Source organism: Maritimimonas sp. 2210JD6-3, assembly GCF_056591795.1.
Genome location: NZ_JBWQOJ010000003.1, coordinates 1 through 57671 on the forward strand (window position 1 = coordinate 1; position 57671 = coordinate 57671).

At 33.2% G+C, this 57671-nt stretch carries 58 protein-coding genes and 1 tRNA gene; 31 read left to right on the top strand and 28 right to left on the bottom strand.

What is annotated here, in order from left to right; genetic code table 11:
• Positions 1-32: 32 nt before the first annotated feature.
• Together AC1EUY_RS02345 and rsmG are read right to left on the bottom strand one after the other, a co-directional pair.
• Entirely contained in the window at positions 33-1760 is a 1728-nt protein-coding gene (locus AC1EUY_RS02345) for a solute:sodium symporter family transporter (protein WP_480193890.1), read from the bottom strand.
• Between the two features lie 64 nt (positions 1761-1824).
• Entirely contained in the window at positions 1825-2454 is a 630-nt protein-coding gene (gene rsmG / locus AC1EUY_RS02350) for a 16S rRNA (guanine(527)-N(7))-methyltransferase RsmG (protein ID WP_480193891.1), read from the bottom strand.
• A 110-nt stretch (positions 2455-2564) separates the two neighbouring features.
• Between rsmG and AC1EUY_RS02355 the strand changes: the two genes are divergently transcribed.
• From AC1EUY_RS02355 to AC1EUY_RS02370, 4 genes are all read left to right on the top strand, one after another.
• Complete coding sequence (locus tag AC1EUY_RS02355; RefSeq protein WP_480193892.1) at positions 2565-3662, top strand: fatty acid desaturase family protein; 1098 nt, start codon at positions 2565-2567, stop codon at positions 3660-3662.
• 123 nt (positions 3663-3785) lie between these two features.
• Positions 3786-4973: a pyridoxal phosphate-dependent aminotransferase gene (locus tag AC1EUY_RS02360; RefSeq protein ID WP_480194055.1), complete on the top strand. Its 1188-nt coding sequence runs from the start codon at positions 3786-3788 to the stop codon at positions 4971-4973.
• Entirely contained in the window at positions 4973-5422 is a 450-nt protein-coding gene (locus tag AC1EUY_RS02365; RefSeq protein ID WP_480193893.1) for an acyl-CoA thioesterase, read from the top strand. Before AC1EUY_RS02360 ends, AC1EUY_RS02365 begins: the two co-directional genes overlap by 1 nt.
• The gene (locus AC1EUY_RS02370) at positions 5419-6231 is read left to right on the top strand and encodes a DNA/RNA non-specific endonuclease (RefSeq protein ID WP_480193894.1); all 813 of its coding nucleotides are present in this window, start codon (positions 5419-5421) and stop codon (positions 6229-6231) included. The genes AC1EUY_RS02365 and AC1EUY_RS02370 overlap by 4 nt, the downstream gene beginning before the upstream one ends.
• Here the strand turns inward: AC1EUY_RS02370 and AC1EUY_RS02375 are convergent.
• The 5 genes from AC1EUY_RS02375 to AC1EUY_RS02395 form a co-directional block, all read right to left on the bottom strand.
• On the bottom strand, positions 6228-6374 hold the full coding sequence (locus tag AC1EUY_RS02375) for a hypothetical protein (protein WP_480193895.1): 147 nt from the start codon (positions 6372-6374) through the stop codon (positions 6228-6230). The two genes, AC1EUY_RS02370 and AC1EUY_RS02375, sit on opposite strands and share 4 nt — an antisense overlap.
• A 108-nt stretch (positions 6375-6482) precedes the next feature.
• The gene (locus AC1EUY_RS02380) at positions 6483-7118 is read right to left on the bottom strand and encodes a carbonic anhydrase family protein (RefSeq protein WP_480193896.1); all 636 of its coding nucleotides are present in this window, start codon (positions 7116-7118) and stop codon (positions 6483-6485) included.
• 12 nt (positions 7119-7130) lie between these two features.
• Positions 7131-9005: a SulP family inorganic anion transporter gene (locus AC1EUY_RS02385; protein ID WP_480193897.1), complete on the bottom strand. Its 1875-nt coding sequence runs from the start codon at positions 9003-9005 to the stop codon at positions 7131-7133.
• Positions 9006-9063: 58 nt separating this feature from the next.
• Positions 9064-9360, bottom strand: coding sequence for a hypothetical protein (locus AC1EUY_RS02390; protein ID WP_480193898.1), 297 nt, complete (start codon positions 9358-9360; stop codon positions 9064-9066).
• A 99-nt stretch (positions 9361-9459) separates the two neighbouring features.
• A tRNA-Leu gene (locus tag AC1EUY_RS02395) sits at positions 9460-9541 on the bottom strand.
• Positions 9542-9635: 94 nt separating this feature from the next.
• On the opposite strand from AC1EUY_RS02395, the gene AC1EUY_RS02400 reads away from it, so the two are divergent.
• A complete protein-coding gene (locus AC1EUY_RS02400; RefSeq protein WP_480193899.1) occupies positions 9636-11021 on the top strand; it encodes a dipeptidase in 1386 nt (461 codons plus the stop codon).
• Here AC1EUY_RS02400 and AC1EUY_RS02405 read toward each other — a convergent pair whose 3' ends face one another.
• A complete protein-coding gene (locus AC1EUY_RS02405; protein ID WP_480193900.1) occupies positions 11022-11174 on the bottom strand; it encodes a hypothetical protein in 153 nt (50 codons plus the stop codon).
• A gap of 135 nt (positions 11175-11309) precedes the next feature.
• Between AC1EUY_RS02405 and AC1EUY_RS02410 the strand changes: the two genes are divergently transcribed.
• A complete protein-coding gene (locus AC1EUY_RS02410; protein WP_480193901.1) occupies positions 11310-12062 on the top strand; it encodes a DUF4386 domain-containing protein in 753 nt (250 codons plus the stop codon).
• 76 nt (positions 12063-12138) lie between these two features.
• Entirely contained in the window at positions 12139-13239 is a 1101-nt protein-coding gene (locus tag AC1EUY_RS02415) for a DUF4407 domain-containing protein (RefSeq protein WP_480193902.1), read from the top strand.
• 1 nt (position 13240) lies between these two features.
• Here the strand turns inward: AC1EUY_RS02415 and mgtE are convergent, their stop codons facing one another.
• The 5 genes from mgtE to AC1EUY_RS02440 form a co-directional block, all read right to left on the bottom strand.
• On the bottom strand, positions 13241-14590 hold the full coding sequence (gene mgtE, locus AC1EUY_RS02420) for a magnesium transporter (RefSeq protein WP_480193903.1): 1350 nt from the start codon (positions 14588-14590) through the stop codon (positions 13241-13243).
• A complete protein-coding gene (rsmA, locus tag AC1EUY_RS02425; protein ID WP_480193904.1) occupies positions 14580-15356 on the bottom strand; it encodes a 16S rRNA (adenine(1518)-N(6)/adenine(1519)-N(6))-dimethyltransferase RsmA in 777 nt (258 codons plus the stop codon). Before rsmA ends, mgtE begins: the two co-directional genes overlap by 11 nt.
• The gene (locus AC1EUY_RS02430) at positions 15356-15682 is read right to left on the bottom strand and encodes a DUF4286 family protein (protein WP_480193905.1); all 327 of its coding nucleotides are present in this window, start codon (positions 15680-15682) and stop codon (positions 15356-15358) included. Before AC1EUY_RS02430 ends, rsmA begins: the two co-directional genes overlap by 1 nt.
• Positions 15683-15728: 46 nt before the next feature.
• Positions 15729-16142 carry a hypothetical protein gene (locus AC1EUY_RS02435; protein WP_480193906.1) on the bottom strand — a complete coding sequence of 138 codons (414 nt, stop codon included), beginning with the start codon at positions 16140-16142 and terminating at the stop codon, positions 15729-15731.
• 136 nt (positions 16143-16278) lie between these two features.
• On the bottom strand, positions 16279-18063 hold the full coding sequence (locus tag AC1EUY_RS02440) for a tetratricopeptide repeat protein (protein WP_480193907.1): 1785 nt from the start codon (positions 18061-18063) through the stop codon (positions 16279-16281).
• 137 nt (positions 18064-18200) lie between these two features.
• Here AC1EUY_RS02440 and AC1EUY_RS02445 point away from each other — a divergent pair, with 137 nt between their 5' ends.
• On the top strand, positions 18201-18344 hold the full coding sequence (locus AC1EUY_RS02445; protein WP_480193908.1) for a hypothetical protein: 144 nt from the start codon (positions 18201-18203) through the stop codon (positions 18342-18344).
• Here AC1EUY_RS02445 and serS read toward each other — a convergent pair.
• From serS to AC1EUY_RS02475, 6 genes are all read right to left on the bottom strand, one after another.
• Positions 18341-19615 carry a serine--tRNA ligase gene (gene serS, locus AC1EUY_RS02450; RefSeq protein ID WP_480193909.1) on the bottom strand — a complete coding sequence of 425 codons (1275 nt, stop codon included), beginning with the start codon at positions 19613-19615 and terminating at the stop codon, positions 18341-18343. The two genes, AC1EUY_RS02445 and serS, sit on opposite strands and share 4 nt — an antisense overlap.
• Before the next feature lie 72 nt (positions 19616-19687).
• Positions 19688-20611 carry a PorP/SprF family type IX secretion system membrane protein gene (locus tag AC1EUY_RS02455; RefSeq protein ID WP_480193910.1) on the bottom strand — a complete coding sequence of 308 codons (924 nt, stop codon included), beginning with the start codon at positions 20609-20611 and terminating at the stop codon, positions 19688-19690.
• On the bottom strand, positions 20608-21294 hold the full coding sequence (locus AC1EUY_RS02460) for a T9SS type B sorting domain-containing protein (protein ID WP_480193911.1): 687 nt from the start codon (positions 21292-21294) through the stop codon (positions 20608-20610). Before AC1EUY_RS02460 ends, AC1EUY_RS02455 begins: the two co-directional genes overlap by 4 nt.
• A gap of 60 nt (positions 21295-21354) precedes the next feature.
• Positions 21355-22668, bottom strand: coding sequence for an HTTM domain-containing protein (locus AC1EUY_RS02465; protein WP_480193912.1), 1314 nt, complete (start codon positions 22666-22668; stop codon positions 21355-21357).
• Positions 22649-23590 (bottom strand): bifunctional riboflavin kinase/FAD synthetase, encoded by a 942-nt coding sequence (locus AC1EUY_RS02470; protein WP_480193913.1) that lies wholly within the window; start codon positions 23588-23590, stop codon positions 22649-22651. The genes AC1EUY_RS02465 and AC1EUY_RS02470 overlap by 20 nt, the downstream gene beginning before the upstream one ends.
• 9 nt (positions 23591-23599) lie before the next feature.
• The gene (locus tag AC1EUY_RS02475) at positions 23600-24136 is read right to left on the bottom strand and encodes a hypothetical protein (protein ID WP_480193914.1); all 537 of its coding nucleotides are present in this window, start codon (positions 24134-24136) and stop codon (positions 23600-23602) included.
• Between the two features lie 100 nt (positions 24137-24236).
• Here AC1EUY_RS02475 and AC1EUY_RS02480 point away from each other — a divergent pair, with 100 nt between their 5' ends.
• The 5 genes from AC1EUY_RS02480 to AC1EUY_RS02500 all read left to right on the top strand — a co-directional run bounded on the left by AC1EUY_RS02480 (position 24237) and on the right by AC1EUY_RS02500 (position 33973).
• On the top strand, positions 24237-27482 hold the full coding sequence (locus AC1EUY_RS02480; protein WP_480193915.1) for a zinc-dependent metalloprotease family protein: 3246 nt from the start codon (positions 24237-24239) through the stop codon (positions 27480-27482).
• 85 nt (positions 27483-27567) lie between these two features.
• Positions 27568-30351: a TonB-dependent receptor gene (locus tag AC1EUY_RS02485; RefSeq protein ID WP_480193916.1), complete on the top strand. Its 2784-nt coding sequence runs from the start codon at positions 27568-27570 to the stop codon at positions 30349-30351.
• Between the two features lie 5 nt (positions 30352-30356).
• Positions 30357-31985 carry an SGNH/GDSL hydrolase family protein gene (locus tag AC1EUY_RS02490; protein ID WP_480193917.1) on the top strand — a complete coding sequence of 543 codons (1629 nt, stop codon included), beginning with the start codon at positions 30357-30359 and terminating at the stop codon, positions 31983-31985.
• Positions 31986-32152: 167 nt separating this feature from the next.
• Positions 32153-33667 (top strand): F0F1 ATP synthase subunit beta, encoded by a 1515-nt coding sequence (gene atpD, locus AC1EUY_RS02495; RefSeq protein ID WP_480193918.1) that lies wholly within the window; start codon positions 32153-32155, stop codon positions 33665-33667.
• 12 nt (positions 33668-33679) lie between these two features.
• On the top strand, positions 33680-33973 hold the full coding sequence (locus AC1EUY_RS02500) for a F0F1 ATP synthase subunit delta/epsilon (protein WP_480193919.1): 294 nt from the start codon (positions 33680-33682) through the stop codon (positions 33971-33973).
• Between the two features lie 82 nt (positions 33974-34055).
• On the opposite strand, the gene rseP is transcribed toward AC1EUY_RS02500, so the two are convergent.
• The gene (gene rseP, locus AC1EUY_RS02505; protein WP_480193920.1) at positions 34056-35390 is read right to left on the bottom strand and encodes an RIP metalloprotease RseP; all 1335 of its coding nucleotides are present in this window, start codon (positions 35388-35390) and stop codon (positions 34056-34058) included.
• A gap of 97 nt (positions 35391-35487) precedes the next feature.
• Positions 35488-36426: a T9SS type A sorting domain-containing protein gene (locus AC1EUY_RS02510; protein ID WP_480193921.1), complete on the bottom strand. Its 939-nt coding sequence runs from the start codon at positions 36424-36426 to the stop codon at positions 35488-35490.
• Positions 36427-36493: 67 nt separating this feature from the next.
• Here AC1EUY_RS02510 and AC1EUY_RS02515 point away from each other — a divergent pair, with 67 nt between their 5' ends.
• Positions 36494-37171: an SCO family protein gene (locus AC1EUY_RS02515; RefSeq protein ID WP_480194056.1), complete on the top strand. Its 678-nt coding sequence runs from the start codon at positions 36494-36496 to the stop codon at positions 37169-37171.
• Here AC1EUY_RS02515 and dtd read toward each other — a convergent pair whose 3' ends face one another.
• Complete coding sequence (gene dtd / locus AC1EUY_RS02520; RefSeq protein ID WP_480193922.1) at positions 37172-37624, bottom strand: D-aminoacyl-tRNA deacylase; 453 nt, start codon at positions 37622-37624, stop codon at positions 37172-37174. It abuts the gene before it with no gap.
• 1 nt (position 37625) lies between these two features.
• Positions 37626-38564: a ribosome small subunit-dependent GTPase A gene (rsgA, locus tag AC1EUY_RS02525; protein WP_480193923.1), complete on the bottom strand. Its 939-nt coding sequence runs from the start codon at positions 38562-38564 to the stop codon at positions 37626-37628.
• Between the two features lie 106 nt (positions 38565-38670).
• Between rsgA and AC1EUY_RS02530 the strand changes: the two genes are divergently transcribed.
• Entirely contained in the window at positions 38671-39699 is a 1029-nt protein-coding gene (locus AC1EUY_RS02530; RefSeq protein WP_480193924.1) for an SRPBCC family protein, read from the top strand.
• A gap of 71 nt (positions 39700-39770) precedes the next feature.
• On the opposite strand, the gene AC1EUY_RS02535 is transcribed toward AC1EUY_RS02530, so the two are convergent.
• Positions 39771-40334 (bottom strand): DNA-3-methyladenine glycosylase I, encoded by a 564-nt coding sequence (locus AC1EUY_RS02535; protein WP_480193925.1) that lies wholly within the window; start codon positions 40332-40334, stop codon positions 39771-39773.
• A gap of 61 nt (positions 40335-40395) precedes the next feature.
• On the opposite strand from AC1EUY_RS02535, the gene AC1EUY_RS02540 reads away from it, so the two are divergent.
• Genes AC1EUY_RS02540 through AC1EUY_RS02595 form a run of 12 tightly spaced genes read left to right on the top strand, consistent with a single transcriptional unit; the run spans position 40396 to position 49246 of the window.
• Positions 40396-41505 (top strand): NAD(P)/FAD-dependent oxidoreductase, encoded by a 1110-nt coding sequence (locus tag AC1EUY_RS02540; protein ID WP_480193926.1) that lies wholly within the window; start codon positions 40396-40398, stop codon positions 41503-41505.
• Positions 41506-41545: 40 nt separating this feature from the next.
• Complete coding sequence (locus tag AC1EUY_RS02545) at positions 41546-42079, top strand: YceI family protein (RefSeq protein ID WP_480193927.1); 534 nt, start codon at positions 41546-41548, stop codon at positions 42077-42079.
• On the top strand, positions 42076-43200 hold the full coding sequence (locus tag AC1EUY_RS02550) for an NAD(P)/FAD-dependent oxidoreductase (protein ID WP_480193928.1): 1125 nt from the start codon (positions 42076-42078) through the stop codon (positions 43198-43200). Before AC1EUY_RS02545 ends, AC1EUY_RS02550 begins: the two co-directional genes overlap by 4 nt.
• Positions 43197-43907, top strand: a complete 711-nt coding sequence (locus AC1EUY_RS02555) for a methyltransferase domain-containing protein (RefSeq protein WP_480193929.1) — start codon at positions 43197-43199, stop codon at positions 43905-43907. Before AC1EUY_RS02550 ends, AC1EUY_RS02555 begins: the two co-directional genes overlap by 4 nt.
• 1 nt (position 43908) lies before the next feature.
• The gene (locus tag AC1EUY_RS02560) at positions 43909-44961 is read left to right on the top strand and encodes a type III polyketide synthase (protein WP_480193930.1); all 1053 of its coding nucleotides are present in this window, start codon (positions 43909-43911) and stop codon (positions 44959-44961) included.
• Between the two features lie 33 nt (positions 44962-44994).
• A complete protein-coding gene (locus tag AC1EUY_RS02565) occupies positions 44995-45792 on the top strand; it encodes an enoyl-ACP reductase FabI (RefSeq protein WP_480194057.1) in 798 nt (265 codons plus the stop codon).
• A complete protein-coding gene (locus AC1EUY_RS02570) occupies positions 45793-46230 on the top strand; it encodes a 3-hydroxyacyl-ACP dehydratase FabZ family protein (protein WP_480193931.1) in 438 nt (145 codons plus the stop codon). It begins immediately after the preceding gene.
• Positions 46231-46234: 4 nt separating this feature from the next.
• Complete coding sequence (locus tag AC1EUY_RS02575; RefSeq protein ID WP_480193932.1) at positions 46235-47500, top strand: beta-ketoacyl-[acyl-carrier-protein] synthase family protein; 1266 nt, start codon at positions 46235-46237, stop codon at positions 47498-47500.
• Between the two features lie 32 nt (positions 47501-47532).
• Positions 47533-47787, top strand: a complete 255-nt coding sequence (locus tag AC1EUY_RS02580; protein WP_480193933.1) for an acyl carrier protein — start codon at positions 47533-47535, stop codon at positions 47785-47787.
• Positions 47784-48359: a 4'-phosphopantetheinyl transferase family protein gene (locus AC1EUY_RS02585; protein ID WP_480193934.1), complete on the top strand. Its 576-nt coding sequence runs from the start codon at positions 47784-47786 to the stop codon at positions 48357-48359. The genes AC1EUY_RS02580 and AC1EUY_RS02585 overlap by 4 nt, the downstream gene beginning before the upstream one ends.
• Positions 48360-48365: 6 nt before the next feature.
• Entirely contained in the window at positions 48366-48791 is a 426-nt protein-coding gene (locus tag AC1EUY_RS02590; protein ID WP_480193935.1) for a hypothetical protein, read from the top strand.
• Between the two features lie 2 nt (positions 48792-48793).
• A complete protein-coding gene (locus AC1EUY_RS02595) occupies positions 48794-49246 on the top strand; it encodes a 3-oxoacyl-ACP synthase (RefSeq protein WP_480193936.1) in 453 nt (150 codons plus the stop codon).
• A gap of 17 nt (positions 49247-49263) precedes the next feature.
• Here the strand turns inward: AC1EUY_RS02595 and AC1EUY_RS02600 are convergent, their stop codons facing one another.
• The 3 genes from AC1EUY_RS02600 to AC1EUY_RS02610 form a co-directional block, all read right to left on the bottom strand.
• On the bottom strand, positions 49264-50214 hold the full coding sequence (locus AC1EUY_RS02600; protein WP_480193937.1) for an ABC transporter ATP-binding protein: 951 nt from the start codon (positions 50212-50214) through the stop codon (positions 49264-49266).
• A gap of 75 nt (positions 50215-50289) precedes the next feature.
• Complete coding sequence (locus AC1EUY_RS02605; protein ID WP_480193938.1) at positions 50290-52431, bottom strand: prolyl oligopeptidase family serine peptidase; 2142 nt, start codon at positions 52429-52431, stop codon at positions 50290-50292.
• Positions 52432-52528: 97 nt separating this feature from the next.
• A complete protein-coding gene (locus tag AC1EUY_RS02610) occupies positions 52529-53536 on the bottom strand; it encodes an aspartate-semialdehyde dehydrogenase (RefSeq protein WP_480193939.1) in 1008 nt (335 codons plus the stop codon).
• Between the two features lie 154 nt (positions 53537-53690).
• Between AC1EUY_RS02610 and trhO the strand changes: the two genes are divergently transcribed.
• Entirely contained in the window at positions 53691-54722 is a 1032-nt protein-coding gene (gene trhO, locus AC1EUY_RS02615; RefSeq protein WP_480193940.1) for an oxygen-dependent tRNA uridine(34) hydroxylase TrhO, read from the top strand.
• Here the strand turns inward: trhO and AC1EUY_RS02620 are convergent, their stop codons facing one another.
• Positions 54723-54914, bottom strand: a complete 192-nt coding sequence (locus AC1EUY_RS02620) for a hypothetical protein (RefSeq protein WP_480193941.1) — start codon at positions 54912-54914, stop codon at positions 54723-54725.
• Between the two features lie 84 nt (positions 54915-54998).
• Between AC1EUY_RS02620 and AC1EUY_RS02625 the strand changes: the two genes are divergently transcribed.
• Genes AC1EUY_RS02625 through AC1EUY_RS02635 form a run of 3 tightly spaced genes read left to right on the top strand, consistent with a single transcriptional unit; the run spans position 54999 to position 57650 of the window.
• On the top strand, positions 54999-56525 hold the full coding sequence (locus AC1EUY_RS02625; RefSeq protein ID WP_480193942.1) for a M20/M25/M40 family metallo-hydrolase: 1527 nt from the start codon (positions 54999-55001) through the stop codon (positions 56523-56525).
• 7 nt (positions 56526-56532) lie between these two features.
• Entirely contained in the window at positions 56533-57255 is a 723-nt protein-coding gene (locus AC1EUY_RS02630) for an SDR family NAD(P)-dependent oxidoreductase (RefSeq protein ID WP_480193943.1), read from the top strand.
• Positions 57256-57263: 8 nt separating this feature from the next.
• Positions 57264-57650: a pyrophosphohydrolase domain-containing protein gene (locus AC1EUY_RS02635; RefSeq protein ID WP_480193944.1), complete on the top strand. Its 387-nt coding sequence runs from the start codon at positions 57264-57266 to the stop codon at positions 57648-57650.
• The last annotated feature ends 21 nt before the right edge of the window (positions 57651-57671 follow it).

Genomic DNA, 57671 nt, shown 5'->3' on the forward strand with positions numbered 1-57671 from the left:
TTTATAAACAAATAAACCAAAAAACTAATCAATTAAAAAATTAAATAGGTACTCAATACTAATAGTGTAATTATGATTCCTACGACTATGGTATATTTCCAAGGCTCAATATTAATTTCGTCAGTGAGTTTTGGTTCATAGGGTGTAGTTTTGGGTTTGAGTTTTCCTACAATCAACATAATCAAAACATTCACTACAAACAAAATTCCCATAATGTGTAAGAAATGCGGATAGGCAGTTGCCTCTACATAACTTATCTTTTCCATATGCGCAGCTATATCTGTTATGCCCATTTCTTTAAAGTAGTTTGCTTTTTCAACATCTTCGAGACCATTTATATAGCTTGAGCTTTGCAATCCAGCCGATTCTAATGCGCTGCTTTTAAAATTAGGCTCTAAAATAAGTAGGCTGGTTAAATACATTAAGACTCCACCTATGAGTACTATTTTAGCACCTATTGCTGGAACTTTTTTGGTGAGGATTCCAATTACTACGACAGCAAAAATAGGTACACTTAAACTTCCTAAAGCACGTTGAATATAATCAAATAAACCAGCAGGAGCATTGGCAATAAAAGGTGCAATGATCATAGAAACGATAGCTAAGCCTAAGCCAAATCGTTTACCAGCTTTCACGGTGTCAAATTCGCTTGCTTCTTTGTTGAAGTACTGTTTGTATAAGTCAAATCCAAATAAGGTAGCGCTACTATTTAATAAACTATTAAAAGAACTTAATACGGCTCCAAATAATACGGCTGCAAAGAACCCAATAAAGGCACCAGGTAATACTTTTTTCACTAATGCAGGATACGCTTGGTCGGCATTTTCTAGATTGCCTTCAAAAATATGCCAAGCGATGATACCTGGTAAAACCACCACTACAGGTATTATAAATTTAACAAAGGCAGCTAGTAGCATTCCCTTTTGCCCTTCTTTTAAACTCTTTGCGCCAAAAACACGTTGTAAAATAGACTGGTTTGTTCCCCAATAATAAATCTGCGCAATCATCATTCCGGTAAAAATAGTTCCAAAAGGAATAGAAGAAGTAACACCTCCGGTAGCTTCAAATTTATCTGGATTACTATTCCATAAAGTAGTCAATCCTTCAGAAATACTTCCATCACCAATTAACTGTAATCCAAAAATAGGAATCATTAATCCACCAATTATTAACCCAATGGCATTGATTAAATCAGACACAGCTACGGCTTTTAAACCGCCGTAAATGGCATAAACAATTCCAATAAGACCAATACTCCAAACGCAAATAGTAATGACTGTGCTTAAAGGCATATCTAGCACTTCGGGGAGGTCAAACATCGTACTAAAAGCCAACGATCCTGAATATAAAATAGTAGGAAGTAACACAATACCAAAGGCAATTAAAAAGAGTAAGGATAATATTCCTCGAGTGTGTTTGTCAAATCTATTTTCAATAAATTCAGGGATGGTCGTAATACCCTGACTCATATATTTCGGTAGGAGAAAAATAGCGCAGATCACGATAGCAATGGCGGCTAATGTTTCCCATGCCATTACTAAAATACCTTCTGTAAAGGCTTGTCCATTTAACCCTACAATTTGCTCGGCCGATAAATTGGTTAACAATAAAGAACCCGCAATGGTTAATGCTCCTAGACTTCTACCTCCTAAAAAATAACCGTCAGCAGATTTTTCATTTGTATTTCGGGTAGCATACCAGGCTATTACAGCAACAAGAATTGTAAAACCAAGAAAGGAAGCAATAGATAAAAAATCCATAATTGTAGGAATATTTTGAGTGTTAGTTAGAATTTATTTCAAACGCACAATTTAGTAAAAAATATTAAAGCTGGTACTTTATAGGTAAATGAACCACTTTCTTAGTTTCAAAAAAGCCTTCTTTAAAATAATCAGACAAACTATAGAGTTTAACTTTTGGGAAGTTTGTCAGTTCTTCAGTTAAATCACCTCCTTTAAGATATAGAATACCGTTAGGTAGTTGATGACGTTGTTTTTTTGCGGTTTTCTTTTTTGTCCATTTCACGAAATCATTCATATTAGTAACCGCTCGGCTCACTATAAAATCAAATTCTCCTTTTACCTTTTCAGCTCTTTGATGATCGGCTCTGACATTTTTTAATTTTAAGGCATCGGCCACTTCATTAACTACCTTTATTTTTTTACCAATAGAATCTACTAAATAAAAATTACTTTTAGGAAATAAAATTGCCAGTGGAATCCCTGGAAAACCACCTCCAGTTCCAATATCAAGAATGGTCGCTCCTTCATTAAAAGGTTGAACTTTAGCAATACCTAGAGAGTGAAGTACATGACGTAGATAAAGCTCTTCAATATCTTTTCTTGAAATAACATTAATTTGGGCATTCCAATATAAATACAGATCTTCTAGTTGCGAAAATTGCTTTTCTTGTTTTGGTGTAATGTCAGGAAAATATTCTTTAATTAGCTTCATAGAGATGCAAAACTAAATCATCTTGTTAAATTTTTAATAATTTAGAGCTTTAAAAGTTACTGCATTTAAAAATGCAGTATTTTTGTCAAGATTAAAAAGATAACTCAATTATGTCAAATAATATATCTGTAAAATTTTCTAGGGTCGATTCTGCGAAATTTTTTAGAACCCTAAATAAACGTGTAAATAATTATTTTAAAGAAAGAAATATTAAGAAAACAGGTAACTGGAAACTATATCTTAAGACATTTGTAATGTTTTCTTTATTATTTGTTCCTTTTATTCTTTTGCTTACTATTAGTTTACCAGGATGGGCTCAAATTTTATTTATGATGATTATTGGTGTGGGTATTGCAGGAGTTGGGATGAATGTAATGCATGATGCCAACCACGAGTCGTATTCAGATAAAAAATGGCTCAACAGATTGATGGGAAGTAGTATTCATATATTAGCAGGTAATGATTACAACTGGAAAGTACAACATAATGTATTGCATCATACCTATACAAATATTCAAGGTCATGATGAAGATATAGACGCGGGTAGGGTCATACGATTTTCTCGACATGCGAAATGGTATGCTATGCATAGGTACCAACAATATTATTCTATTTTTCTGTACGGATTATTAACCATAAACTGGGCGATTACTACAGATTTTAAACAGACCTATCAATATTTAAAAAGGAAATTGTCGTATGGTAAAATGCCAAATCCTGCTACGCAATGGACGAAGTTAATCATAGGTAAAATTGTGTATTATTCTTTTTGGGTTGTTCTACCTCTACTTACAGGGTATGCATGGTGGCAGGTTTTAATAGGATTCTTTATTATGCATTATACAGCAGGTATTATATTGAGTGTCGTTTTTCAATTAGCACATGTTATGCCAGATACTCAAATGCCTTTGCCAGATGAAAAAGGAAATATGAAAAATACTTGGGCAATTCATCAACTATTTACCACCGCTAACTTTGCACCTAAAAATAAGATCGTTGGTTGGTTTACGGGAGGCTTGAACAGACAAATTGAACATCATTTATTTTCTCATATTAGTCATGTACACTACAAAGACTTGGCTAAAATCGTAAAGAAAACAGCATTAGAGTTTAACCTTCCGTATAACGAATATAAAACTACAAGAGCTGCTATAATTTCTCATTTTCATCAATTAAAAGAGTTGGGTAAAAAGCCTGTAATGGCTTAAGTGAATTTCACATTTCATTAAATTTAGTTTAAAAAATAACTTTGTGTAATAAATTGTAGGAGTAGTCTTACATTTTGTGCATTAATCTTTATTTTTGAGAACTAAATTTTTACGATGATATCCTTGCAACAACAATTATCAGATAGAATACATAATCTTCCAACGTCTCAAACTTTAGCCATGGCAGCTAAAGCAAGAGAATTACGCGCAGAAGGAAAAGATATTATTAGCCTGAGTCTTGGTGAACCCGATTTTAATACACCCGATTTTATAAAGGAAGCCGCTAAACAAGCTATTGATGATAATTATAATTCTTATACACCTGTCAATGGATATTTAGAGCTTCGCGAGGCAATATGCAGAAAATTTGAACGTGATAATGGTTTGCGTTATACCGAAGATCAAATTGTAGTTTCTACAGGAGCAAAACAGTCGATTGCTAATGTTGCTATGGTATTACTAAACCCTGGAGATGAGGTATTATTGCCTGCGCCTTATTGGGTAAGTTATTCTGCAATAGCTACGTTGGCAGAAGCAAAATTTGTAGAAATAACATCTTCTATTGAAACGAATTTTAAGATTACGCCAGAACAGCTTGAAGACGCTATTACTGAAAAAACAAAAATGATCTTTTTTAATTCGCCAAACAATCCTAGTGGTACAACCTATACAGAGAGTGAATATAGAGCATTAGCTGAGGTATTAGAAAAGTATCCTACTATTTATGTTTTGTCTGATGAAATTTATGAACATATAAATTATAGCGAACCTACTTTTAGTTTTGCTAAAATTGAAAGTATGTATGATCGAACCATTACGGTTAATGGTGTGGCAAAAGCATTTGCGATGACAGGATGGAGAATAGGATATATTGGAGCACCAACATGGATAGCGAAAGCATGCACCAAGATGCAAGGACAAATTACTTCAGGTGCAAATTGTATTGCGCAACGCGCAACTATTACAGCTCTTGATGCTCCCGTTTCTAAGATTCAGTACATGGTAGATGAGTTTAAAGAACGAAGAGATCTCGTTCTAAACTTAATTAAAGATATTGACGGTATGACTGCAAACATACCTAGTGGGGCCTTTTATGTATTTCCTGATGTTTCTTCTTTTTTTGGTAAAGTTATAGATGGTTATGAAATTAATAATGCTAGTGATTTTTCATTATTTCTTTTAGAAAAAGCGAATGTTGCTACGGTAACAGGTGATGCTTTTGGGGCACCTAAAAATATTAGAATTTCATATGCGGCTTCTACTGAAGAATTAGAAGAAGCTTTTAAAAGAATTAAGCAAGTACTTAGTTAATGAGTTACAAACAAACTTTTACCACTGTTTGGGCAAATTTCGATCCAAACAGACATATGCGTCATACTGCATATAATGATTTTGCCGCCGAATGTAGAGTACGTTTTTTTAATGATAACGGATTTAATGTTGAACGTTTTGGAACAGAGAATTTCGGACCCATTCTCTTTAAAGAGGAAACAAATTTCTTACGAGAAATTAAAATGGGAGAAGATGTTACTGTAGAAATGTTTTTAGAAGGCATGTCTAAGAATGGAGAACGGTTTAAACTATTTCATAAACTCTATAAACCTGATGGAGTGCTTGCTGCAGAAATCAGCATATTGGGTGCTTGGTTAGATTTAAAAGAAAGAAAATTAATCGTGCCATCGAAAGATATGATTAATGTAGTGGCTGCATTAGAAAGAACAGATGATTTTGAAGAAATAATAGTAAAATCTAAGGTTTGAAAAAGTCTGTTGCGTACGCTTTAATTTTAGTACTACTGCTTCTTATAGGATACTTACTAATACCTTCTTCTAAAAAAAATGTTGAAGAAGATACCACATTACAACCATCAGATTCAGATACCAAAACAACATCAATATTTAATTTTTTACCTACATCTACCACTAATCAAATTATAAAGCATCCATATTATACAGTATCTTATAATGAGCCTCATGAGCAGGCAGAATGGGTGGCCTACGAACTTAAAAAAGAACATTTGTCAAGAACCCATAGAAAGCGACCCTTATTTGAAATTGATACCAAAGTAAGAACCAAAGCAGCACATTGGGGTAATTACAAGCAATCTGGGTATACTAAAGGGCATTTACTGCCTGCAGGTGATCGAAAGTTTTCTAAAGAGGCATATGAAAACACATTTTTAACTTCAAATATAAGTCCACAAAGACAAGATTTTAATGAAGGAGTGTGGAATAGGTTAGAGCAAAAAGTTCGTTATTGGGCTAGTAAAGAGCGACATTTATATGTGGTGACTGGAGGTGTTTTAGAAGAAAATCTTACAACGATTGGTCGCGAAAAAGTGTCGGTACCAAATTACTTTTATAAAGTACTATTAGACTATACAAAACCTGAAATTAAAGCGATTGCTTTTTTGGTCCCTCATCAAGATTCTAAAAAGCCATTATATAATTTTGTAGTTTCTATAGATGAAATAGAAAGGCTTACAAATATTGATTTTTTTCCTTCCTTGTCGGATGATTTAGAAGACCGACTTGAGAAAAATGATAGTTATAAGCAATGGAGTTTCTAATGTGTTTCGATGCTAGCTTTTAAAATTCCGAAAAGTTTATCGAATTCTTTATTTTGATTTGTAAATAATAAGAATGCCATTAATGGTAGCATGGTAGTTCCGTTTATGACGATGGCAGTAGTTTTTTTGATCGCTTTTTTCATAATTGATGTGGGTTTTACAACAATTAAACAACTAACAAATTAATTTTCCTACTTTAAAACAAAAAAGCCGCTCAAAGCGGCTTTTATATTTATATAGAAACTTAGAATTTATAACATCTCTACTTTACCAGAATGTAAGTTATATACACCGCCAGCAATTTTGATTTCGCCATTAGCTTCCATTTCTTTTAAAATAGGACTTCGCTCACGAATTCTATCCATGGTTAACAGTACATTATTCTCAACTGTTTTAGCAACGAAAGCACCATTTGATGAATTTAACTCTCCATCAACTTCATCTGAAGCTTTTTTAACAGCCGGTAGAATGTTATCTAACATTGCAGTGATGTTTCCTAATTCTACACCGTCACAGGCAGCTTTAACAGCACCACAAGATTCATGACCTAGAACCAATACTAATTTACTACCTGCCACTTTACAAGAGTATTCCATACTTCCTAGTATATCTACATTTTCAAAATTGCCTGCAACACGGGCAACGAAAATATCACCAATTGCTTGATCTAAAACTGTTTCTACGGGTACACGAGAATCAATACAAGATAATACTACTGCTTTAGGAAATTGTCCGCCTGTAGTTTGATTTACCAAGGTGCTATTGTCAAGTTGATTTGAATTACCAGAAGTAAATCTATCGTTTCCTTCTAATAAATCTGTTAATACACTCTCTGGAGTCATTGCTCCTTGCATTTCTTTTGTTATTGCTACGTTTTTTAATGCCATAATTTTTAGTTTTTAGTTAACTGTATCTTTTACATTTTCTTTTACCCAAACTACACAATCATCAAAATTCTCAAAAATGTGTTCTGTGGGTATAAAATCTGGAATAATATCTATACGCTCCATCATATATCTAGGTTGTTTTAACAAGCCTACAAAAAGTACTTGAATTCCGTTTTTTTGTAAATCTTGCAACATATCTTCCATTGCATAGAGTCCAGATTGATCCATATATTGCATTCGATCTAATCGCATGATAACGGTTTTTGCAGTTTTAGGAATTTGTAACCCTAATGCTTGGAAATCGCTTGTAGAACCAAAGAATAAAGGTCCCTTGATATGCTTTATAAAGACTTCTTCTTTTAAGTTCGTAGGAAATACATTTTCGTCTTTCCATGCTTTTTCTTTTTCTAAAGATTTTACATCAGAACGTTCGGCGGTAAGATCCCCAATCTTTTTCATAAACATTAGTGAGGCGATAACCAAACCAATACCAACGGCAAAAACTAAATCCCATAAAGATGATAATACTAACACTATTAGCATAATGAGTACCTCAGAACTTAATTTTAAAGGCCCAAGCTTAATGTCTTTAGGCATAGCTGGTATGGCTCTAAGCCCTTTATAATCCATTACACCAATACCTACGGTAATTAAAATACCTGCCAATACAGCTGCTGGAATTTGAGAGGCCAAATTAGGTAACCCAGGAATCATTAAAATACTGAATAATAATAACCCAGCAATCATACCAGATAAACGTGTTTTACCTCCAGAGTTGATATTTACAACCGTTCTAATAGTTGCCCCAGCTCCAGGGATACCTCCAAATAAAGCAGCAATACTATTACCAATACCTTGCCCCACGAGTTCTTTGTTGGGTTTGTGCTTTGTCTTGGTCATATTATCTGCTACTATACTAGTTAATAATGAGTCAATTGCTCCTAAAAGTGCTAGTGCTAAAGCAGTAAAAATATATGGTGTTATAGAACTTAAATTAAAATTTGTAATAATTTCTAAGTTAGGTAAAGGGAGTCCTTCAGGAATTTCAGGAATAGGTTTATAATCTAATTTTCCGAGCATAGCGATGGCCGACATTACTACTAACGCCACCAGTGTGCTTGGGACTTTAGTGGTAATGCGTTTAAATCCATAAATAATAAAAATTGTACCTAAAGCCAGCATAAGTTCTAACCAACTAATATTTTGTAAAGCTCTTGGTAGTACTTTCAGAGAACCAAGTACACCCGAAGCGTTTTTAGCAGCTAACGTTTGAGACTCTTTTAAAATATCTGCTTGCGTAACTTTTTCAGCTCTGGCAATAGTTTCCTTAAAGTCTTCTAAAACCAAGATACCTTCTCCAGCTTCTTCCTTTAGAATATTTTCAAGAATTACTTCTTCTGCTTGTGGCTTAAATTTTTCTACATACGACGCATCTTCTTTAGGGTAATAACCTAATGCAGGCAATATTTGAGTAACTAAAATAATAACGCCAATGGCAGTCATAAAACCTGATACCACGGGGTAGGGTATATAACGTATATATTTACCTAAACCTATAGCTCCTAAACCTATTTGCATTAAACCCGCCAATAAGAAAACAGTTAGAATTGCTGGTAAGGCTTTATTTACATCGCCATCGTTAGAGGCAATGATACCTGCAATAATAACCATACTTACTGCAGTCATTGGTGCCGTAGGTCCCGAAATTTGTGTATTTGTACCACCAAATAATGCGGCAAAAAATGATATAAAGATAGCTCCATAGAGTCCAGCACTAGGTCCTAGACCAGACGAAACTCCAAATGCTAATGCTAAGGGTAATGCTACAATACCTGCTGTGATACCACCAAAGGCATCACCTCTTATATTTGAAAATAAATTTTTCATACTATGTAAAATTATATAGTGAGTATAAAGTTGATTTTTTAATCTAGAAATTCGAGAACTAAATGAACTCAGGTGGGGGAGAATTAATACTAAAATAGAGGTCAGAATGCGAATTCAAATAGTAATTATGATTGTTAATAGCTACTAAATGATATTCTGAAGTATTAAATTGGGAAATTTCTAAGAATTTAATTTCAAAATCTTTAGCTATTTCATTCTCTTTATTTTCTTCATCGGTAATATCAACAACCGCAATAATATCTTTGTTATTAGTCACCAATGAAAGTACAGAAGGTGTAATAATACTAATGATAAAAACCAATGAAAAGAATAAAGAAATATAACTTCTATTCACATTTTTCTGTTTTAGAAAAGCAAATATACTATAAACAAAACACTTATTTATTAATTATCTCTTAAATAAAAAAAGCTCTCAAAAACTGAGAGCTTTAAGTGCGGCTGAAGGGAGTCGAACCCCCACGCCTCGCGGCACTAGATCCTAAGTCTAGCGTGTCTACCAATTCCACCACAGCCGCAGAATTGTGGGTGCAAATATAAGCAATACTTCAAAACTGCAAAGCACACATCTATATTTTTACTACTTTTGATTTTCTTCCAAATCATACATAAATGGATTCTATAAAATCATACATAAATCAACATAAAGATCGTTTTTTAAATGAGCTGTTAGAGCTGTTAAGAATCCCATCGATTTCTGCGGATTCGGCCTATAAAAAAGACGTGATTGCAACTGCAGAGGTTATTAAAAATGCTCTTGAAAAAGCAGGATGTGAAAAGGTTGAAATTTGCGAAACTCCTGGATATCCTATTATCTATGGCGAAAAAATCATCGATAAAAACCTACCTACTGTTTTGGTATATGGTCATTATGACGTACAACCACCAGACCCTTTAGATCTTTGGGATTCACCACCGTTTGAGCCTATTATTAAAAACACTGATAAACATCCTGATGGTGCAATTTTTGCTCGTGGGGCATGTGATGATAAAGGACAATTATATATGCATGTGAAGGCATTAGAGTATATGAACTCTGAAGGAAAACTACCATGTAATATAAAATTTATGATCGAAGGTGAAGAAGAGGTGGGATCAGAAGGCTTAGCTTGGTTCGTGCCCAGAAATAAAGAAAAATTAGCTAATGATGTGATTTTAATTTCAGATACTGGAATGATTGCGAATGATATTCCATCAATCACTACAGGCTTGCGTGGTTTGAGTTATGTAGAGGTAGAAGTTACTGGGCCAAATCGGGATTTACATTCAGGTTTATATGGTGGGGCCGTGGCGAACCCTATTAATGTTTTAACAAAAATGATTGCCTCATTGCATGATGAAAATAATCATATTACGATTCCTGGATTTTATGATAAGGTAGAAGAATTATCGGATGAAGAACGCACAGAAATGGCCAAAGCACCATTTTCTTTAGAAGCATATAAAAATGCTTTAGCTATTGATGCTGTTTATGGAGAAAAAGGATATTCTACCAATGAGCGTAATTCCATTAGGCCTACATTAGACGTAAATGGTATTTGGGGTGGTTACATCGGTGAAGGGGCCAAAACTGTAATTGCTAGTAAAGCGTATGCGAAGATTTCTATGCGATTAGTACCAAATCAAGATTGGGAAGAAATAACAGAACTATTTAAAAATCATTTCGAAACTATCGCACCCAAAGGAGTAAAAGTAAAAGTAACACCACATCATGGTGGTCAAGGCTATGTAACACCCATTGATTTTAAAGGATATCAGGCTGCGAGTAAGGCGTACGAAAAAACGTTTGGTAAAGTACCAATCCCTCAACGAAGTGGAGGTAGTATTCCTATTGTTGCACTTTTTGAAAAAGAGTTGAAAAGTAAAACTATTTTAATGGGCTTTGGTTTAGATAGTGATGCGATTCATTCACCGAATGAACATTTCGGAATTTGGAATTATTTAAAAGGTATAGAAACAATTCCTTGGTTTTATAAGTACTATGCTGAAATGAGTTAATTAAATACTATCTAACGTATTAAAATAGCCAAACTCATCGTTTGTAAGTTGTGATTTTTTAGTAGTTATTTTTTTCTTGGTATGATTTTCTTTAAAAAATTTACCTAATGTATTTAACTTGAATATTTCAGCTTTGATTTTTAAATGACTCATAATACTTTGTTTAGCGTTCAATTAGAATTCATTAGTAAAACAATTTAAAACATAAAATTCCCCTATTACGTATAAGAAAACAAGTAACATTTTGTTAGTTGACGCGTCTTATAGTGTAAATTAACTTCAATTATTTTGGATTCACAGCACAAAACAGCACGTATAGCTGGTCTTTTTTATTTTATACTCACTCTCACAGGTATTGTAAGTATTATGCTTGTACCTTCTAAAATAATAGACTGGAGTAGTTCTTTAGATACATGGACAACTATTAGTAATCCAGAAAGAAAGTATTTCTTTAATTTTTTTAACGGTAAAGAGTTACTTTTTATTGGAGTGGTTTCAGGTATACTATGCTACACTGCGTATATATTTTTAGCAGTATGGCTCTATAAATTATTTAATCAAATCTCAAAATTTGCAGCAATTTCTTTGGCGATTTTAGTATTTGCAAGTATCCCTTTTGCCTTTTCTGCGTTAACGCATTTAGCAGAGATTATTCCATTAGTGAATGGAGGTGAGCACTTAGGTAGTTTTACAGATAAACAATTAGCTTCTAAAGCATTTTTATCACTAAAAGCTTATGGTAGCGGACTTACCTTGGCTGAAATTTTCTGGGGGCTCTGGTTGTTTCCTTTTGGGTATTTAGTTTTTCGATCAGGTTTTTTACCTAAAATACTTGGTATTGCACTCATGTTAGGATGCTTTTATTATTTGATGGAAGTCTTGCGTTATTTTGTTATGCCCAATATAAACCAAACAATCTTATATGAAATACTTTCTTATGCAGCTATGATAGGAGAAATGGGTACTATGTTGTGGTTACTTTTTGTAGGAACTCGTTGGGAGCAATTAAGAAATAAAATGTTTAATAAATCTAAGGGCTAAACTTAGTTAAATTTTAACTTCTTAAACGTAACATTTTATTCGTTTTAGCGTTACATTATAATATACTCCCTTTATTATGTTAAAAAACTTCTTTTGGATGTGCTCTGGGGCAGATCCCGACCTACTTAACGATAGCCCAAAATCTGAACAAATTAAATACGCTGGTATTGGCGGAACTGTATTTTTTACAGCAGTTATGGCCTTCATTTCGGGTTCGTATGCATTATATACTGTATTCGATTCTGTCTATATAGCAATAGCATTTGGAGTTATTTGGGGCTTGCTTATTTTTAATCTCGATAGATTCATTGTTTCAACAATCAAAAAACAAGACAGTGTTTGGAAGGAATTGATTCAGGCTTCTCCACGAATTATATTGGCCGTTATCATTGCCATTGTAATATCAAAACCTTTAGAGATGAAAATCTTTGAAAAGGAAATTAATCAAGTATTACTAGCGCAAAAGAATGAATTGACTTTGCAAAATCAAACTCAGATTGCACAACAATTTACTCCAGAAATCAGTAGAATTCAGTCTGAAATACAATCGTTAGAAAATGCAGTTGAGGCTAAAGAAAAAGAAGTAAACGATCTTTATGATACTTATATCTCTGAAGCGGAAGGCACTGCGGGCACTATGAAGTTAGGAAAAGGACCTGTTTATAAAGAAAAGCGAGAAAAGCACGATGTCTTATTACAAGAACTACAGCAATTAAAGCAAGATAGTAAGTTAAAAATCTCTGAAAAAGAAGCGGCAATTGCTGCTTTAAGAACTCAAAAGGATACGCAGGTAACCTCTAGCCAACCCATTATTGATGGTTTTGATGGGTTAATGGCACGTATCAACGCCTTAGGCGAATTGGCTTGGTTTCCATCATTCTTTATTTTGTTGTTATTTTTAGCCATAGAAACGGCTCCGGTATTCGCGAAAATTATGGCTCCCAAAGGCGCTTATGACCTCAAGCTGGAAGAACAAGAAAATGCATTAAGTACTTGGGTAACACAACAGAAAAATCAAAGGGCTTCGTTATTGGCAACAGATACTTCTTTGAATGAAAAAGTATATTATGATGTTGCTGGAGATCAAGAAGTGTATGATTACAAAAAGCAGAAAGCAAAAGAGTTGTTGCAAAAGCAATCGGATGCTTTTTATAAAAAACAAACAGACTTACTTTAGGCTAGAATCCAAGTATTATTTTGGCAATATAGAAGAATAAAAAGATACCAAAAATATCATTACTGGTGGTAATAAAAGGTCCTGTAGCTATAGCGGGATCGATTCCTCGTTTGTTTAAAACGATAGGAACAAAAGTACCAATAAGAGCAGCAACAATAATTACTGACATCATAGAAATAGCTACAGTAAAACTGAATTTTGGTTCCATATTCATAAAGTAACCAGCTACTATTACAAGAATTCCTAAAACGACACCATTAATTAGGCTTAAGCCTATTTCTTTTACCAATCTATTAAATAGACTTCCTTTTACGGTGTCATTCGCTAAGCCTTGCACGATAATAGCTGAAGATTGTACCCCTACATTACCAGCCATTGCGGCAATTAATGGAGTAAAGAAGAATAGCTCTTTATATTTTGTAAGTGCGTCCTCATAACCTTCCATAATAAAAACAGCTCCTAGTCCGCCAAACAATCCTAAAATAAGCCAAGGTAACCTAGCCTTTGTAAGTTCTAAAATACTATCATCTGCTTCTACTTCTTGTGTAATACCAGCTGCTAATTGATAATCTTTTTCTGCTTCTTCTTTCAAAACATCAACAATATCATCAATAGTAATACGCCCTAATAGAACTTTATTATCATCCACTACTGGAATGGCTTCTAGGTCATATTTTGTCATTACTTTGGCTACTTCTTCATCATCATCATCAACATGTACTGAGTCAACGTTAGAAATATAAATATCGGCTATTTTTTGCTCACTTTTGGCAATGATTAAATCTTTGAGAGAAAGTCGGCCAATAAGCTGCTCATTTTTATTAACTACATAAATAGAATGAACACGTCTTACATCTTTTGCTTGACCACGAATTCTGCGAAGACATCCAGCAACTGTCCAGGTTTCATAAACTTTTACAAGCTCCTTTGCCATCAACCCGCCAGCTGTATCTTTTTGATACGCCAAAAGTTCTTCAATCTCTGCTTTGTGTTCTTTATCTTCAATCGCAGACATTACTACTTCTTGCCGCTCTTCAGGAAGTTCGGCTATCATATCTGCAGCATCATCAGTATCTAGCTCTTCAAGTTCTTCAGCAATTTCTTTTGCAGATAGGTTTTCAAGAATTTTCTCGCGAGTATCTTCGTCTATTTCCATTAAAATATCGGAAGTCTTATTACTATCGAGAAGTTTTATGATATAGACAGACTCATCGAAGTCTAACTCTTCTAAAAGTTCGGCGATGTCTGCATGATGTTCATCTTGAAACAACAATTTGAGTGCTTTATCATCACTACTATTGATGAGCACTTCAACGTGTTCTATAAATTCCTTGGTTACCTCAAGAGACATCGTTTGCTATTTTTTGCGTAAGATCAACAAAATTTTGAACAGATAATTGTTCAGGGCGCTGCGCAAATATAGCATCTTCTCTTAATTTATCTGATAAGTTTAAAGATTTTAAACTGCCTCGTAACATTTTTCTTCGTTGGTTAAAAGAAGTCTTTACAACGCTAAAAAATAATTTCTCATCAACAGCAAGTGTATAGTTTTCTTTTCTTGTAAGCCTAATAACTCCCGAATCTACTTTTGGAGGTGGATTAAATACACTGGGAGGCACTGTAAAAAGATATTCTGCAGTATAGAATGCTTGTGTTAAAACAGAAAGAATACCATACGTTTTTGTACCAGGTTTTTCACAAATACGTTGTGCAACCTCTTTTTGAAACATTCCTGAAAATTCTGGAATTCGATGTCGGTTTTCAATGGTCTTAAAAACAATCTGTGATGAAATGTTGTACGGAAAATTACCTATGATGGCAAAAGATCTCGTATTAAAAAAATTAGTAAGATCAATCTTTAAAAAGTCTTTTGATATAATTCGATCAGATAGGTTTAAATAATGAGCTTTGAGATATTCAACAGATTCAGAGTCAATTTCAATGACATGTGTGGTAAACTTTTTTTCGAGTAAGTATTTGGTCAGTACTCCCATACCAGGACCAATTTCTAAAACATCATCATATCCTTTTCCTGTTAAAGAATCAGCAATTTTTTTTGCAATATTTTCATCTTTTAGAAAATGTTGTCCGAGATGCTTTTTAGCGCGAACAGACATCAAGAAGTGATAAAATTTTTGGTATGATGCACCACATCTAACTCCGTTCTAAATGCTACAAACTTATTTGGAAAGAGTTGTCCCATTTCTTTACGTAATTCATCGGCATCTTCATTATAATATCTTTCTAATGTTTCTTTATTATCGGTTGTATATTGAATAGAATATGTAATGCCTGCTTCTTCTTTTACCATTACTTGGCATAATTTGGCTTCAGAAAATTTACCAGTTGCTAATACCTCTGGAATATGTTTGTCTTGCATCCAACGAAGCCAATCTTTGTTAATAGAAGTATCGATATTTATAGTGACGTTGTATATATACATGTTGTTAAATTTCAATTGCTAAAAATTCAAATTCCAAAAATAAATATTAGAATTTATCATTTTGATTTTTAGAATCATCTCCAAGAAATTGAATTGTTAAATTATTTTCATCTACTTTCTTTATAAATAATTTGCCTTTTTGAATTCCTAGACGATTTCTATATTTAGCTTCAATTACATTATCATGAATTTCTTTCCAAGAGCCATTATAGTTAAAATATGGAATTGGAGGAGTCCCACATGAAGAAGGAGAAGTACTTCTAAAAACGAATTTATGATCTCTCAAAAAACTGAATCCGATGACTTTATCTTTTAATTTTTCAACTCTTTCAAAAGTTAATTCTATGTCATTTGAGCCAGATAGAGACCAATGTCCAATAATTTTTTCGTCATAATTCTGACAAAGAGCATTGGAAGCATTAATAATTATAAATGGAAAAAGTAGAAGTATTATTCTCAAAATTATAATTGTTTATTATTAATATAACTTCTCCGTATTTTTTGATTCCTGTCTTGCACTAAAATAATAAATTGTTATAATTCCAAATTCTAAAAAAATTGGAATTTGCTATTTTAAACTTTGAGATTTATTAACCTTAGTTAATTGTATCTCCTCTCAGTTTTCTGAACCGTTTTCTGGCATCTACTAAATAAATACTTGACGGATGTTCAAAAATAATCTTTTGATACATTTCTTTAGCTTTTTCTAGATTGTGAAGCTTTTTTTCATAGAGCGCAGCAAGTCTATAGTAACTATTGTCAAGTAAAATACTAGGGTTCTCTAAAGCAATGATTTTTAAATAATTATTTTCTGCGTCGGTAAATGCATTTGTTTTTTCAAATAATTCGGCTTGCTTGAATAATGCTACATCTTTTATTTCGTGATCTTTATGTTCTTTAAGCACTTTGTTTAAGGTATCAATAGCTTGTTTGTTTTTATTTTGATAAGCTAGCAAATCGGCTTTGGCATATAATTGTAATGCTTTTGGTATCGAATCGTAACCTAAATTATCTGAAATGAGCAAGAACAGATCGACTGCATCATTAGCAATTAATTGTGAAGTAGAGCCTTTTAATACTTTTAATTGTGTAGATGCCCATTTAAAATCTCCTTTAAAATAAGAAGTTTGTGCTACCTTGAACCTAGCTTTCTGGGCTAATGTACTGTTCTTTAATTTATTTTGCACTTGGGTGTAATGTATTAATGCCTGATTGAACTGATTGGTATATACAAGTACATCAGCCAGTTTAATTTTCACTTCTCCTTTTTGAAATTCAGATGTAGTTTTGTGTAGAGCTTCTTTTAAAATTGAGATTGACTTCTCAGGATCATCTTTTTTAAAAGTTAAAAATTTAGCATAGGCTATTTGAATATCTATAGTATTACTGTTAATACCATAATTAGTTAATAATTCATTGAATTTCTGTTCGACTAAATCTAACTGCTCTTGAGAATTTGCCGTTTCTATATTAGCTTGTAAAATATATAATTGTGCCTCAAGCATTAAGTTTTGATCAACGGTGTTTTCTAATACATACTCAAAAGCGGCTTTTGTGGTTTCGAAATCATTATTATTAAAAGCAATATCACCAACTTCTGTAATTCCATCTAAACTTTGTTTACTACGTAAATAGATAGCTTTTTCTTGTATTAAAGCTTTGCCATAATCTCGTTGTTGCATATAGAGCCAGCTCAATAATTTATTCCATGAATTATTGGGGTTGGTTTGAAGACGCTTTAGTAATAATTTTCTGAAGGCAATATTATTTGAATCTTGACTATCATCAGTTAAAAAACGCCCAGCGTAGCGTTGAACTGTACTATAGTAACTTTTGTTTTTATCTACCATAGTTAGATACGCATCGAACATTTTTTCTACTTCACCTTGTTCGCCATAGATAAAAGCAACGTAGGCGTTGTAGTTAAGATCTGGATTTACTTTCATTGCTGTTTTATAGGCTTTCAAGGCATATTCTAAGAGGTGATTGTCCTGAAATGTTTTTCCGATAAGATAACCAGCATTCGGGTTTTTTTCTATAGAAGCAATTGCCATTTCATAATATGGGATAGCTAACTCTCTTTGATCTTTCAATTGAAGGTTATAACCAATTTCAACATCAACATATGGTTGCTTTGGAAATCTGTTTTTTTGCTTTTCTAATAATGCTGTGGCATTTTCGAAATTATCGGTTAGCTGATAACAAGTAAGTAACCGCTTAAAATAATCACGTCGTATCGGATTTTTCTCATATAACTTCTTATAAATTAAAGTTGCCTTTTCGTACTCCCCTTTTCTAAAGTAACTATAGGCTAATTGTGAATTTTGCGAAAAGCAAAATGCAGTAAAAAATAATAATATGACAATAAAATGTTTTTGCACGACGTTATAATATGGCTTCAAAGTTAATTAAAAGAACTGTTAAAAATTTGATAAAAGCATATGAGTTGAACTTTACACTGTAACATTTTGGCACGATTTTAGTCTTATATGTAACAACAATTAAAAAACTCAATGTCATGATCGAATTCAAAAAACACTACGAAATTGCTAAGAAAAAAGCAAAGCTTTTTATGAAAACGGGTAATATCAATGCTTATTTCAATGCATTGGTAGAAATGAATCACTACAAAAAAATGATGGTAGTGGCTATTAAGAGTTAGTCTATCTTACTAAAACCTGTATATTTTTGTAATACTTCTGGTATAATAATACTATTTTCTGTTTGGTAATTTTCTAAAATACCTGCCAATACTCTTGGTAAAGCTAGCGAACTACCATTAAGTGTATGTGCTAATTGACTTTTACCATCACTATTTTTAAAACGCAATTTTAGGCGATTCGCTTGAAATGTTTCAAAATTTGAAATAGAACTAATTTCAAGCCATCTGTGCTGAGCGGTAGAAAACACTTCGAAATCATAGGTGAGGGCAGAAGCAAACGTTAAATCGCCACCACACAATCTTAAAATTCGATATGGTAATTGTAATTCACGTAATATTTCTTTTACGTGTTCAACCATGCCATCTAAAGCTTCATAAGATTTTTCTGGATGTTCAATGCGCACGATTTCTACTTTATCGAATTGGTGTAGCCTGTTCAAACCTCTTACATGAGCACCGTAAGAACCAGCCTCTCTACGAAAGCAAGGAGTATATCCCGTATTTTTAATAGGTAAATCAGTTTCTTTAAGGAGGTCGCCTCTATATAAATTGGTGACAGGCACTTCAGCTGTTGGTATTAAATAGAGATCATCATTTGTAACATGATACATTTGTCCTTCTTTGTCAGGAAGTTGTCCCGTACCATAACCAGAAGCTTCATTTACTAAATGAGGAACTTGTATTTCTTCATAACCAGCTTCTGTATTTTTATCTAAAAAATAGCTGATAAGGGCGCGCTGTAACTTAGCTCCTTTTCCTTTATATACAGGAAAACCAGCACCAGTAATTTTTGCCCCAAGGTCAAAATCTATAATATCATATTTTTTTGCGAGTTCCCAATGTGGTAATGCGTTTTCTCCTAAAGTAGGAATTTCACCTTCTCTAAAAATTTCCTCGTTATCTTCATCAGTTACACCCAATGGAACCAATGAATTAGGAATGTTTGGAATTTGATATAATAATTGAGTAAGTTCTTCTTGCGAAACCGTTAATTTATCAGAAAGTTGTTTAGACTTTTCTTTTAATTGTCCTGTTTTTTCTTTTAATAAGTTAGCTTTTTGAGTTTCACCAGTTTTAAAGAGCTTCCCAATTTCTTTAGACAGTTTGTTAGATTGAGCTAGAACAGTATCTAATTGTGCTTGAGATGCTCTGCGTACCTCATCAATATCAATAATTTTGTTGATAGTAGTTTCGGCATTAGTAAAATTACGGACAGCCAATCCTTTTAATACCTCTTCTTTATGTTCTCTAATAAAAGCTACTTGTAACATTACAATTTAATTTTAAGAGAGCAAAGATAGCAATTGATTTATGAATGAAATAGTAAGAATATCGATTTTTAGTCAGAAAAATCGAGACTGACAACGATGCGCTTTTTTACTATTAGTAAAGCGATATGAGAGCACAATTTCGTGGCTACCATTGTCAAATTGATTAATACTTGTTAGCGCGTAGTCAAATGCGTAACCAATAGTAAAAACTGAGCCTATATCGGCACTAATTAAAGCGCTAATCGACTGTGCATTATTATAGGAAAAGCCTACAGAAAATGTTTCATTAAATAAAACACTAGCTGAAGCATTGATTGATACTGGTGCGCCGCTAACGACTTTTGTGATAACAGCAGGCTTGATCTTAAAATCTCTATTAATTTCGAAAACATACCCTCCAATAAAATAATAATGTGGTCGTGCCATGCTCTCATTAGTATCATCAAAATATTTATTGTGTAATAAATTTAACACAGAAGTACCTAAATACCATTTTTTTCCATACCAATAAATACCTGCTCCCACATTAGGTTTAAACTGTGATTCAGTTGGTGTAAATAAGGGGTCATTTGGATCTTGAGGATTAAATAAACCTGAATTTATATCAAAAATTTCTGCACTTAATTTTAGGCCAAATGCTAGTTCTGAAAGATTATTGACTTTAACCTTGTAAGAAGCATCAATATTAAAATTCTTTTGGCTCACAGGACCTATACGTTCTAACATAAAAGATCCGCCTATTCCAAATTTGTGTTTTTCAAAGTTTTTAAATCCGCTAACAGCATGTGTTTGAGGAGCATCATCAATACCATTCCATTGAAGGCGTGAGGATAGTGTGAGGTTTATAAAATCTTTGGTTGCAACATATGCAGGATTGTACAATTGTGTATTAAATACATACTGTGTGTGATGAGGTGTTTGCTGAGCACTTAATTTTTGACTTACAAAAATAAATACTATCAGAAGCAGAAAATATGTTAATGATTGTTTTATCATAACTTTACATATACCCATCCTGATAATTTAATATTTCTATAGTTCAAGTCAAGGGTATAAAAATACGTACCTGCAGGAACTTTTTTAGATGTTTTAATAGAAAAGCTTGAGTTTGCGGTTCCATCCCAATTGTTTTGATAGTTTTGTTGTTCAAAAACTAAATTTCCCCATCGGTTATAAACTTTTACCTTATTGTTTTCGAATAACGAACTTGAAATGCCTTCAATAGCGAAAGTATCATTAAATCCATCATCATTGGGTGTAAAAAAGTTATGTATTTCTATTCCTATTTTCGTAATTAAAGTTTCTTGAGAAGGTAAAGGAGTACATGCATTATCGATAGGTGTTATTAAAACTCTAATTTGATCATCATTACTTAAAGAATTCACATTATTTACAGTTAGAATGCTTGTGTTAGTTCCTGTGAATTCAGACGATTCTGGTATAGCTTCCCATATATTAGCAACGCTATTAAAAAGTTGCCATTGATAAGATAATGTTGACGAGCTACTAGCTACTACAGCTAGTGAAATTGATGTATTATTAGTGAGAATAGTATTGTTGTTTGATACTATAACTTCATTAATCGGAGGTTGTTGATCAATAATGATGCAACTTTGCGAATAAGAATTTGCTACTAATAGAACAGAAAAAAAGGCAAACAAAAATTGTTGATAAAACATCTCAAAAGGGAAATTGTTCGCTATAAAAACGAAAGGATGTACATGTTATTGCCTCTACAGTTAGTCTATTTTTCTAGGTAAAAGCCATTTACTATGTTCTAAATGTGCCCATTTAACAGCAGCAATGTCTATAGAATCATTTACTAAGGGTTGGTAGGATTTTCCATTTACACTCACTTTGCCTTTGACATAAACTGCAATATCTTTTCCTTTAGCTGCATATTCTTTTTTTAATCGTTGTGAAAATTGCCATATAAAATCTGGTTTGGTTCCAATTGATCGCATTTGTTTTTTAGAGAGGTAGTCTTTTAGTTTAATTACTTCTTTTTTCTTTGTATCCTTATCAACGACAGTAAATGTTTGATAACCTGATTTAGAACGAAGCATCATGCGCCAACTCAGACGATGTCCTTCTTCTGTCCACAATACATTATCTTCAATTACCCAATGTCTTAACGGAAGTAATAATTGAATAAAAATATAAATACCTAAAAAAGTAGTAATTGCAAATTTATTTTTTGGTGGTTTAACCTCATTAAGGTTATAAAAAGGTTTTTTCTTAAGAAATAGTTTATGAATACTACTACCCTCAAAGAAAAATATGGCAAAGCTTAGTGATAAGAAAGGGAAAATACCTACTTGAAAAATAGTAGCATTAAATAGATGAAAGAAAACAGAAACAGCAAAAGCAAATTTTCGAGTCTTTTTAATTAGTAATAGAGGAACAATTAACAGATCAAATAGCAAACCTCCATAACTCAAAAAATAAGGAAACCATTCTTGTTTAAATAAACTGCCAACTATTGGATATTTAATTTTTGAAGTGAGAAAAATTTTAGCAGGAATAGCTTGTAGCCAGTCAGGGTATATTTTTGCTATTCCTCCATAAAAATAAACTAATCCAATTTGTGTCATTAAAATCAAAGATGTCCAAAAAGGAACTGAGATTGATTTTATTTCTGGGTTTCTTTTAGCATCAATAGATTTGTAATTGTTGGCAGGTAAAAAGATCATTATAAAACTTAGTAACGCAGTTAAATAATAATGATTATTATAGGAACTTTTTTGCATTAAATAAGTAGCAGACCACATTAAAAAGAAACCTATCATAGCTAATCTATAGCGATACCCTACCATGACACAAAACCCGAAAATTCCCATTAAAAAGTAATAATAGTACATACCATTACCAGGTAAAGGTTGTAAAAACTCAAACCCAATAAAAGTAAATGTGAATTTTGGCGCAACTAATGTTCGGGTGACCCAACCTGTGAGTATGGCGCCCCAAGATTCTAAAAAAAGTAATAAGCCAAAAACAATTCTAAAGATTATTAAAGGCGTATTATCAATATGTCTATAGAGAAATCGTTCCATTATCTATAAGTTTTCGAGCCTGTTTTTCGTCTTTTTTAATTTGCTCAAAAAGTTGTTCAACAGAATCAAATTTATGTTCATCTCGCAATCTTTTAAGTAAGTGCACAGTGATTTGTTTTCCATAAAGATCAGCTTTGAAGTCTAATAGATGTACCTCGATAGTTTTGTGAGTTCCATCAACTGTTGGTCGCTTTCCTATATTCATAATTCCGAAAAATGAATTCTTTTGTACAATAGTTTTAACTACATACACCCCAGTTTTCGGAATCAACTTATAGTCTTCATTTATATGAATATTTATTGTTGGGTAGTTATATTTTCTTCCTAAAGCTTTTCCTTTTACCACTTCACCAGTAATATTATAAGAATAGCCCAAATATGTATTTACTCTTTCTATATTGCCGGCCATAAGTGCGTCACGAATTTTTGTAGAACTTACAGCTACATCTTTAATATCTTGCGCAGGTATTTCTTCAACTTCAAAATTATAAGTCAGTCCATATTTCTGTAATTGCTCAAAACTACCTTCGCGATTTCTTCCGAAACGATGGTCATAACCAATAACAAGCTTCTTTATTTTGAGGTTGTTTACTAATATAGAACGTGTAAATTCTAACGCAGAAAGTCTTGAAAATTCCTTTGTAAAAGGTTCTATAATTAAATGATTTAATCCTAAAGATTCAAGCAATTCTATACGTTCATCAATGGTATTCAATAAACGTATAGGATTGCTCTTTTGTAACACCATACGAGGATGTGGGAAAAAGGTTAAAATTACAGACTCGCCATCAGAATTTTTGGCATCATTAATTAAATTTTTAATAATTTCTTGATGGCCAATATGCACACCGTCAAAAGTACCAATGGTAACTATTGTAGCTTTATCACTTTTAAAATCTTGATACGAAGGGTATATATTCACAGAAGAAATTTAAGGCTCAAATATCACTTTCTCATTGATTTTGTGAAGTACATGAGGAATGTTCTCAACACTAAAATCTATGTTCAAAGTTAGCTCATTTTTTTTGATGTTAAGGTTAAAATTTCCATCGGTAATTTTAAAATAACCTGCTGTGCCTTTGCAGTAACACGCTCGGTAGAGTATAAGGTTGATTTTTTTAAGTTTGTGATTGTTTAAATTTAGTTCTGTGTCAGATTTACTAATATTAAAATAAATAGCCTCCGTAAAGTGACCATCAACAGTGTTCTTTACTTTTTTACGTTTTAGTTTGTATTTAATGAGAATGCTGTCACTCTTTATAAAATTAGCATAATAAAAATCAAATGTATCTTTTTTTAATTGTATAGAGGTATTCGGGATAATCTCTAAGTTACATTCATAATTTTTAGGGCAAGATTCTAAAGAAAATATACCGTTTTCTATAATTTTTTGAGCTAAAGTGCTTTGTTTTTGTGCCACACAACTTGTAATAGCGATACTTAAAAATATATTGAGTAAAAATTTCAACAATTAGTTTTTCGTTAAAGATAAAAAATATAAAGATGGCCAGCTGTATTATTTATTTTCTAAATTTGTTTACTTACGAATACGTTAAGATATTTTAAAAATGCTCAAAAAAGATATTCTTTTTATTGTTTTATTTTTTTTTATTACAGTGAGCTCTCTTGCTCAAGAAAGCGCTATTTGGAAAGAAAGCAGAAAGAAATCGAGTAGCGGTAATCATCCAAAAAATGTAAAAGTTTATAAGTTAGATGAAATTGCATTTAAATATCAAATTCAGAAAAAAAGTAGAGCTATTGTTGATTTTCCAGATGCTAATGGAAATATAACAAAATATAGAATCGAGGAAGCATCTGTTATGCATCCTAAGTTAGCTTCTAAGTTTCCTAATAATAAATCATATAAGGGCGTTGCTGTTGATAATTCATTGAATACAATAAGATTTAGTATGAATGGATTGGGTTTACATGCGGTTATCCGAGAAGTTGGTAAAATCCCAGCATACATTAATCCTGTTGCAAAGAAAGAAAATTTATATGCAGTTTTTAAAAGAAATGATTTTGAGTATAAAAATTCGTTTGAATGTTTAGTTGAGGAAAATGTTAGGTATGAATTGAGAAAGTCTGCAAACAAAATGACAAATGACCTAAGGTTGAGAACTTTCGAATTAGCTTTAGCAACGACTGGTGAATACTCTCAATTTCATATTGCTGCTGCAGGATTAACCAATGGAACTGATGCTCAAAAAATACAAGCCGTAATGGACGCTGTTGAAGTGAGTATTAATCGAGTAAATGAAATTTTTGAGCGCGACGTATCTTTGACTTTGCAGTTGATCCCTAACACTAATCTATTGTTTTATTTAGATGCCAATACTGATCCTTATTCTAATGGTGATGGTGTTGCGATGCTTAGTGAAAATCAGACGAACATAGATAATATAATTGGAGCTAATAATTATGATATTGGTCATGTATTTAGTACTGGTGGTGGAGGTGTTGCAACATTAGCATCTCCTTGTAGTGGTGGTAAGGCAAGAGGGGTTACGGGACAGCTTAGTCCTGTTGGTGATCCATTTTCTGTAGATTTTGTAGCGCATGAACTAGGGCATCAATTCGGCGCAAACCATACTTTTAATGGTACTGCTGGTAATTGCGCCGATAACCGAAATGATAATACAGCAGTAGAGCCTGGAAGTGGTACTACTATTATGAGTTATGCAGGTATTTGCCCTCCACAAAATGTTCAGCCTTTGGTGAATGATTATTTTCACGCCATAAGCCTTCAAGAAATGTTTGCTTTTATTAGTTCTGGAGGTACAAATTGTGATGATGAAACAACCCTTGTAAATAATGCTAATGTACCCATAGTAAATGCTGGACCTAATTTTACAGTACCGGTCGGAACTCCATTACTATTAAAAGGAGTGGGCTCTGATGCAGATGGTGATTCATTAACCTATACATGGGAACAAACAGATAACGGTACAGTAGGTATTTCTAGCCCGCCAAATGCTACTCAAAACCAAGGAGCTATGTTTCGATCGCTCCCTCCAGTTGTATCTGCAGCTAGATATTTACCTGAGTTAACCACCGTTTTACAGGGTGATTTGTCTTCTACTTGGCAAGTATTACCTACAGTTGCAAGAACGATGGATTTTAGATTGACAGTGCGTGACAATGTTTTAGGTGGCGGACAAACGGCATTTGATGATATGCGTATAACGATTGATAATAATTCAGGTCCGTTTGTGATTACAAGTCAGAATGAAAATGAGGTTTTTTGGGCTGCTGGAACACAAGAAACTATTTCTTGGGATGTTGCTAACACGAATGTAGCGCCTGTAAATTGTACTAATCTTAATATTTTGCTTTCTCTTGACGGCGGGACTACTTTTCCTATTACACTAGCTTCTAATGTTGCTAATGACGGAAGTCATGAAATTACCGTTCCAAATAATTTTAGTACCAATGCCAGGATTTTAGTTGAAGGGGTGAATCATGTTTTTTATGCCGTTAACCAAACTACTATTAATATAACAAACGATTTTGCGATAAGTGTTGCAGAAAATAAAAGAGAAATATGTACGCCAGAGAATGCGGTTTATGATTTAAACCTGAATTTTGCAAGCGGTTTCAATCAAACAGTAATCCTTTCGGCTACCAATTTACCAAATAATGCTACAATAAATTTTGATCCTAACGAAGTTACTAGTACTTCTAATGTTCAAATGACAATTAGTAACACAGGAAATATTGACTTAGGGTCTTATACGATTGATATTTTAGGAACTTCGGGATCAATTACTCGAAGTTCACAAGTTCAATTAGAAATTTTTAATAGTGAATTAGAGCAACCAGAACTCACGAATCCAACAAATGGTTCTAATACAGTTTTATCATTAGGATCTAGTTTTAGTTGGGTTGAAGATGTTAATGCACAAACCTATGATATTGAAATATCATCAAACGCTAATTTCTCTTCTATTATCGAAACGGCTACTATTACTTCTAATAATTATATGCCCAATAACCTTACGGACGCTACAACATATTATTGGAGAGTTAAATCCAATAATATTTGTGGTTCTAGTGAGTTTTCTGAAACATTTGTATTCACAACAAGCGAAATTATTTGTAATTCTTACGAAACCACTTCTGCAGAAGTAAGCATACCTGACAATAATGAGGCAGGTGTTAATTCAATTATTACAATACCAGATAACACAATTATTAATGATATAAATGTTACCATAAATATTAATCATACTTGGATGCGTGACCTAATCATTACACTAGCTAGCCCTTCAGGAACTAAAATACAGTTGTTCGAGAGACAATGTAGAGGTGATCAAGGCAATATAAATATGGCAGCGACTTTTGATGATGAAGGTGAAATTTTAGTGTGTGCTAACGCTTCACCTGTTATCACTGGCTTTGTAGTTCCGCAGGAACTGTTAAGTCAGTTTGATGGAGAATCTTCAGAAGGTGATTGGGTTTTAAATGTGGCAGATATAGCAGCTGAAGATACAGGTGTAATTACTAGTTGGTCATTAGAGATTTGTGAGAGTAAAGCGGTTGCTGCTGTTGCTGGAGAAATATTTGGTAATCTTTTAATTTGGCCTAATCCTGCAGGCGAAGAAGTAAATATTAGTTTTACTTCTTTAGATCAAAATGACACTAAGATCAAATTATATGATACGCTTGGTAGGTTAATTTTAAAGCGATCATATTCGACAGAATCGGTCGTGTTTGAGCAAAAAATTCCTGTTAGTGTTATAAGTCCAGGTTTGTATTTTATTCAAATTAACAAAGGCAACAAAGAAACTACGAAGCGACTTATTATTCAATAACTCATTATCGAATTTATTATGCGTGCATTGTATAATTAAAAAGAAATTGTATTTTGCGACATTGTTAACCTAATTAATTACAATTATGAATAAACTTTTTACTATTGTTTTTATACTATTTTTAAGCGTAGGAGTTTTTGCGCAAACAGTAGTGTCAGGAACAGTAAAAGACTCAGATGGTCTACCTATTCCTGGAGCTAATGTGATCGTTGTAGGTACTACGCAAGGTACATCGACAGATTTTGATGGTAAGTATACCTTAACAGTAGATCAAGCTCCGCCTTTTTCAATTCAAATTTCGAGCATTGGTTACGAAACTATGACTAAAGAAGTTACCAAATCACCCGAAACGATTGATATTACCCTTTCAGAAGGAAATCAATTAGATGAAGTGGTAGTTTCTGCTTCAAGAACACCAGAAAGAATTTTCGAATCTCCAGTTACTGTTGAAAGATTTGGTTTAAGAGAAATAAGAAATACAGCATCAGCTGATTTCTATGATGGTCTTGAAAACTTAAAAGGTGTTGATATTAATACGAATAGTTTGACTTTTAAGTCAATAAACTCAAGAGGTTTTGCAACATTTGCTAACAATCGTTTTATGCAATTAGTAGATGGTATGGACAACTCTTCTCCAGCATTGAACTTTCCTATTGGTAACTTGGTTGGTATGATTGAAACTGATGTAAAAAGTGTTGAATTATTACCTGGAGCTTCTTCAGCTTTATATGGGGCAAACGCTTTTAATGGAATTCTTTTTATGACCAGTAAAAATCCATTTGATCACCCAGGCTTAAGTGCTTATGCAAAAGCAGGATTTACACAGCAAGAGGCTAATGGAAATAATCCTTATCATGATTTTGGCTTACGAGCAGCTTATAAGTTTTCAGAAAAATTTGCAGCAAAAGTAAACTTTGGATTTTTGAAAGGTACCGATTGGGGTGCTAATAATTTAGCTGGTAAACCAGGAGGAGGTGCTACTCGAGCTTCATTAGATTATGACGGTATGAATGTATATGGCGACGAGGTGTCAACAAATATTAGAGCTGCCTCAGGTGGTTTGGGTATTATACCAGATGTAGAAGTAAGTAGAACAGGTTATAATGAAAGCGATCTTACAAATTATGAAGCAAAAAGTGTGAAAGCAGATTGGGGATTATATTACAGACCTTGGGCTAATGATTTTGAAATTGCGTATGTAGGTAAATATGGGACAGGTAATACGATTTACCAAGGTACTAATAGATATTATATAGATGGTTTTTGGCAGCAACATCATAAGCTAGAGGTTAGAAATGACAATTTCTTTGTAAGAGGATATGTAGTTTCTGATGATGCAGGTGATTCTTATGATATGGTTTTTACTGGAATTAATATTAATAATGCATGGAAAAATAATAGACAGTGGTTTGGTGAATATATAGCAACATATGCTGCAACTACTTTAGGTGGTGGTACTGACGCACAAGCACATGCAGCGGCTAGAGCACAAGCCGATAGTGGAAGATTTTTACCAGGAACACCAGAGTTTCAACAAGCTTTTAACGAAAGTATTAGCAATCCAGACTTAACAGTAGGATCTAAATTTCAAGATCAATCAAGGTATTACCACGGAGATGTAAACTATAATTTTTCTCATTTAGTTGATTTTGCGGATATTCAAGTGGGGGGATCTTATAGAAAATATAGACTAAACTCTTCAGGTACAATTTACACAGATGCAGACGGACCAATACGATATAATGAGTTTGGTGTATATACTCAGATTCAAAAGAATTTTGAATTAAGTGATGCTTTTGAGTTAAAATTAACAGGTTCTGCTAGATATGATAAATCTGAATTTTTTGACGGTTTTGTTTCACCTCGACTTTCCGCTGGTTTAACAATTAATGATAATCATAACATAAGAGCTTCGGTACAAACTGGTTTTAGAAATCCTACGACACAAGACTTATTTATTGGTTTAGACGCTGGTAGAGCTGTTTTAGTAGGGGGAGCACCAGATAATTTAGATCGTTATACAAGAGATTTTTCTGTAAGCCAAATAGCACAAGATAATTTAGGTCAAGCCGGAACAATTACACAAACAGGTAGAGCAGCTTATGAAAATTCTTTCTTAGCTAGTTCTGTAAGTGACCCTAATTCTACTGATGATTTTGAAGATACAGGTAATCCAGCTTCTTTAAGACAAGGTAATTCTGATTTAGTACAACCTGAAAAAGTTACAGCTATTGAAGTGGGTTATAGAGCTAAAATAGATAAGGTAACAATAGATTTAGTAGGTTATTATAATAAATTTGAAGACTTTATTTCAAATGAATTTGTTATAGCACCATATTATGGAAGTACAAATCCTTCAGACGGAGCTAATTTCTTATTGGCGGCTCAAGCTATTGCAAATGGAGATTTTCAAACATATCAAACGTATACAAATTCTGAAGTTGATGTAAATTCTTATGGAGCTACACTCGGAGTTTCGGTTAAGTTATTAAATAAATTAGACTTAAGTGCTAACTACACGTATACTAAACAAGATTTTGATCAAGAAAGTTTCCCAGATTTTAGAACTAGTTTTAATACTCCTGAGCATAAAGTTAAATTGTCTTTAGGGAGTGCTAACTTAGTAGAGAATATTGGGTTTAATGTAGCTTGGAGATGGAGTGATGATTATTTCTGGCAGGCAACATTTTCAGATGGTGAAGTACCTTCATTCAATACATTAGATGCACAAATTAATTTTAAAATACCTAAAATGAAATCTACTATTAAATTTGGAGCTACTAATTTATTAGGTGACGAATACTTTACTGCAGTGGGTACTGGTTTCATCGGTTCTCAGTATTATGTTTCATGGACAATTAATAATTAATAAGAATGAAAATAAATATTAAATATATATGGTTTATAGCAGCATTAACGATTTTTGCTGCTTGTGAGAGTGATGATGATAGTTCTACTCCATTGGTAGAAGAATTACCTGCATTAAGTGCTGGAAATGCAAACTTTTCAAAATATGTGTCAGTTGGTAATTCACTTACAGCTGGTTTTACTGACAATGCTTTGTTTGTTGCAGGTCAGAATAACTCATTTCCAAACATGCTTTCTAATAAATTTTCACTCGTTGGTGGTGGTGCTTTCGTACAACCTTTAATGAATGATAATTTTGGAGGGTTGCTTTTAGGAGGTAATCGAATTGCCGACCCGCGATTGGTTACCACAGGAGGAGCTCCATTACCTTTGGAGTCTGTGGTTGGCCCCGTTGCTATATCTACAGATTTAGCAGTTAATAATCCGACAGGTCCATTTAACAATATGGGTGTACCAGGAGCGAAGAGCTTTCATTTAGTAGCACCTGGTTATGGTAATGTGAGTGGTTTATTATCAGATCCAGTAACCGCTAATCCATATTTTGTACGAATGACAGGAGCTACTCCAAATGCTACTGTACTTGAATTGGCTGCAGGACAAGCACCTTCATTTTTCTCTTTATGGATAGGGAATAATGATGTATTAGGGTATGCTTTGTCTGGTGGTGATGGTACAATAGACCAGCTTACTGATCAAGCAACTTTTGACGCTGTATATAGTTCATTAATATCGAATATGACCGCAGGAGGTGCTCAGGGAATCGTTGCTAATATTCCTAATGTTACAGCAATACCGCATTTTACGACGGTACCTCACAATCCATTAGATCCTACGAATCCATCTTTTGGTTCATTAATCCCTTTATTAAATACAGTTTTTGGATCTTTAAATCAAATATATGAGGCAATAGGGCAATCAAATCGTTCAGTAGTTTTTGCTGCTGATGCAGCGAGTGCTGTTGTTATAAGAGATGAAAATTTAACAGATATTTCAGCAACGATTGCTGGAGCGTTAGCTGCCAATGATGCATTTCCCGCATTATTGCAGCAATTTGGTCTTCCAACTGATGCTCAGACGATACAGATAGTTGCTGGTTTGCTTGGAAACACATATGGACAAGCTAGACAAGCTACTGCAGATGATCTTTTAGTATTACCAAGTAGCTCCATAATAGGAACAGCAAATACAGATGCGGTTGCTTTTTTAATATCACAAGGACTTCCTGCTGCAATAGCTGGTCAGTTTTCAGTTGAAGGCGTAACGTTACCTTTAGCTGATAAATGGGTAATAACACCAGAGGAACAAACTGAGATTGCAAATAGAACGGCTGGCTTTAATGCTACTATAGAAAGTTTAGCTTCTACAGCAGGATTAGCGGTTGTTGATGCTAATGCATTGTTAGATCAATTAGCAAGTGGAGGTATTGCTACTGGAGATTTTATTCTTACTTCTAACTTAGTAACTGGAGGTGCATTTTCTCTAGATGGTGTACATCCTACTGCAAGAGGATATGCTTTAATAGCGAATGAGATGTTGAAAGCTATAGATACTGCCTATGGTTCTAATTTTGAAGCTTCTGGTAATCTTTTAAATGTTGGTGATTTTCCAACAAATTACTCTCCTACATTGCAGTAGTAGAAGATTAAATAAAATAAAAAAATACTCTCAATTTGAGAGTATTTTTTTATATCAAAAAAAGAGATAAAAACAATGCCAATTTTAAATTAAAAAATTATCTTTGCAGCGCGAAAACAGAGTGTGTTTTCATTCAATTAAAAAGCATAATATTAAATAGATAAGTAATGTCAAAAGTTACAGGTAAGATTGCTCAAATTATAGGTCCTGTTATCGATGTTGAGTTTGCATCAGAAGCTGACCTTCCAAAGATTTATGATTCATTAGAAATTACAAAACAAGATGGATCGCTATTAGTACTAGAAGTTGAACAACACATTGGTGAAGATACGGTACGTTGTATTGCAATGGATTCTACAGACGGTTTGAGCAGAGGTTACGAAGTAGTAGCTACTGGTAATCCTATTCAGATGCCTGTAGGTGAAGATATTTACGGTCGTTTATTTAATGTAACAGGAGATGCGATTGATGGTTTAGGTAATTTACCTAAAACTGAAAAAGATGGGTTATCAATACACCGTGAAGCTCCTAAGTTTGAAGAATTATCAACATCTACAGAAGTTTTATTTACAGGTATCAAGGTAATCGATTTGATTGAGCCATATGCAAAAGGTGGTAAAATTGGATTATTCGGTGGTGCTGGTGTAGGTAAAACAGTATTAATTCAAGAGTTGATTAATAATATCGCTAAGGGTCATGGTGGTTTATCTGTATTTGCTGGAGTTGGTGAAAGAACACGTGAAGGAAATGATTTGCTTCGTGAAATGTTAGAATCTGGTATTATTAAATACGGTGATGATTTTATGCATTCTATGGAAGAAGGCGGTTGGGATTTAGAAAAGGTTGACAAAGCAGGAATGAAAGATTCTAAAGCAACATTCGTGTTTGGTCAGATGAATGAACCTCCTGGAGCACGTGCACGTGTTGCCTTATCAGGTTTAACAATTGCAGAATATTTTCGTGATGGAGCTGGCGACGGACAAGGAAAGGATGTGTTATTCTTCGTTGATAATATATTTAGATTTACACAAGCAGGTTCTGAAGTATCTGCACTTTTAGGTCGTATGCCTTCTGCGGTAGGATATCAGCCTACGTTAGCAACAGAGATGGGTGCAATGCAAGAGCGTATTACATCTACAAAAACAGGTTCTATTACTTCTGTACAAGCAGTATATGTACCTGCAGATGATTTAACAGATCCTGCACCTGCAACAACATTTGCCCACTTAGATGCAACAACCGTATTATCTCGTAAGATTGCCGAACTAGGTATTTACCCAGCGGTAGATCCTTTAGATTCTACGTCTAGAATTCTTACAAGAGAAATTTTAGGTGATGAGCATTATGATACGGCGCAAAAAGTAAAAGAATTATTACAGCGTTATAAAGAATTGCAAGATATTATTGCCATTTTAGGTATGGAAGAATTATCTGAAGAAGATAAATTGGTGGTACACAGAGCTCGTAGAGCACAACGTTTCTTATCACAGCCTTTCCATGTTGCTGAACAATTTACAGGTATTCCAGGAGTATTAGTTGATATTAAAGACACTATTAAAGGCTTTAATATGATCATGGATGGTGAGTTAGATAAATACCCAGAGGCCGCATTTAACTTAAGAGGATCAATTCAAGATGCAATTGATGCTGGTGAGAAAATGTTAGCGGAAGCTGAAGCATAAAATAATAGAAATATGTATTTAGAAATTGTAACACCTGAAGCTGTAGTATTTAGTTCGAATGTAGATTCGGTGACTGTACCTGGCATTAACGGTGAATTTCAAATGTTAGAAAACCACGCTCCAATTGTATCTTTATTAACTCAAGGAGAAGTTAAAGTACATGTACATACTCAAGAACATCTTGAGTTAGATGAGTTGAGTGGTCACTTAAAATCTCACATAGATGATGATAAAGTATTAGTTATGCCAATTAATTCTGGAACTATTGAATTAAATGAAAATAAGATTATCATCTTAGCTGATTAGATTGAGAAATAATTTAAAATAAAAACTCGGAGTGAAAGCTCCGAGTTTTTATTTTATTTGCTTTATTGAAAAGAAGTTATACTTAGAATTTACCTGTTATCCATTTATATAAATCATTTCCATTTGCATACAGTAATAGAGTGATTAATATTATAAAACCTGTTACTTGGGCATACTCTAAAAATTTATCACTTGGTTTTCTTCCCGAAATCATTTCGTATAACGTAAATACTACGTGACCTCCGTCTAAGGCAGGTATGGGTAATAAATTCATAAAGGCTAGCATAATTGATAGGAAAGCTGTTAAACTCCAAAAACGTTGCCAATCCCAATTCGTTGGAAATATACTTAATATTGTCCCAAAACCACCTAAGCTGGTTGCTCCTTTTTTTGTGAATACATATTTAAATTGTGCTATATAATCTCTTAGAGTCCAGTAAGCCATTGAGACACCTTTAGGAATACTTTCAGTAAAAGAATAAGTTTTATGCTCTTGAGTAACATAATCTATTAAGGTGTTTTTGGGATATACACCAATTCTGCCTTCCGAATCAGGTGTGATTTTTAATGTATCAATAGTATTAGAACGATCAATGACAAAAGTCATTTCTTTCTTTTCTAGATTTTCTTTAACAATTGAAGTAAATTCGTCCCAATAATTAATTGTTTTCCCATCAATTGAGACAACCTTATCATTACTTTTTAAGTTTGCTGCCTTAGCTGGAGAATTTGGGGTAATGCTATCTAAAATAGCTCCGAATCTAGGAGAAAATGGTTCCATGTTACCGCTTTTCCACATTGCTAACCCTATGTCTTCAGGTAATTCAATTAGTTCAGATTCACCATTTAAATGTTGAACTTCTATGTTTTTTATATCTCTTAAAAACAAGTTCTTATTAATATCTAAAACATCAAAAGGAACCTCTCCATTAACCTTTAAAATTTTATCACCGTCTTTAAATCCATATTTTTTAAAATCTTTAGCGACTGTAAATCCAGCTTTAACCTTATCGGTCGAAACATAATTCTCTCCCCAAATATTTAAAATCATGGTGTAGATAAAAAAACCTAGAATAAAATTCACAGTAACTCCACCTAACATAATAATTAATCGCTGCCATGCGGGTTTTGATCTAAACTCCCAAGGCTTTGGTTCTTCTTTTAGTTGCTCGGTATCCATACTTTCATCGATCATTCCCGCAATCTTTACATATCCGCCAAGAGGTATCCAACCTATGCCATAAACCGTTTCACCTATTTTTTTCTTAAATAACGAAAACTTATAATCAAAAAATAGATAGAACTTCTCTACTTTAGTTTTGAAAAGTTTGGCAGGTATAAAATGTCCTAATTCGTGTAGAACTATTAATATAGAAAGGCTCAATATAAATTGAGATACTTTTATAAAAATTTCCATGTAATCTTTAATAATTTAAAACGCACAAAGGTACTATTTATTAGCTAATAGCTAGATGTATTTTATTCTAAATAACCTGTTAAATTTTAGCGGATTACTAATTTTTTAGTAGGGTCTTGTGTATGGTGCCCTGCGTAGTTTCTATTTTTACCAAATGCACGCCCGTAGCTAATGATTTAATATTAATCGCTGTAAGAGGATTTTGTTTTTCAATAATCAATTTACCTAACATATTATAGATAGAGATTTTTTCTACTTTAGCTTCGCTACTATTATTAACTTTAACAAAACCAACAGCAGGATTCGGATAAAGCGATATTTCTTTACTTAGAATTTCCTGATCAATTCCAATTTTTACAAGATTATCTTTAGTGATTAAGTTCGTGTCTGGATCAATTTTAACCGACGTAATATCAAAAGGAATTTGTGCACTAAAGCTTTGACCATTTTCACTAATTTCTAGCCGTACCAATTGAAATTTCCCATTTTTACCAATAAGTTTGATAGGTAATGGCAATTCAAAAAATGAAACAGACGCATGTGATTGCTTTTGTTTTATGGTAAAACTTACCTCCTTAGATTTTTTATTTTGAAACCAAGAAACTTCGTATGAAGGATGTCCTTTACTTTTAAACCAATCATTAAAAAAATGGGTAAGCTCTTCTCCACTCTCATTTTCTAAGAAATACTGAAAATCTAATATATCTGCTTTGGTATTATTAGTATTTGACAAATGATTTTTATACTTTTCTAATCCATTATTAAAAAATTCATCACCCAATTTATATTTGAGCATATGTAAAATCATTGCTGTTTTAAGAAAGCTATTTTCCTGAATATTACTTTTCGTAGTTATTTTCTGAGTTGTAGTGTTTCGCCAATCTTTATTATCGATATCAAATCCATTAAAAGATCCTTCATCATAGGTGTCTAAAAGCTCTTGCAGATATATATTTTGAATCGCAAAAGGTTTTTCTTCCTGAGCAAAAGAAAAAGTGCAAAATATGAATAATAAGAGAAGTAAAAACTTATTCATTTAACCTAAATTTGTACTTGAATTATAGCAATTTCTAAAACAAGAAAAACAAATATACAAAAATTAAATACTCTTGAATTTTTTTAAAAAATCTTTATCAACAGTTATCATTATACTGATCATTTTTGCTATTTCGGTGGTTATTGGTTATTGGTTATTAGTGCCAAAAGATACATTGCCAGTATATAACCCTTCAGATGTGAATCCGAGACTAGTTGATTTTTCCTTACAACACATAAAAAAAGATCATAAAATTGCTGACTTTAGTTTAATTAACCAAAATGGAGATACTATAACTCAAACTGATTATAAAAACAAAATTTATATTGCTGATTTCTTCTTTACACGATGTGCTACAATTTGCCCTATTATGACAAGTAATATGTCAAAACTTCAAGAGATTTATAAAAATGATGCTGACGTTATGTTTTTGTCACATTCTGTAACTCCTGTTATGGATAGTGTTCCTATTCTCAGAATGTATGCTGATGCTAAAGGTGTAATTGATAAAAAATGGAATATTACTACTGGAGATAAAAAGCATATTTATGAATTGGCGCGTAAATCCTATTTTGCAGTATTAGATGAAGGTGATGGCGGTGACCAAGATTTTATTCATACTGAACAATTTATACTAGTTGATAAAAATCGACAGATAAGAGGGTTTTATGATGGTACAGATGAAAAAGAAATAGAACGAATTAAAAAAGATATTGGGATATTAAAACTAAGTGAACTAAATTAATCATTCTTTATTTTTTGAATCAATTATTATAGTTACGGGTCCATCGTTTACTAATTCAACTTTCATATCTGCTCCAAAAACACCCGTTCTTACTTTTTTACCAAGATCTTGCTCTATTCGATGCACAAATTGTTCATATAACGGTATTGCAATTTCTGGTTTTGAGGCTTTACTATAAGAGGGGCGATTGCCTTTTTTTGTGCTGGCTAGTAAGGTGAATTGACTAACGACAATAGCATCTCCGCCTGTAGTCATCAAAGAGTTATTCATTATACCATGCGCATCATTAAAAATTCGCAGATTTATGATTTTTTTTGATAACCATGATATATCTTCACGGGTGTCATCATCTATTATACCTAGAAGTATTAATAACCCATTATTAATAGAAGAAACTATCTTATCATCTACGCTAACAGAAGCTTTTAAGACTCTTTGAATAACCGCTTTCATATTATTCGTATATATCTACTCTATAGTTTTCATCTTCTCCAGCAAGTAGCTGTAGGTAACTTCTATAGCGGGAGAAAGCAACATTTCCATTTTCAACTGCCGCTTTCACAGCACAGCTGGGCTCATTTATATGCAAGCAGTTGTTAAATTTGCATTGCTGCTTTAATGCAAATAGCTCGGGAAAATAATCTCCGATTTCATCTTCTTCAAAATCTACAACACCAAAACCTTTGATGCCAGGAGTATCAATAATATATCCACCAAAAGGTAATGTGAACATTTCGGCAAAGGTAGTGGTATGTTGTCCTTGTTTATGTTGATTTGAAATTTCTGCTGTTCTTAAGTTAAGTTCTGGAAAAATGGTATTAATTAGTGTAGATTTGCCCACACCAGAATGTCCAGAAAACATATTCACTTTATGAGCCATCAGTTCTTTTAACTTGTTAATATTTAAATTTTTTAACGCGGAAACACTCAAGCATTTGTAACCAATTTTCGAATAAATATTTTCAAGTTTCTCTTTTTCTTCTATAAGTTCTTCATCGTACATATCAATTTTATTGAATAGTAAAATTGCAGGAATTGAATAAGCCTCTGCGGTTGCTAAAAAGCGATCAATAAAGCTTGTAAAAGTTTGAGGTTCTTTTAAGGTTACTAATAAAAATACTTGATCAATATTAGCAGCAATTATATGCGTCTGTTTAGATAAGTTAACAGATTTTCTTATGATGTAGTTTTTGCGATCATAAATGTTCGTTATGACGGCATTTTCTTTTCCATCTTCTAAAAGAATATCTACAATATCACCTACAGTAACAGGATTGGTGCTTTTTATGCCTTCAATTCTAAATTTACCACGAATACGGCAGTCTATAAAATTTCCATCTTCTGTTCGAACAGTGTACCAACTCCCTGTAGATTTTACAACAACACCTTTCATTCAATAAATTTTAGCAATGATAACAATTTTATTTTTGAAAAGTGGAGTGTAAACTCCAAGTTTTATGAATTGATTATATTTGTTTCACTAACCTAAAAATTCTAAAATGAAAATTTTAAAATATATCTTATTACTTGTGTTAATTGTTGTAATAGGAGGTGCTATTTATTTAGCTACTTTAGATGGTAATTATGATGTACAAAGAACGAAAACGATCAATGCACCGATAGGCGTTGTTTTTGATAAGGTAAATGAATACAAAACTTGGGAAAGTTGGTCGCCTTGGTTATACAAAGACCCTGAAACAAAGTTGACGTATGCAGGCGTAACATCGGGTAAAGGTGCATCATACAGCTGGAATAGTGATAATGATGATGTTGGTGCAGGAAGTATGAGAACTTTAGAGAGTGTAAAGAATGACTCTATTTCTCAAGAGATTATCTTTACAAAACCATGGGAAACCCAATCTAATATTTATTGGAAGTTCAAACCTTCTAGTGATGGACAGGCTACAGAAGTAACTTGGGGTATGAAAGGGGAAATGCCTTTCATGGCCAGATATATGGCGAGTAAGATGGACGCGAATGTAGGTCCTGATTATGATAAAGGTTTAGCAAAGCTTGATAGCGTGATTCAAGTCGATATGAAAAAATATAGCATAACAGTTGATGGTGAAGTTATACATGGCGGAGGGTATTATTTGTACAAAACTACCTCATGTAAAATAGATGAAATGCCAGCTAAAATGGCTGAAATGATGCCGAAAGTAGGAGCTTATGCTATGAAAAATAAAATTACCATGGCAGGTCCGGCTTTTTCATTATACCATAAGTTTGATCAAGAAAATAATGCCGTTATTTTCTCATGTGCCGTGCCTGTTTCTGAAAAGGTTATTACAGATAATGATAGTGGTATTTTAACTGGTGAATTAAAGCCATTTAAAGCTTTAAAAACAACCTTAACAGGAAATTATTCAAATTTATTTGAAGCTTGGACAACCTCAGATAAGTATATAAAAGATACTAATTTAGTAGAAGTGCAGGGTCAACCTGCTTTAGAGGTTTATAAAAATGACCCGATGGAATTTCCGAACCCAGCAGATTGGATTACTGAGATTTATATTCCAATAAAGTAACTGTTTAATTGTGTATTTGTTAATTTGGTTATATGAATTAATGAATACTCGATAAAACAAATCAACAAAAACTATACTCCATTATACCGAAAGCAATCCGTAGTATGATCATTTACCATCCCGGTTGCTTGCATATGCGCATAGATCACCGTTGAACCCACGAATTTAAAACCACGCTTTTTAAGATCTTTAGAAATTTTATCTGAAAGTTCAGTTGTAGCGGGTACTTCTTTCATTGTTTCAAAAGAATTTTTAATGGGTTTGCCATTAGTGAAATCCCAAATGTATTTTGAAAACGATCCGAATTCTTCTTGAATTTTCATGAATGCTTGCGCATTGCTAATCGTAGCTTTTATTTTTAACTTATTTCTGATGATACCTGCATCATGCAATAACGCTTCATATTTAATTTCATCATAATTAGCAATTTTTTTATAATCGAAATTATCAAATGCTTTTCGAAAATTTTCGCGTTTACGCAAGACGGTGATCCAGCTCAATCCAGCTTGAAAAGTTTCCAAAATTAGAAACTCAAATAAAGTATCATCATCATATACTGGTTTTCCCCATTCCTTATCATGGTATGCAACGTATAAAGGATCATCACCACACCAAGAGCACCTGTTTTTATTCATCAGAAATAATTTTGCTCTAAAATAACATTTTTACAGCTAAAAATTCACTTATCTTTAAAACATGAATCTTAGTTATTGGGAACAAAAATCTTGGTTTTCAAATGTTGATTTTACCATAATTGGTAGTGGTATTGTAGGCTTAAATTGTGCGTTGTATTTAAAGAAGAAGCATCCTAAAGCAAAAATTTTAATTCTTGAAAAAGGAATATTACCACAGGGAGCCAGTACCAAAAATGCAGGATTTGCCTGTTTTGGTAGCTTGTCTGAACTAATCGAAGACTTAAAATCACATTCTGAAGAAGAAGTTTTTAATTTGGTAAAACAGCGTTGGAACGGATTACAACTTTTAAGAGAAAATTTAGGGGATAAAGCTATTGATTTTAAACAGTATGGAAGTTATGAATTGTTTACAGATAAAGAAGTGTATCAGCATTGTTTGTCAAAGAATAATAGTATTAACAAGCTACTAAAGCCATTATTTAATAAAAACGTATTTTCATTTAGAGATAATTCATTTCATTTTAAAAATATTATTGGAGCATATTCTTTTAACGCTTTTGAAGGACAAATAGATACTGGCAAGATGATCGAATCTTTGCTTGAAAAAGTACAATCGTTAGGAGTAAAGATTCTAAATAGTACTACTGTTGAAGATTTTTCAGATTTAAAAAATGCGGTGACGATAAAAACAATCCAAAATGAGTTTAGAACTCAAAAGTTATTTATTACTACAAATGGATTTGCGAATCAGTTGCTGAAAGAAGATGTAAAACCGGCTCGTGCACAAGTAGTAATAACAAAGCCTATTAAAAATTTACATATTAAAGGAACCTTTCATCTCGATAGAGGGTATTATTATTTTAGGAATATAGACGATAGAATACTTTTTGGAGGCGGTAGAAATTTAGATTTTAAAACAGAAGAAACCAATGAGTTTGGACAAACAAAATTAGTGCAAGACAAACTCAAAGAATTGTTAAAAACGACAATTTTACCCGAAACAGATGTTGAAATAGATACTGCCTGGAGTGGTATTATGGGTGTGGGCAATCAAAAGAAGGCAATTGTTAAACAAACAAGTAATAATGTATATTGTGGAGTAAGACTTGGTGGAATGGGAATTGCAATTGGCACTAGTGTTGGAAAAGAATTGGTAGAGCTTTTGAAATGATTGACAATTCGAACCGTCAAAATTATAAAGCAATATATATATGCGATTAGTATTAGTAAGCATCTTTTTATTACTTAATGCTAGTTTTCTTGTAGCACAGCAAGAAAATATAGCGCAAAGCAAGATAAGTTTTAAGATTAAAAACATAGGCAGGTATGCAAAAGGTACTTTTCGAGAAAGTTCGATAACAGGTTATTTTAATGTAAGTGATCTTGAAAATAGTTTCCTAAATGTGAATATTCAGGTAAAATCGATTGATACGGGCATTAAAAAACGGGATAAGCATTTGCTAGAAGATGATTATTTTGATGTAGCTACTTATCCTGTTATAGTGTTTTCATCCACTAAAATTGAAAAGAAATCTGACGTTAATTATATCCTTCATGGAAAACTCACTATCAAAAAAGTAACTAAAACAGTACAATTACCTTTAGTGATAGCTGACAAGGATAATCATATAACTGTAGTTTCTAACTTTACCATAAGTAGAAAAGAATATGGTGTAGGAGGTAGAAGTTGGATTTTATCAGATAAGGTAAAAGCAACAGTACAATTCACAGTTAAAAAAGGATGAACAATAACATTGTAATTATTGGCGGTGGCTTAGCTGGATTATGCTCAGCGATCGCACTTTCTCAAAAAGGACTTCGTATTCTTCTCATAGAAAAGAATAGTTACCCTAAACATAAGGTATGCGGTGAATATGTATCGAATGAAGTGTTACCTTTTCTCAATTCAATAGGTTTTAATCCTTTTGATTTAGGCGCTAAGAAAATTGACAAGTTTCTATTAAGTACTTCAAAAGGTAAAATAATAACATCACAATTGTCTAATGGAGGTTTCGGTTTAAGTCGTTATGCTTTCGATTCAGCTTTGGTTAAAAGAGCTAAAGAAAATGGTGTGATCGTGATAAGTGATACCGTTTTAAATGTTCAATTTCAAAATGAGCTTTTCACTATTAAAACAAAAGGTGGTCTAACTTATACTACATCAATGGTTGTTGGAGCTTACGGAAAACGAAGTAACCTAGATAAAAATTTGAATAGAAAATTTATAGCGAAAAGTTCACCGTACCTAGCGGTAAAAGCACATTATACTGGTAAATTTCCTGAAGATGTAGTAGCACTACATAATTTTAAGGGAGGCTATTGTGGGATTTCAAAGGTAGAGAATGATCATATAAATGTATGTTATATTGCAGATTATCATGCATTTAAAAAATATAAGAATATTGACAATTTTCAAAAAGAAGTGTTATGCAAAAATCCGCATTTAAAAAAATTTTTTGAAAACACGTCACCAGTTTTTGCTGAGTCTTTAACCATTAGTCAAATAAATTTTTCAAATAAGAGATTGATTGAAGATCATATACTAATGTGTGGCGACAGTGCAGGTATGATACATCCGCTTTGCGGTAATGGTATGAGTATGGCAATTCAAAGCGCACAAATAGTATCATCTTTAATTTACAAATACTTTTCAGGTAAGATCGTTTCACGTGCTGAGTTAGAAATCAGTTATCAAAAGAGATGGAATCAAGAATTTGAAATTAGATTGAAAACAGGTAGAGTATTGGCCAGCCTTTTTCGATTAGATACTACTTCACAATTGCTATTATCTGGTATAAGATTTGTGCCAAACATCTTACCAAAAATTATTAAAAGAACTCACGGTAAACCACTCGTAATAGCATGAACCTATTTGTAGATACTAGATATAGAAGTTCTGAAATTGAGTTGATGGATGATCTGAACATGAAAGGGGAATTACTTCGTGATACACTAAATAAAATTGCTATAATTAATAAACGTTTAGGTGGAAATAATGTAACTTTAAATGGACTCAAGCAATTGCTTAAAACTACCGATAAAAATCAAGTAATTACTATTATTGATTTGGGTTGTGGTAATGGTGATATGCTTCGTGAAATTTCGAATTATGGATTGCGCAATGGTTTTAAGTTTGAGTTAATAGGTATCGATGCCAATCAATTTACCATTGATGTAGCGAGAGAATTATCTGTAGCATTTGATAATATCAGCTTTCATGAATTAGATGTGTTTAAAGATAATTTTAATACACTTAAATATGACATTGCTTTGGCAACATTATTTGTGCATCATTTTAAAGAAGCACAAATAATTGGCCTGTTACAACAACTAAAATCGAAAGCTGATATAGGGGTAATTATAAATGACTTACATCGTCACAGGTTGGCTTACTATCTTTTTAAAATAGTAAGTTTTTTTATAGGTAATACTATGGTACAACACGACGGATTGGTTTCTATTTTAAGAGGATTTAAAAAAAAGGAATTAGAAGTTTTAGCAAATAAAATAAATAGTAATAGTAGTATTAAATGGAAATGGGCTTTCCGTTACCAATGGATCATTAATAAATAATATGCGTGTAAAAATACTTTCTGTAGCCAAGCAATTACCACAATTTACGAAGAATACTGAGGAAATATTACCCTATGTAAGAGCATGGCTTTCTGGTCAAGAAGAACGTTTTCAACGTAAAGCGCTTAAGATTTTCGAAAATGCAGGAGTAGATCGAAGGTATTCAATGCTTGATGCTGAAACCGTATTTTTAGATAGCTCTTTCGCCGAAAAGAATGCGATCTATGCTAAAGAATCTATAAAATTAGCAGAAAGTGCGCTCAAAAAATCACTAGATAAGTCTGGATTGGTAGCACGTGATATTGATTATATTATTACAGTAAGTTGCACAGGTATTATGATTCCGTCATTAGATGCCTATTTAATTAATAGATTACAAATGAAGCAGGATATCGTTCGACTGCCAGTCACAGAAATGGGTTGTGCTGCTGGAGTTTCTGGAATGATCTATGCAAAGAATTTCTTAAAGGCAAACCCCAATAAAAGAGCTGCTGTAATTGCTGTTGAATCACCTATGGCAACTTTTCAGATCAATGATTTTTCTATGGTCAATATTGTAAGTGCTGCTATTTTTGGCGATGGTGCTGCAAGTGTTATTTTATCTTCACATGAAGAGGATAGTGGTCCAGAAATTCTCGATGAAGCTATGTATCATTTTTATAATGCAGAGAAAATGATGGGATTTAATTTGGTTGATACTGGCTTACAAATGGTGCTTGATCAATCTGTGCCAGAAACGATTGCCGAACATTTTCCTAAGATTGTCCATCCTTTTTTAGAACGAAATAATTGTACCATTGAGGATGTAAACCATTTAATCTTTCACCCTGGAGGAAAGAAAATCGTGCAAACAGTTGATAATTTATTCGGATCTTTAGGGAAAAGCATTGAAGACACAAAAGAAGTGTTGCGACTATACGGTAATATGTCTAGTGCTACAATCTTATATGTTTTAGAACGATTTTTAGATAAAGATGTATCGAAAGGTGATAAAGGGCTCATGCTCAGTTTTGGTCCAGGTTTTTCTGCACAACGAATACTCATAGAATGGTAACTAAAAAGATCTCCACTTTCGTGGAAAATGAATATGGTAAAAGAATTTCTAGATAAAAACTATTGGGCAATTATTTTAGGAGGCTCAAGCGGATTGGGTTTAGCAACAGCGAAAAAGCTTGCTAAACATGGCATGCATGTTTGTATCATTCACAGAAATCGAAGAAGCGAATTAGCTGAAATTGAAAAAGAATTTGCTAGTATTAGCAAAGAAGGAATTGAGTTGGTAACATTTAATGAAGATGCTTTTAAAGAAGAAAAAAGAGTAGAGATTATTAATCAGTTGAAAACTAAATTAGGAGATAAAGCTAAAGTTCGAATGCTTGTACATAGTGTAGCAAAAGGCAATTTAAAACCAATGATTTCAGACGAGAAACCTAATCTAAAGAATGATGATTTTCATTTGACCATAGATGCCATGGCGATAAGTTTATATGATTGGACCCAAGCTTTATTTACTGCAAATTTATTTGCTTCAGATGCACGAATCATCAGTTTTACGAGTGAGGGTAATACGAAAGCTTGGAAAAATTATGCAGCCGTTTCTGCTGCCAAAACAGCATTAGAAGCAATTACTAGAAATATTGCTTTAGAATTTGCGCCTTACGGTATTAGAGCGAATTGTATTCAAGCGGGTGTTACCGATACAGCTTCTCTAAGAATAATACCAGATAGTGATAAAATTAAAGCGCATTCATTATTAAGAAATCCTTTTAAACGATTAACCCAGCCAGAAAATGTTGCCGATGTGGTATATCTGTTAAGTAGAGATGAGGCCGCATGGATTAACGGAACTATTATACCAGTAGATGGAGGAGAACATATTAGTTAGATGACCGAACAAGAAATTATAGCAGTATTACCGTATCAAGAACCTTTTTTATTTGTTGACGAATTAACAGCAATTACAGAAGAAGGCGTTCAAGGTTCATATACTTTTAGAGAAGATGCCTATTTCTATAAAGGTCATTTTAAAGATAATCCAATTACACCGGGTGTAATTTTAACAGAAGCCATGGCACAAATTGGGGTGGTTTGTCTAGGTATTTATTTGCTGAGAGCGTATATAACGAAATCTGGTTTTCCTAAAATAGCATTGACTTCTAATCAAGTTGATTTTTATGTACCCGTTTATCCAAATGAAAAGATTACTGTGATTTCCGAAAAGGAATATTTTAGATTTAATAAACTAAAATGCAAGGTGAAATTATTCAATGCGAAAGAGGAATTGGTGTGTAGAGGAACCATTGCCGGAATGATTAAATTTTAAGCAAATGAAAAGAGTTGTAATTACAGGCTTAGGTGTTGTCGCTCCAAATGGCGTTGGTAAAGAGGCATTCACAAAAGCAATTAAAAAAGGAATTTCAGGAATTCAATTCTATCAAGAATTGCAAGATCTTAATTTTTCTTGTTGTATTGGTGGTATTCCCGATGTATCGGAAGAACTAAAACGAAATTATTTTACAGAGCTACAGCTTAGAAATTTTAATGCACCAGATATACTGTATGGATGCATGGCAGGAATGGATGCATGGAAAGATGCAGGTTTGACTATAAGTGATAAAGTAGATTTTGATAGCGGAATTGTGTTTGGTGCTGGAACCTCAGGAGTTGATAAATTTAGAGAATCGGTTTATAAATTAGATGCAGGTAACGTTCGTCGCTTAGGAAGTACAGTAGTAGCGCAAACGATGGCAAGTGGAGTGAGTGCTTACTTAGGAGGAATTCTAGGATTGGGAAATCAAGTAACTACAAACTCTTCAGCTTGTTCAACAGGTACTGAAGCTATCATAATGGGTTTTGAACGTATTCAAATGGGTAAGGCGAAGCGTATGTTGGTAGGTAGTTGTAACGGATATGGACCCTATGTATGGGGACCGTTTGATGCCATGCGCGTTATGAATTACAAAAATAATAAAGAACCCGAAAGAGCTTCACGCCCTATGAGTGCCTCGGCTGCTGGATTTGTACCAGGTAGCGGTGGTGGTGCATTAATTCTTGAATCTTTAGAGAGCGCAGAAAAGCGTGGCGCAAGAATTTATGCAGAAATACTAGGAGGTGCCGTGAATTCTGGAGGGCAACGAAATGGTGGTACGATGACGGCACCAAACTCAAAAGCAGTAGCGCTTTGTTTACACGCGGCAATTAAGAATTCGGGGATAAAATCAGATGAAATTGACTTAATAAATGGTCACTTAACTGCAACGGGTAAAGATGCTTCAGAGGTTAAAAGTTGGTCGAACGCCCTACAAAGAAAAAACAAGGATTTTCCCTATATTCAATCTCTAAAATCTATGATTGGGCATTGTTTAGCAGGAGCAGGTTCTATAGAAAGTGTAGCGTCAGTAATTCAGTTAAATGAAGGGTTTATATTTCCAGCTGTTAACTGTGAAGATTTACATCCAGAAATAGAAAAAATAATTGATACTGATAAAATTTCTAATACAATAATTGAAAAGAAACTAAATGTAATAGCAAAAGCAAGCTTTGGCTTTGGAGATGTCAATGCATGTGTGATTTTTAAAAAATATCCTTTTTAATAAGTAAGAACTTAAATACTAATAACATATAAATGACAAAAGACGAACTCATTATTTCATTAAAGAAAATTGTAAAACCATATATTCAAGATGAAGCAGCTTTCGAAAAGCTAACTGAAGAAACAGATTTCATTAACGATTTAAAAATAAATTCAGCAAATTTAGTAGATGTGGTACTAGATGTTGAAGATGAATTTGATATAGAGATAGATAACGACTCAATAGAAAAAATGCTGAATGTAAAATCTGCAATCGATATTATTACATCCAAACTAGCTGATAAATGATTGGTAATGATATTGTTGATCTAAAGTTAGCTGCTGCTCAAAGCAATTGGCAGCGCAGAGGCTTTTTAGACAAAGTGTTTTCTGAATTTGAAAAACGCTATGTTCTAAATTCAAATAATCCTTTTAAAACTGTATGGCTTTTGTGGAGTATGAAAGAAAGTGCGTATAAGGCATATGTGCAAAAATTTCCAAAGCGGTTTTTTAATCCAAAAAAAATAGAATGTTCTCTAAAGCCTCAGAATAAATGGATTGTTAAAATTAATAAACAAGATTTCAAGATTACCTCGAATGGTACATCAGATTATATTCATTCAACGGCAACGTTAAGTGAAAATGATGTATTTGATACGAATTGTTTTATAACGGATGTTAACTATGCAGAACAGCGTCAACAATCCTACACAAAATTGATAACTAAAGTAGCCGAGAAGAAAGGAATTTCTAGAAGTACATTAAAAATAAAGAAAGATGTATTTGGTATTCCGAAACTATATAAAAATAATAGGGTTTTAGAGATGTCTTTTTCAATATCGCATCATGGTAATTATGGGGCTTATGCCATTTTAAATTAACTATTTATGAATAAATTTTTAGCGTATGCAAAATCAAAACTAAATGTCGATACGAGACTTATAATTGTCTATATAATAGTCTATTTTATATGGGGTTTTATGATGGATAAAGTAGGCGCAGCTACCGAAATCGCTCGATTTACCTATTGGTGGCAGATTATTACTGTGTACATTGTATATATGATTCCTATTTCCTTGCTATTACGCGGTTTACCTTTTCATATGCAATATGCTTACGGATTGATCGCTATGGGATTATTAGAATTTGGAGGCTATGCGCTAGAAAGTTCTTATGCATACCCTAATAATATTTTGGATAAATTATTCAATATTCGAAATTTTAGTTTAGGCATGGCCTTGTTTTTCGCTTTGTACTTTCCTTTAGGAAATGCACTGGTAGGAAAAATATATTCATCGATTTTTAAAAAATAGTTTTGAAAATTTTAATCAAAGAACAATTGTATAATGCTTGTGTTGATTTTTCTCGAAAAAAAGAAGCGACTGTTCTTCAAACCATACACTCTCATCAAGAAGCCCTTAATTCTGAAACAAAAAGTAGTGCGGGAGACAAGCATGAAACGGGTAGAGCAATGCTGCAATTAGAAATGGAAAAAGCGAGTCAACAGTTAGGCGCTGTTCATGCTATGAAATCAGTTTTAAAACGAATAAATGTTTCCAAACATTCAGACATAGTTTCATTAGGTAGTGTTGTTCTTACAGATAAGGCAAATTATTTTTTATCGATTAGTGCTGGTCAATTAACAATAGAAGACAAATCATACTATGCTATTTCTAGTAGTTCGCCAATTGGAAAATTGTTATTAGGTAAAAAGGAAGGAGAGCTAGTTTATTTTCAAAAACAATTAACGATTAAAGAAGTGCTTTAGGTTGTTAAATAAAACCTCTATTTTTTCAATTCTTCTGAAATCTCAAAATGAACAGTACCTACATGCTGCTTATCACTTTTTATAAAAATGAATTTACCTTTAAAATCGGCTTCAATTAAATAGTGATTACCTCGATAATATGAGTGTTTTACTTCGGCTTTGAATTTTGATTTTTCTACAATTTTTAGTTGATGCGGATATACTATAAAAGTTCCGAATTTAGTTTCGTTGGTAAATTCAGATACTTTAAATTCATTAAACTCATCAAAAAAAGACGCTATTAATTTATTTTTAGGTTGTTTGTACAGTTCTTCTGGTGTATTATAGGCAATCGATTCTCCCTGATATAAAAACAGCATTGTATCGCTGTAAGAAATTACATCATCTTTATCATGCGTCGCAACTATTGTAGTAATCTCTTTTTCTTTTAAATAATTAAATAAGTTACGCCGTAATGACTGCTTTTTTAAATTGTCGACATGACTAAAAGGCTCGTCTAATAATAATATTTCTGGCTCTTTTGCTAAGGCTCTAGCCAATGCTACGCGTTGTTTTTGACCGCCGCTTAAGTACTTTACTTTTACTTTGGCTACGTCTTGTAATTCGACTACTTCGATAAGCTCATCAATACGTTGCTTTTTCTTTTCGGGGTATAAATTAGACAAGAATTCTCCTATATTTTTCTCAACTGAAGTAAACGGCATTAAGTTAAATTCTTGCGCCACATATTTCATAAAATCGGGTCCGATGATTAGGTTAAATTTCGGGCCCAAGATTTGTTGATCTTTCCAAAAAATTTCACCTTCAAGTAGGTCGTATTCTCCGTATAATACTTTTAACAACGTACTTTTCCCAGAGCCGCTTTCACCAGCAATGGCAAGATTCTCACCTTTTTTTAAATTAAATGATACATTACTTAGAACGATTTCTTTATGGTAAGCGAATGATATGTTTTTAACCTTTAGCATTTCGTGATGAGCAACAAAAGTAGCATAAAAAAGCCGCTTGATTTCAAGCGGCTTTGTATAGATTTAAAAAATAATTTAATCTTTATACGTAGATTTTAATTCTTTTACACCCATATTATAAAGGGTAAAACCAAAAATATCTGCATATTGTTCGATGGTTTTACTAACTGGAGTACCGGCGCCATGACCCGCATTCGTTTCAATTCGAATCAACGTTGGATTTTCGCCAGACTGCTTGTCTTGCAACTCCGCCGCAAATTTAAAGCTATGTGCGGGGACCACTCGATCATCGTGATCACCTGTTGTCACTAAAGTTGCAGGGTATGCTACTCCTTCTTTTACATTATGAACGGGCGAATATCCTTTAATATACTCAAACATTTCTTTGCTTTGCTCTGAAGTTCCATAATCATATGCCCATCCTGCTCCAGCAGTAAAAGTATGATAGCGCAACATATCTAGCACACCTACAGCGGGTAAGGCTACTTTCATAAGATCTGGGCGTTGCGTCATCGTTGCACCTACTAATAATCCACCATTAGACCCACCTCTTATGGCTAGATAATCTTTTGAGGTGTATTTATTTTCGATAAGATATTCAGCTGCAGCAATAAAATCATCAAATACATTTTGTTTTTGTAGTTGCGTGCCAGCTTTATGCCACTCTTTCCCATATTCACCACCACCTCTTAAATTAGGCACAGCATAGACGCCACCTTGTTCCATCCAAACAGCATTTGCTATGCTAAAGCTTGGCTGCAGACTAATGTTAAATCCGCCATAGCCATAAAGTATGGTTGGATTTTTTCCATTCAATGCTAATCCTTTTTTATAGGTAATAATCATCGGTACTTTTGTACCATCTTTTGAAGTATAGAATACTTGTTTAGATTCATAAGCATCACTATCAAATCCTATGGTTGGTTTTTTGTAAACAGTATAGTTTCCATCTTTCGGGTTGAATTTATAAATAGTGTAAGGATTTGTATAATTGGTAAAACCAAAATAGAGTTCTGTATCTTCTTTTTTGCCTCCAAAACCTCCAGCGTTACCAACACCCGGTAACTCAATTTCTCGAATTAATTTACCATTCATATCATACTGAAATACTTTTGATATAGCATCTACCATATATTCTGCAAAAAAGTAACCTCCTCCTGTACTTGGACTCAAAACATTTTTAGTTTCAGGGATAAATTCTTTCCAATTTTCTGGTTTAGGATTAGAAGCATCAACAGTAACTACTTTTTGATTTGGTGCATCCATATTTGTTACCAAATATAATTTACTACCTTCATTATCGATAATATAGGTATCACTATCAAAGTTGTCTAATATGGTAACCAATTTACTGTTAGGATTTGTCAAATCTTTAATATGCAGATCATTACCAGATGTAGATTTTGCTCCCGAAATTATCAAATAACGATCATCTTCTGTTACACTACCAGATACATACCTACGTTTCTGTGCTTCGGTACCACCAAAAATTAGTTGATCATCTTTTTGTTGCGTACCTAATTTATGATAGTATAATTTATGCTGATCTGTTTTTGCGGAAAGCTCACTTCCTTTGGGTTTGTCGTAACTCGAATAGAAAAAGCCATCATTTCCTTCCCAAGAAATCCCACTGAATTTTACATCTTTTAAGGTATCTTCTTTAATCTCTTTTGAGAGAGCATCCATAACAATAATCTTTCGCCAATCAGAACCTCCTTCTGAAATTGAGTAGGCGGCAATACTACCATCTTTCGAAAAAGTTAATCCAGATAAAGAAGTTGTACCATCTTCAGAAAATGTGTTTGGGTCTAGAAACACTTCAGGGTCATCTTCACCTTTTTGGCGATATACAACATATTGATTTTGAAGACCATCATTTTTGTAGAAATAGGTATAATCACCTTCTTTGAATGGGGCAGAATACTTTTCATAATTCCATAATTTTTCAAGACGATTTTTTAATTCTTCTCTATATGGAATTTTATCTAGGTAACCGAATGTTACTTTGTTTTGTTCTTTTACCCATTCTCCAGTTTCTTCAGACATATCATCTTCTAACCAACGGTAGGGATCTTTAATATCGGTACCAAAATAGGTATCAACAGTATCAACTTTTTTAGTTTCTGGATAGGTCATTGTTAGTTGTTGTTCGGGTTTTTCTATTTTACAGGAAATTAAAATAAGGGCAGTTACTAGAAATAAAGTTAGTTTTTTCATTGTTAAGGTTTAAGAAGTGATAAAAATAGCGAAAATAGGCTCACTGAAAAAGTGAGCCTATAATTCTATACGAACTTTATGATTTCTTTAAGAGAATTTACGCTGTTGCTGCTGATTTAATTAAGTTATTTGCGACAAGATATTCGGCTATCTGTACCGCATTCGTTGCAGCACCTTTTCGGAGGTTATCTGAAACAATCCACATATTTAAGGTTTTAGGTTGCGAAAGATCACGACGGATTCTACCTACAAAAACATCATCTTTTCCTTCAGCATAGATAGGCATTGGGTAGGTGTTGGTATCAGTATTGTCTTGTACAGTAACACCTTCTGTTTTGCTTAATAATTCACGCACTTCTAATTCGTCAAAGTCATTTTCGAACTCAATATTTACACTTTCGCTATGGCCACCCACTACAGGAATACGTACAGCAGTCGCAGTAATTGCAATAGATTTATCATCTAATATTTTCTGAGTTTCTCGAACTAACTTTAATTCTTCTTTGGTATAACCATTACTCTCGAACACGTCACAATGTGGTATGGCATTTCGATGAATTGGGTAATGATAGGCCATTTCACCTTTTTCACCTTTATATTCATTTTCAAGTTGCTGTACAGCCTTAACTCCCGTTCCAGTAATCGATTGGTAGGTAGAAATTACCAATCGTTTAATATCATATATTTTATGAAGTGGTGCTAAAGCAACTACCATTTGAATTGTAGAGCAATTTGGGTTCGCAATAATTAAGTCATCTTCGGTTAGCGATGCGGCATTGATTTCTGGTACTATTAACTTTTTGGTAGCATCCATTCTCCAGGCTGATGAATTGTCAATAACAACTGTACCAACTTCAGCGAATTTAGGTGCCCATTCTAGTGATGTATTTCCACCAGCGGAAAAAATTGCAATATCCAAATGCATATCTACAGCAGTTTGCAGTCCGACAATAGTATAATCAGTATCTCTAAAAGTTATTTTTTTTCCTACTGAACGTTCAGACGCAACAGGTACTAATTCTGTTACAGGAAAATTACGTTCTTCTAATACTTTTAACATCACAGTACCTACCATTCCGGTAGCACCAACAACAGCTACTCTCATATTATTTTACTTTAAAAGTTTCATGCAAAGGTCATAAAAAAGACTAAAAATATTTATTCTAAACAATTAAAAATCTTTGAAAGTTTAATTTCTATCAAAATTATTACTTTTGCCGAGATTTATAACATTCTTTTAAACTTAAAATTAGTATAGCATGCAACTGTACAATACATTAAGTGCGAAAGAAAGAGCTGCGTTAATCGAAGAAGCTGGTCAGCAACGATTAACCTTATCTTTCTATCAGTACGCCAAAATTGGAAATCCACAACTATTTAGAAATCACCTGTTCATTACCTGGAATGCGTTAGACGTTTTGGGTAGAATATATGTTGCCCACGAAGGTATTAATGGGCAATTATCGGTTCCGGCTGAGAATTTTGAAGCCTTTAAAGCACATTTAGATAGTGTCCCTTTTTTAAAAGACATCCGATTGAATATTGCGATTGAACAAGATAATATGTCTTTTTTAAAATTAAAGGTAAAAGTGCGTCATAAAATTGTAGCTGATGGGTTAAATGATGAAACGTTTGATGTGACCAATAAAGGTGTACATCTAAAAGCTCAAGAATTCAACCAGTTGTTGGAAGATCCAAATACGATATGCGTAGATATGCGTAATCATTATGAAAGTGAGATCGGGCATTTTGATGGAGCAATTACACCAGATGTAGATACATTTCGTGACTCGTTAGATATTATCGAAGAAGATCTTAAAGATCATAAAGAAGACAAGAATTTATTAATGTATTGTACTGGAGGTATTCGTTGCGAAAAAGCCAGCGCATACTATAAGCATAAAGGATTTAAAAATGTTTATCAGTTAGAAGGTGGTATTATAGAATATGCACGTCAGGTAAAAGCAGAAAACCTTGAAAACAAATTTATTGGTAAAAATTTCGTGTTTGATCATCGACGAGGCGAGCGTATTTCTGATGAAGTGATTGCTCATTGCCATCAGTGCGGTGAATCTTGTGATACACATGTAAATTGTGAAAACGAAGCTTGCCATTTATTGTTTATACAATGTGATGCCTGTAAAGAAAAAATGCAAGGATGTTGCTCTGCAGCATGTCAAGAAATATATAATTTACCGTTCGAAGAACAAAAAAAACTCCGCAAAGGCAAACATAATAGTAATAAGATTTTTAAAAAGGGACGTTCTGAGGTGTTAAAATATAAGAAGTAACTACTCATGTAGGTAGTAAGCTAAATATTTAAAGGCTAGTATGCTTAGAATGATACCTAACGCTACTAGCCATACTTTTTTATAATATATTTTATGTAGTTTTAGATCTTTTCTGTAGGTCCATATCATCGTAACAAGAAATGCAATGATAAAAACGAATGCAAATATTTTCTGACCCGTGGTAAAATTCATCTGTAAAGATTTACAAGGCAAAAATACACTTTTTGATTCTTTTAAATTCAGTAATTTTAGTGAAAATCTAACGCAACAAATTTTATGAGAAAACCATTGTACCCATTGATTTTTCTAATACTAGTTTTTCTTAGCAATAGCCAAGGTTATTGTCAAAAAATAAAAGCTAAAGAACTAAATGAACTATCATTACAATATGCGAAATCTTCGTTTGCGGAATTACAGGAGTTTTTCAGTCTTCCTAACGATGCCTATTTCCCAGATCAAATAGAGAAAAATGTGGTTTGGTGTGAAAATGCCTTTGAAAAAAGAGGTTTTAAGCTACAAAGATTACAAACAAGTAACGCTCCATTACTACTTGCAACAAGAAACTTTAAAAAAGCTAAAAAGACAGTACTTATCTATTTACAAGTTGATGGTCAACCTGTAGATGTTAGTAAATGGAATCAAAATGACCCGTATGTGCCTGTTTTGAAAGAATTAAAAGAAGATACATGGGATAGTATCTCTTGGAATCGGCTTGAAGGGCAAATAGATAGAGATTGGCGTATTTTCTCTCGCTCAGCATCGGATGCTCGTGGTCCTGTAATGATGTTTTTAAAAGCTATGGATATCATCAACGATAGAAGACAAAATCCAAATTTTAATATTAAAGTTATTATGGATTTTGAAGAAGAGCTTGGTTCACCGCGACTGCCCAATGCTGTCAAGCAATATAGTAACGAATTAGCTTCTGATATGTTGGTGATTTTTGATGGTCCTCGGCATATTTCTAACGAACCGACCTTGAGTTATGGTGCTAGAGGTATAGCCACAATTTCATTAGAAGTATTTGGCCCTCGTAAACCTGCGCATAGTGGTAATTACGGTAATTATGTACCTAATCCAGCGTTTAAATTATCAAGGTTATTAGCCTCAATGGTCGATGATGATGGTCGTGTTTTAATACCAACTTGGTATGATGGTATTTCAATTTCTGATGAAGTTAAAGAAGTTTTAAAGCAAGTACCAGATAAAGATGAGGAATTAAAGCAGAAATTTGGTATTGCACAACCTGAGAAAGTTGCTTCTAGTTTTCAAGAATCAATGCAATATCCCGCACTCGGAATTTTAGGATTACAAGCAGCGTGGGTGGGTAAGCAACGCAGAACCATCATTCCTGCAAGTGCTATTGCAGAACTTAATATTAGATTGGTAAAAGAGACCGAAGGAGAGCGCATGGTACATCTGGTAAAGCAACATATTATTGATAAAGGGTATCATCTTGTAGATAATAAACCTAGCGAAGAAGAGCGGATGAAATATCCTAATATTGTGAGATTTAATTCAGAAATTTCTTATGGGGCTTTTCGAACAGATTTCGACACTGAAGTTGGGAAATGGTTGGTAAGAGGTATGCAAAAAGCTTTTAATAAAGACCCGATTCAAATCAGAACCATGGGAGGATCGATACCCATCTCTCCTTTTGTAGTTTCTTTAAAAATACCCGCTATAAGTGTGCCAACAGTAAATGCAGATAACAATCAGCATAGTCCGAATGAGAACATAAGATTAGGCAATTATATTGACGGCATTAAAACAATAACAGCTATCTTGTCCGAGAAATTATAAGGTATTTATGAGTAAAAACGCAATTATTTTTGGTGCTACATCTGGTATCGGTAGAGAACTAGCTAAGCTATTAATAAATGATGGTTATCATGTGTTAATTACGGGTAGGCGTATTGAACGTTTAGAAGATATTCAAAAAGAGAATCCTGCGCAGTATAAAGTACGTCAACATGATATTACCGATTTAGATGATTCTGATACGTTTTTTAAAGAATTACCTTCTATTTTTGAGAAAGTAGATCTTATCATTCACAATTCGGGTATCATGCAGCCTAACTTTACTTTAGAATGGAGTAAAGATTTACCGACTTTAGAAACGAATGTACTTGGCGCTACTAAAATCTATCAACTTGCTTACAACTATTTTAGAGATCAAGGATATGGGCATTTGGTCGGGATCACTTCTGTTGCCTCTTTACGAGGTAATAGACAAGTAGCAGCTTACCATGCATCAAAAGCATTTCAGTCGAGCTATATGGAATCATTATGGATGAAGTCTAAAAGAACTAAAAAGGCTAAAATTGACGTTACCAATATTTTACCTGGCTATGTTGATACTGATATTATTAAAGGCGAAACTTTTTGGATGGCGCCTCTGGATAAAGCTACAAAACAAATATACGCAGCTATAAAAAAGAAAAAGAGAAAAGCATACATTACAAAACGTTGGGTACTTATTGCTCTTCTTTTAAAAATTGTTCCAACCAGATTATTAATGAAATATTTTTAAATTAAAAAATGAAGAATAAAATAAAAGCCGTTCAAGAGTTTCATACAGCTTTCAATATTGGCTATCAAACGGAACCTATTGCTAGATTATCAGAACAAAAAATGCAATTGCGATTTGATTTAATGGATGAAGAGAATAAAGAATATTTAGAAGCCGCTAGAAATAATGATTTAGTTGAAGTTGCTGATGCGTTAGGAGATATGCTATATATTTTATGCGGTACAATCATTGAACATGGTATGCAAGAAAAAATTGAAGAAGTATTTGATGAAATTCAACGTAGTAATATGAGTAAATTAGGTGCAGATGGCAAGCCGATTTATCGAGAAGATGGTAAGGTAATGAAGGGTCCTAATTATTTTAAACCAAACATTTTAGAGATATTAAAACAATAAAAAAGAGCCATTTGGCTCTTT

Excerpts from the sequence above, each read along its gene's own strand:
- rseP (WP_480193920.1), bottom strand. The coding sequence starts at position 35,390 with ATGGAAATTTTTATAAAAGTATCTCAATTTATATTGAGCCTTTCTATA.
- AC1EUY_RS02580 (WP_480193933.1), top strand. The coding sequence starts at position 47,533 with ATGACAAAAGACGAACTCATTATTTCATTAAAGAAAATTGTAAAACCA.
- AC1EUY_RS02585 (WP_480193934.1), top strand. The coding sequence starts at position 47,784 with ATGATTGGTAATGATATTGTTGATCTAAAGTTAGCTGCTGCTCAAAGC.
- AC1EUY_RS02540 (WP_480193926.1), top strand. The coding sequence starts at position 40,396 with ATGAATCTTAGTTATTGGGAACAAAAATCTTGGTTTTCAAATGTTGAT.
- AC1EUY_RS02485 (WP_480193916.1), top strand. The coding sequence starts at position 27,568 with ATGAATAAACTTTTTACTATTGTTTTTATACTATTTTTAAGCGTAGGA.
- AC1EUY_RS02500 (WP_480193919.1), top strand. The coding sequence starts at position 33,680 with ATGTATTTAGAAATTGTAACACCTGAAGCTGTAGTATTTAGTTCGAAT.
- AC1EUY_RS02610 (WP_480193939.1), bottom strand. The coding sequence starts at position 53,536 with ATGAGAGTAGCTGTTGTTGGTGCTACCGGAATGGTAGGTACTGTGATG.
- trhO (WP_480193940.1), top strand. The coding sequence starts at position 53,691 with ATGCAACTGTACAATACATTAAGTGCGAAAGAAAGAGCTGCGTTAATC.
- AC1EUY_RS02530 (WP_480193924.1), top strand. The coding sequence starts at position 38,671 with ATGAAAATTTTAAAATATATCTTATTACTTGTGTTAATTGTTGTAATA.
- serS (WP_480193909.1), bottom strand. The coding sequence starts at position 19,615 with ATGTTACAAGTAGCTTTTATTAGAGAACATAAAGAAGAGGTATTAAAA.
- AC1EUY_RS02625 (WP_480193942.1), top strand. The coding sequence starts at position 54,999 with ATGAGAAAACCATTGTACCCATTGATTTTTCTAATACTAGTTTTTCTT.
- AC1EUY_RS02550 (WP_480193928.1), top strand. The coding sequence starts at position 42,076 with ATGAACAATAACATTGTAATTATTGGCGGTGGCTTAGCTGGATTATGC.
- AC1EUY_RS02460 (WP_480193911.1), bottom strand. The coding sequence starts at position 21,294 with ATGTTTTATCAACAATTTTTGTTTGCCTTTTTTTCTGTTCTATTAGTA.
- AC1EUY_RS02565 (WP_480194057.1), top strand. The coding sequence starts at position 44,995 with ATGGTAAAAGAATTTCTAGATAAAAACTATTGGGCAATTATTTTAGGA.
- AC1EUY_RS02415 (WP_480193902.1), top strand. The coding sequence starts at position 12,139 with ATGTTAAAAAACTTCTTTTGGATGTGCTCTGGGGCAGATCCCGACCTA.
- AC1EUY_RS02400 (WP_480193899.1), top strand. The coding sequence starts at position 9,636 with ATGGATTCTATAAAATCATACATAAATCAACATAAAGATCGTTTTTTA.
- rsmG (WP_480193891.1), bottom strand. The coding sequence starts at position 2,454 with ATGAAGCTAATTAAAGAATATTTTCCTGACATTACACCAAAACAAGAA.
- AC1EUY_RS02405 (WP_480193900.1), bottom strand. The coding sequence starts at position 11,174 with ATGAGTCATTTAAAAATCAAAGCTGAAATATTCAAGTTAAATACATTA.
- AC1EUY_RS02385 (WP_480193897.1), bottom strand. The coding sequence starts at position 9,005 with ATGAAAAATTTATTTTCAAATATAAGAGGTGATGCCTTTGGTGGTATC.
- AC1EUY_RS02365 (WP_480193893.1), top strand. The coding sequence starts at position 4,973 with ATGAGTTACAAACAAACTTTTACCACTGTTTGGGCAAATTTCGATCCA.
- AC1EUY_RS02545 (WP_480193927.1), top strand. The coding sequence starts at position 41,546 with ATGCGATTAGTATTAGTAAGCATCTTTTTATTACTTAATGCTAGTTTT.
- AC1EUY_RS02430 (WP_480193905.1), bottom strand. The coding sequence starts at position 15,682 with ATGTATATATACAACGTCACTATAAATATCGATACTTCTATTAACAAA.
- AC1EUY_RS02600 (WP_480193937.1), bottom strand. The coding sequence starts at position 50,214 with ATGCTAAAGGTTAAAAACATATCATTCGCTTACCATAAAGAAATCGTT.
- AC1EUY_RS02560 (WP_480193930.1), top strand. The coding sequence starts at position 43,909 with ATGCGTGTAAAAATACTTTCTGTAGCCAAGCAATTACCACAATTTACG.
- AC1EUY_RS02355 (WP_480193892.1), top strand. The coding sequence starts at position 2,565 with ATGTCAAATAATATATCTGTAAAATTTTCTAGGGTCGATTCTGCGAAA.
- AC1EUY_RS02535 (WP_480193925.1), bottom strand. The coding sequence starts at position 40,334 with ATGAATAAAAACAGGTGCTCTTGGTGTGGTGATGATCCTTTATACGTT.
- AC1EUY_RS02490 (WP_480193917.1), top strand. The coding sequence starts at position 30,357 with ATGAAAATAAATATTAAATATATATGGTTTATAGCAGCATTAACGATT.
- mgtE (WP_480193903.1), bottom strand. The coding sequence starts at position 14,590 with ATGTCTCTTGAGGTAACCAAGGAATTTATAGAACACGTTGAAGTGCTC.
- AC1EUY_RS02455 (WP_480193910.1), bottom strand. The coding sequence starts at position 20,611 with ATGATAAAACAATCATTAACATATTTTCTGCTTCTGATAGTATTTATT.
- AC1EUY_RS02380 (WP_480193896.1), bottom strand. The coding sequence starts at position 7,118 with ATGGCATTAAAAAACGTAGCAATAACAAAAGAAATGCAAGGAGCAATG.
- AC1EUY_RS02375 (WP_480193895.1), bottom strand. The coding sequence starts at position 6,374 with ATGAAAAAAGCGATCAAAAAAACTACTGCCATCGTCATAAACGGAACT.
- AC1EUY_RS02635 (WP_480193944.1), top strand. The coding sequence starts at position 57,264 with ATGAAGAATAAAATAAAAGCCGTTCAAGAGTTTCATACAGCTTTCAAT.
- dtd (WP_480193922.1), bottom strand. The coding sequence starts at position 37,624 with ATGAAAGCGGTTATTCAAAGAGTCTTAAAAGCTTCTGTTAGCGTAGAT.
- AC1EUY_RS02445 (WP_480193908.1), top strand. The coding sequence starts at position 18,201 with ATGATCGAATTCAAAAAACACTACGAAATTGCTAAGAAAAAAGCAAAG.
- AC1EUY_RS02510 (WP_480193921.1), bottom strand. The coding sequence starts at position 36,426 with ATGAATAAGTTTTTACTTCTCTTATTATTCATATTTTGCACTTTTTCT.
- AC1EUY_RS02570 (WP_480193931.1), top strand. The coding sequence starts at position 45,793 with ATGACCGAACAAGAAATTATAGCAGTATTACCGTATCAAGAACCTTTT.
- AC1EUY_RS02480 (WP_480193915.1), top strand. The coding sequence starts at position 24,237 with ATGCTCAAAAAAGATATTCTTTTTATTGTTTTATTTTTTTTTATTACA.
- AC1EUY_RS02620 (WP_480193941.1), bottom strand. The coding sequence starts at position 54,914 with ATGAATTTTACCACGGGTCAGAAAATATTTGCATTCGTTTTTATCATT.
- AC1EUY_RS02590 (WP_480193935.1), top strand. The coding sequence starts at position 48,366 with ATGAATAAATTTTTAGCGTATGCAAAATCAAAACTAAATGTCGATACG.
- atpD (WP_480193918.1), top strand. The coding sequence starts at position 32,153 with ATGTCAAAAGTTACAGGTAAGATTGCTCAAATTATAGGTCCTGTTATC.
- AC1EUY_RS02605 (WP_480193938.1), bottom strand. The coding sequence starts at position 52,431 with ATGAAAAAACTAACTTTATTTCTAGTAACTGCCCTTATTTTAATTTCC.
- AC1EUY_RS02345 (WP_480193890.1), bottom strand. The coding sequence starts at position 1,760 with ATGGATTTTTTATCTATTGCTTCCTTTCTTGGTTTTACAATTCTTGTT.
- rsgA (WP_480193923.1), bottom strand. The coding sequence starts at position 38,564 with ATGAAAGGTGTTGTTGTAAAATCTACAGGGAGTTGGTACACTGTTCGA.
- AC1EUY_RS02555 (WP_480193929.1), top strand. The coding sequence starts at position 43,197 with ATGAACCTATTTGTAGATACTAGATATAGAAGTTCTGAAATTGAGTTG.
- AC1EUY_RS02465 (WP_480193912.1), bottom strand. The coding sequence starts at position 22,668 with ATGGAACGATTTCTCTATAGACATATTGATAATACGCCTTTAATAATC.
- AC1EUY_RS02630 (WP_480193943.1), top strand. The coding sequence starts at position 56,533 with ATGAGTAAAAACGCAATTATTTTTGGTGCTACATCTGGTATCGGTAGA.
- AC1EUY_RS02575 (WP_480193932.1), top strand. The coding sequence starts at position 46,235 with ATGAAAAGAGTTGTAATTACAGGCTTAGGTGTTGTCGCTCCAAATGGC.
- rsmA (WP_480193904.1), bottom strand. The coding sequence starts at position 15,356 with ATGTCTGTTCGCGCTAAAAAGCATCTCGGACAACATTTTCTAAAAGAT.